At 67.9% G+C, this 55,838-nt stretch carries 51 protein-coding genes and 1 other RNA gene (1 of these 52 running past the window's edge); 34 read left to right on the top strand and 18 right to left on the bottom strand.

All coding sequences use genetic code 11. The features are described from left to right. Window positions 1-79 precede the first annotated feature (79 nt). From ACE3SG_RS13785 to ACE3SG_RS13760, 6 genes are all read left to right on the top strand, one after another. Window positions 80-1,276, top strand: a complete 1,197-nt coding sequence (locus ACE3SG_RS13785; RefSeq protein WP_374565775.1) for a CaiB/BaiF CoA transferase family protein — start codon at window positions 80-82, stop codon at window positions 1,274-1,276. A gap of 101 nt (window positions 1,277-1,377) precedes the next feature. Further along, on the top strand, window positions 1,378-2,871 hold the full coding sequence (locus ACE3SG_RS13780; RefSeq protein WP_374565773.1) for a sulfatase: 1,494 nt from the start codon (window positions 1,378-1,380) through the stop codon (window positions 2,869-2,871). Window positions 2,872-3,047: 176 nt separating this feature from the next. Continuing rightward, window positions 3,048-4,604: a sulfatase gene (locus ACE3SG_RS13775; RefSeq protein WP_374565771.1), complete on the top strand. Its 1,557-nt coding sequence runs from the start codon at window positions 3,048-3,050 to the stop codon at window positions 4,602-4,604. 139 nt (window positions 4,605-4,743) lie between these two features. Next, window positions 4,744-6,255 carry a sulfatase gene (locus ACE3SG_RS13770; RefSeq protein ID WP_374565770.1) on the top strand — a complete coding sequence of 504 codons (1,512 nt, stop codon included), beginning with the start codon at window positions 4,744-4,746 and terminating at the stop codon, window positions 6,253-6,255. A gap of 153 nt (window positions 6,256-6,408) precedes the next feature. Continuing rightward, complete coding sequence (locus ACE3SG_RS13765) at window positions 6,409-7,914, top strand: sulfatase (protein ID WP_374565768.1); 1,506 nt, start codon at window positions 6,409-6,411, stop codon at window positions 7,912-7,914. Window positions 7,915-8,097: 183 nt separating this feature from the next. Beyond that, complete coding sequence (locus tag ACE3SG_RS13760; RefSeq protein WP_374565766.1) at window positions 8,098-9,618, top strand: sulfatase; 1,521 nt, start codon at window positions 8,098-8,100, stop codon at window positions 9,616-9,618. 61 nt (window positions 9,619-9,679) lie between these two features. Here ACE3SG_RS13760 and ACE3SG_RS13755 read toward each other — a convergent pair whose 3' ends face one another. Then, window positions 9,680-10,939 carry a M20/M25/M40 family metallo-hydrolase gene (locus tag ACE3SG_RS13755; protein WP_374565763.1) on the bottom strand — a complete coding sequence of 420 codons (1,260 nt, stop codon included), beginning with the start codon at window positions 10,937-10,939 and terminating at the stop codon, window positions 9,680-9,682. A gap of 294 nt (window positions 10,940-11,233) precedes the next feature. Beyond that, window positions 11,234-12,490, bottom strand: coding sequence for a M20/M25/M40 family metallo-hydrolase (locus ACE3SG_RS13750; RefSeq protein WP_374565761.1), 1,257 nt, complete (start codon window positions 12,488-12,490; stop codon window positions 11,234-11,236). Between the two features lie 146 nt (window positions 12,491-12,636). Here ACE3SG_RS13750 and ACE3SG_RS13745 point away from each other — a divergent pair, with 146 nt between their 5' ends. The 9 genes from ACE3SG_RS13745 to ACE3SG_RS13705 all read left to right on the top strand — a co-directional run bounded on the left by ACE3SG_RS13745 (window position 12,637) and on the right by ACE3SG_RS13705 (window position 21,544). Next, window positions 12,637-13,410, top strand: coding sequence for a ferredoxin--NADP reductase (locus ACE3SG_RS13745; RefSeq protein ID WP_374565759.1), 774 nt, complete (start codon window positions 12,637-12,639; stop codon window positions 13,408-13,410). A 159-nt stretch (window positions 13,411-13,569) separates the two neighbouring features. Then, window positions 13,570-15,081, top strand: coding sequence for an efflux transporter outer membrane subunit (locus tag ACE3SG_RS13740; RefSeq protein ID WP_374565757.1), 1,512 nt, complete (start codon window positions 13,570-13,572; stop codon window positions 15,079-15,081). Window positions 15,082-15,098: 17 nt separating this feature from the next. After that, the gene (locus tag ACE3SG_RS13735) at window positions 15,099-16,412 is read left to right on the top strand and encodes an efflux RND transporter periplasmic adaptor subunit (RefSeq protein ID WP_374565755.1); all 1,314 of its coding nucleotides are present in this window, start codon (window positions 15,099-15,101) and stop codon (window positions 16,410-16,412) included. A gap of 47 nt (window positions 16,413-16,459) precedes the next feature. After that, complete coding sequence (locus ACE3SG_RS13730; protein WP_374565754.1) at window positions 16,460-17,179, top strand: ABC transporter ATP-binding protein; 720 nt, start codon at window positions 16,460-16,462, stop codon at window positions 17,177-17,179. Continuing rightward, entirely contained in the window at window positions 17,179-18,390 is a 1,212-nt protein-coding gene (locus tag ACE3SG_RS13725) for an ABC transporter permease (protein WP_374565752.1), read from the top strand. Before ACE3SG_RS13730 ends, ACE3SG_RS13725 begins: the two co-directional genes overlap by 1 nt. 290 nt (window positions 18,391-18,680) lie before the next feature. Then, on the top strand, window positions 18,681-19,547 hold the full coding sequence (locus tag ACE3SG_RS13720) for an alpha/beta hydrolase (RefSeq protein ID WP_374565750.1): 867 nt from the start codon (window positions 18,681-18,683) through the stop codon (window positions 19,545-19,547). 17 nt (window positions 19,548-19,564) lie between these two features. Beyond that, the gene (locus tag ACE3SG_RS13715; RefSeq protein WP_374565749.1) at window positions 19,565-20,182 is read left to right on the top strand and encodes a pseudouridine synthase; all 618 of its coding nucleotides are present in this window, start codon (window positions 19,565-19,567) and stop codon (window positions 20,180-20,182) included. A gap of 25 nt (window positions 20,183-20,207) precedes the next feature. Beyond that, complete coding sequence (locus tag ACE3SG_RS13710; protein WP_374565748.1) at window positions 20,208-20,768, top strand: flavin reductase family protein; 561 nt, start codon at window positions 20,208-20,210, stop codon at window positions 20,766-20,768. A 20-nt stretch (window positions 20,769-20,788) separates the two neighbouring features. Continuing rightward, the gene (locus ACE3SG_RS13705) at window positions 20,789-21,544 is read left to right on the top strand and encodes an SDR family NAD(P)-dependent oxidoreductase (RefSeq protein WP_374565746.1); all 756 of its coding nucleotides are present in this window, start codon (window positions 20,789-20,791) and stop codon (window positions 21,542-21,544) included. On the opposite strand, the gene ACE3SG_RS13700 is transcribed toward ACE3SG_RS13705, so the two are convergent. Continuing rightward, window positions 21,545-21,736, bottom strand: a complete 192-nt coding sequence (locus tag ACE3SG_RS13700) for a hypothetical protein (protein ID WP_374565744.1) — start codon at window positions 21,734-21,736, stop codon at window positions 21,545-21,547. Between the two features lie 11 nt (window positions 21,737-21,747). Further along, window positions 21,748-22,761 (bottom strand): NADP-dependent oxidoreductase, encoded by a 1,014-nt coding sequence (locus ACE3SG_RS13695; protein ID WP_374565742.1) that lies wholly within the window; start codon window positions 22,759-22,761, stop codon window positions 21,748-21,750. A gap of 102 nt (window positions 22,762-22,863) precedes the next feature. Between ACE3SG_RS13695 and ACE3SG_RS13690 the strand changes: the two genes are divergently transcribed. The 3 genes from ACE3SG_RS13690 (at window position 22,864) to ACE3SG_RS13680 (ending at window position 25,459) form a co-directional block, all read left to right on the top strand. Next, the gene (locus ACE3SG_RS13690) at window positions 22,864-23,781 is read left to right on the top strand and encodes a LysR family transcriptional regulator (protein WP_374565740.1); all 918 of its coding nucleotides are present in this window, start codon (window positions 22,864-22,866) and stop codon (window positions 23,779-23,781) included. A 62-nt stretch (window positions 23,782-23,843) separates the two neighbouring features. After that, window positions 23,844-24,413, top strand: a complete 570-nt coding sequence (gene pnuC, locus ACE3SG_RS13685; RefSeq protein ID WP_374565738.1) for a nicotinamide riboside transporter PnuC — start codon at window positions 23,844-23,846, stop codon at window positions 24,411-24,413. After that, window positions 24,410-25,459, top strand: coding sequence for an AAA family ATPase (locus tag ACE3SG_RS13680; protein WP_374565736.1), 1,050 nt, complete (start codon window positions 24,410-24,412; stop codon window positions 25,457-25,459). Before pnuC ends, ACE3SG_RS13680 begins: the two co-directional genes overlap by 4 nt. A gap of 2 nt (window positions 25,460-25,461) precedes the next feature. On the opposite strand, the gene ACE3SG_RS13675 is transcribed toward ACE3SG_RS13680, so the two are convergent. Together ACE3SG_RS13675 and ACE3SG_RS13670 are read right to left on the bottom strand one after the other, a co-directional pair. Continuing rightward, window positions 25,462-26,367 carry an ADP-ribosylglycohydrolase family protein gene (locus ACE3SG_RS13675; RefSeq protein WP_374565734.1) on the bottom strand — a complete coding sequence of 302 codons (906 nt, stop codon included), beginning with the start codon at window positions 26,365-26,367 and terminating at the stop codon, window positions 25,462-25,464. Beyond that, window positions 26,360-27,037 carry an NUDIX domain-containing protein gene (locus ACE3SG_RS13670; protein WP_374565732.1) on the bottom strand — a complete coding sequence of 226 codons (678 nt, stop codon included), beginning with the start codon at window positions 27,035-27,037 and terminating at the stop codon, window positions 26,360-26,362. Before ACE3SG_RS13670 ends, ACE3SG_RS13675 begins: the two co-directional genes overlap by 8 nt. A gap of 165 nt (window positions 27,038-27,202) precedes the next feature. Between ACE3SG_RS13670 and ACE3SG_RS13665 the strand changes: the two genes are divergently transcribed. The 4 genes from ACE3SG_RS13665 to ACE3SG_RS13650 are packed head-to-tail and all read left to right on the top strand — an operon-like array spanning window position 27,203 to window position 32,090. Further along, entirely contained in the window at window positions 27,203-28,072 is an 870-nt protein-coding gene (locus tag ACE3SG_RS13665) for a cysteine hydrolase (protein ID WP_374565730.1), read from the top strand. A gap of 28 nt (window positions 28,073-28,100) precedes the next feature. Beyond that, window positions 28,101-29,288 carry a nicotinate phosphoribosyltransferase gene (gene pncB / locus ACE3SG_RS13660; protein WP_374565728.1) on the top strand — a complete coding sequence of 396 codons (1,188 nt, stop codon included), beginning with the start codon at window positions 28,101-28,103 and terminating at the stop codon, window positions 29,286-29,288. Window positions 29,289-29,297: 9 nt separating this feature from the next. After that, window positions 29,298-30,995: an NAD+ synthase gene (locus tag ACE3SG_RS13655; RefSeq protein ID WP_374565727.1), complete on the top strand. Its 1,698-nt coding sequence runs from the start codon at window positions 29,298-29,300 to the stop codon at window positions 30,993-30,995. Between the two features lie 21 nt (window positions 30,996-31,016). Then, a complete protein-coding gene (locus tag ACE3SG_RS13650; RefSeq protein ID WP_374565725.1) occupies window positions 31,017-32,090 on the top strand; it encodes a bifunctional nicotinamide-nucleotide adenylyltransferase/Nudix hydroxylase in 1,074 nt (357 codons plus the stop codon). Window positions 32,091-32,153: 63 nt separating this feature from the next. On the opposite strand, the gene fusA is transcribed toward ACE3SG_RS13650, so the two are convergent. From fusA to ACE3SG_RS13630, 4 genes are all read right to left on the bottom strand, one after another. Continuing rightward, complete coding sequence (gene fusA / locus ACE3SG_RS13645; RefSeq protein ID WP_374565723.1) at window positions 32,154-34,181, bottom strand: elongation factor G; 2,028 nt, start codon at window positions 34,179-34,181, stop codon at window positions 32,154-32,156. Between the two features lie 401 nt (window positions 34,182-34,582). Continuing rightward, window positions 34,583-35,143, bottom strand: coding sequence for an NADAR family protein (locus ACE3SG_RS13640; protein WP_374565721.1), 561 nt, complete (start codon window positions 35,141-35,143; stop codon window positions 34,583-34,585). A 3-nt stretch (window positions 35,144-35,146) separates the two neighbouring features. Beyond that, the gene (locus ACE3SG_RS13635) at window positions 35,147-35,758 is read right to left on the bottom strand and encodes a DUF4291 domain-containing protein (protein ID WP_374565719.1); all 612 of its coding nucleotides are present in this window, start codon (window positions 35,756-35,758) and stop codon (window positions 35,147-35,149) included. Continuing rightward, the gene (locus tag ACE3SG_RS13630) at window positions 35,755-36,336 is read right to left on the bottom strand and encodes an RNA 2'-phosphotransferase (protein WP_374565717.1); all 582 of its coding nucleotides are present in this window, start codon (window positions 36,334-36,336) and stop codon (window positions 35,755-35,757) included. The genes ACE3SG_RS13635 and ACE3SG_RS13630 overlap by 4 nt, the downstream gene beginning before the upstream one ends. A 168-nt stretch (window positions 36,337-36,504) precedes the next feature. On the opposite strand from ACE3SG_RS13630, the gene ACE3SG_RS13625 reads away from it, so the two are divergent. Continuing rightward, entirely contained in the window at window positions 36,505-37,242 is a 738-nt protein-coding gene (locus ACE3SG_RS13625; RefSeq protein WP_374565716.1) for an NUDIX domain-containing protein, read from the top strand. A gap of 17 nt (window positions 37,243-37,259) precedes the next feature. Here the strand turns inward: ACE3SG_RS13625 and ACE3SG_RS13620 are convergent, their stop codons facing one another. After that, complete coding sequence (locus ACE3SG_RS13620) at window positions 37,260-38,807, bottom strand: DNA polymerase Y family protein (RefSeq protein WP_374565714.1); 1,548 nt, start codon at window positions 38,805-38,807, stop codon at window positions 37,260-37,262. 203 nt (window positions 38,808-39,010) lie between these two features. Continuing rightward, entirely contained in the window at window positions 39,011-39,988 is a 978-nt protein-coding gene (gene imuA / locus ACE3SG_RS13615) for a translesion DNA synthesis-associated protein ImuA (RefSeq protein ID WP_374565712.1), read from the bottom strand. A gap of 231 nt (window positions 39,989-40,219) precedes the next feature. Between imuA and ACE3SG_RS13610 the strand changes: the two genes are divergently transcribed. Continuing rightward, the gene (locus tag ACE3SG_RS13610) at window positions 40,220-40,489 is read left to right on the top strand and encodes a hypothetical protein (RefSeq protein WP_374565710.1); all 270 of its coding nucleotides are present in this window, start codon (window positions 40,220-40,222) and stop codon (window positions 40,487-40,489) included. Next, on the top strand, window positions 40,486-40,629 hold the full coding sequence (locus ACE3SG_RS13605; RefSeq protein WP_374565709.1) for a hypothetical protein: 144 nt from the start codon (window positions 40,486-40,488) through the stop codon (window positions 40,627-40,629). Before ACE3SG_RS13610 ends, ACE3SG_RS13605 begins: the two co-directional genes overlap by 4 nt. Before the next feature lie 350 nt (window positions 40,630-40,979). On the opposite strand, the gene ACE3SG_RS13600 is transcribed toward ACE3SG_RS13605, so the two are convergent. From ACE3SG_RS13600 to ompA, 6 genes are all read right to left on the bottom strand, one after another. Further along, window positions 40,980-41,330, bottom strand: a complete 351-nt coding sequence (locus ACE3SG_RS13600) for an RNA recognition motif domain-containing protein (protein WP_374565707.1) — start codon at window positions 41,328-41,330, stop codon at window positions 40,980-40,982. A gap of 102 nt (window positions 41,331-41,432) precedes the next feature. Then, window positions 41,433-41,642: a hypothetical protein gene (locus ACE3SG_RS13595; RefSeq protein ID WP_374565706.1), complete on the bottom strand. Its 210-nt coding sequence runs from the start codon at window positions 41,640-41,642 to the stop codon at window positions 41,433-41,435. A 466-nt stretch (window positions 41,643-42,108) separates the two neighbouring features. Beyond that, window positions 42,109-42,481, bottom strand: a transfer-messenger RNA (tmRNA) gene (ssrA, locus tag ACE3SG_RS13590). A gap of 15 nt (window positions 42,482-42,496) precedes the next feature. Further along, on the bottom strand, window positions 42,497-43,162 hold the full coding sequence (gene gph / locus ACE3SG_RS13585) for a phosphoglycolate phosphatase (RefSeq protein ID WP_374565704.1): 666 nt from the start codon (window positions 43,160-43,162) through the stop codon (window positions 42,497-42,499). Continuing rightward, window positions 43,159-43,872: a bifunctional 2-polyprenyl-6-hydroxyphenol methylase/3-demethylubiquinol 3-O-methyltransferase UbiG gene (gene ubiG / locus ACE3SG_RS13580; RefSeq protein WP_374565702.1), complete on the bottom strand. Its 714-nt coding sequence runs from the start codon at window positions 43,870-43,872 to the stop codon at window positions 43,159-43,161. The genes gph and ubiG overlap by 4 nt, the downstream gene beginning before the upstream one ends. A 107-nt stretch (window positions 43,873-43,979) precedes the next feature. Further along, window positions 43,980-44,639, bottom strand: a complete 660-nt coding sequence (gene ompA, locus ACE3SG_RS13575) for an outer membrane protein OmpA (protein WP_374565985.1) — start codon at window positions 44,637-44,639, stop codon at window positions 43,980-43,982. 282 nt (window positions 44,640-44,921) lie between these two features. Between ompA and gyrA the strand changes: the two genes are divergently transcribed. The 9 genes from gyrA to ACE3SG_RS13530 form a co-directional block, all read left to right on the top strand. Then, window positions 44,922-47,564: a DNA gyrase subunit A gene (gyrA, locus tag ACE3SG_RS13570; protein ID WP_374565700.1), complete on the top strand. Its 2,643-nt coding sequence runs from the start codon at window positions 44,922-44,924 to the stop codon at window positions 47,562-47,564. Beyond that, entirely contained in the window at window positions 47,561-48,172 is a 612-nt protein-coding gene (locus ACE3SG_RS13565; protein ID WP_374565698.1) for a DUF2059 domain-containing protein, read from the top strand. Before gyrA ends, ACE3SG_RS13565 begins: the two co-directional genes overlap by 4 nt. A 19-nt stretch (window positions 48,173-48,191) precedes the next feature. Continuing rightward, window positions 48,192-49,307 (top strand): 3-phosphoserine/phosphohydroxythreonine transaminase, encoded by a 1,116-nt coding sequence (gene serC / locus ACE3SG_RS13560; protein ID WP_374565696.1) that lies wholly within the window; start codon window positions 48,192-48,194, stop codon window positions 49,305-49,307. Then, complete coding sequence (gene pheA, locus ACE3SG_RS13555) at window positions 49,300-50,409, top strand: prephenate dehydratase (protein ID WP_374565694.1); 1,110 nt, start codon at window positions 49,300-49,302, stop codon at window positions 50,407-50,409. Before serC ends, pheA begins: the two co-directional genes overlap by 8 nt. A gap of 13 nt (window positions 50,410-50,422) precedes the next feature. Continuing rightward, window positions 50,423-51,304 (top strand): prephenate dehydrogenase, encoded by an 882-nt coding sequence (locus ACE3SG_RS13550; protein WP_374565693.1) that lies wholly within the window; start codon window positions 50,423-50,425, stop codon window positions 51,302-51,304. Window positions 51,305-51,347: 43 nt separating this feature from the next. After that, complete coding sequence (locus tag ACE3SG_RS13545) at window positions 51,348-53,357, top strand: bifunctional 3-phosphoshikimate 1-carboxyvinyltransferase/cytidylate kinase (RefSeq protein WP_374565691.1); 2,010 nt, start codon at window positions 51,348-51,350, stop codon at window positions 53,355-53,357. 152 nt (window positions 53,358-53,509) lie between these two features. Next, window positions 53,510-55,231, top strand: coding sequence for a 30S ribosomal protein S1 (gene rpsA, locus ACE3SG_RS13540; protein WP_374565689.1), 1,722 nt, complete (start codon window positions 53,510-53,512; stop codon window positions 55,229-55,231). A gap of 53 nt (window positions 55,232-55,284) precedes the next feature. Then, window positions 55,285-55,608: an integration host factor subunit beta gene (locus tag ACE3SG_RS13535; RefSeq protein WP_329717348.1), complete on the top strand. Its 324-nt coding sequence runs from the start codon at window positions 55,285-55,287 to the stop codon at window positions 55,606-55,608. A 97-nt stretch (window positions 55,609-55,705) separates the two neighbouring features. Then, window positions 55,706-55,838, top strand: partial view of a lipopolysaccharide assembly LapA domain-containing protein gene (locus ACE3SG_RS13530; protein ID WP_374565687.1) — the 5' portion only. 179 nt of this gene lie beyond the right edge of the window; 133 of the gene's 312 nt are visible here — the first part of the coding sequence; it begins with the start codon at window positions 55,706-55,708; the stop codon falls past the right edge of the window.

The following is a 55,838-nucleotide window of genomic DNA, read 5'->3' as shown; positions in this document are numbered from 1 at the left end:
GAGGCCGAAGGCCGGGGGACATGAACGGAGCAATGCACCGCGGCCCCAGATCCCCCGCCCACCTGGGCTGAAAGTACCCATGACCACCACCGCACTCCAAGGCCTCAAGGTCCTCGATCTCTCTCGCGTGCTCGCTGGCCCCTGGGCCGGCCAGCTGCTCGGTGACTTGGGGGCGGACGTGGTCAAAGTCGAGCGCCCCGGCGCTGGCGACGACACGCGCGTCTGGGGGCCGCCGTGGGTGCAAGCGAAAGAGTCCGACGAGCGCCAGGCCGCCTACTTCCAGTGCGCCAACCGCAACAAGCGCTCAGTGGCGATCGACCTCGCCACGCCCGAAGGCCAGGCCCAGGTGCGGGCACTCGCCGCACAGGCCGACGTGGTGCTCGAGAACTTCAAGGTCGGTGGCCTCAAGGGCTACGGGCTGGACTACGACAGCCTGAAGGCCGTCAACCCGAAGATCGTCTACTGCTCGATCACCGGCTTCGGCCAGACCGGGCCGTATGCGCCGCGCGCCGGCTACGACTTCCTGATCCAGGGCATGGGCGGCCTGATGAGCCTGACCGGCCGGCCCGAGGGTGAAGAAGGCGCCGGCCCACAGAAGGTGGGCGTTGCGCTGGTCGACATCATGACCGGCCTGTACGCCACCATCGCCGTGCTCGCCGCCTTGAGCCACCGCGACCGCACCGGTGAGGGCCAGCACATCGACCTCGCGCTGCTCGACGTGCAGGTCGCCACGCTGGCCAACCAGGCCGCGAACTACCTTTCCAGTGGGGTGGCACCCAAGCGCCTGGGCAACGCGCACCCCAACATCGTGCCGTACCAGGACTTTCCCACCGCCGATGGCGACATGATCCTGGCGATTGGCAACGACGGCCAGTTTGCGCGCTTCTGCGCCATCGCCGGCAAGCCCGAGTGGGCGACCGACGAGCGCTTCGCGACCAACCCCGCGCGCGTGGCGAACCGGGCGGTGCTGATCCCGCTGATGCGCCAGACCACGGTGATGAGGACCACCGCCGAGTGGATCGCCGCACTCGAAGCCGAGGCCGTGCCCTGCGGCCCGATCAACCGGCTCGACCAGGTCTTCGCCGACCCACAGGTGCAGGCGCGAGGCCTGAAGATCGACATGCAGCACCCGAGCTTCGGCGCCGTGCCGCTGGTGGCCAACCCGATCCGCTTGTCGACCACGCCGGTGCAATACCGCGTGGCGCCGCCCACCCTGGGCGAGCACACGGCCGAGGTGCTGGCCGACTGGCTCGGTCACCCCGTTACAAGCGCATAACCTTATGACTGGACGGCACCTTGCGGTGCCGATGCCAGTTGTTCAAAATCCCCCGAAACGGCGGCAAACGACCGCCCATGCATCAAGCATCAGGGGGTCATATGAATCACTCGTTGGGCCGAGGCTCATGCCTCGCGCTGGGCATTGCTTTGGCCTGGGTCGGTGCCGCGTTCGCCGCGCAACCGCCCAATATCGTCTTCATCCTGGCCGATGACCTGGACGCCGCCTCCGCGGCGACGATGGACCAGGTCCGCACTCTGGTCACCAACCAGGGCACGAGCTTCCGGCACCACTACGTCAACGTGTCGCTGTGCTGCCCGTCGCGCGTCTCGACGCTGCGCGGCCAGTTTGCGCACAACACCACCATCTTCGGCAACGACGCGCCTGACGGCGGCTTCGAAGGCACCTACGCCAAGGGGCTGGAGTCATCCACCATCGCCACCTGGCTGCAGGACGCCGGCTACCGCACGGTGTTGTTCGGCAAATACCTCAACGGCTACCCGAACACGGCGCCATCGATCACCTACATCCCGCCCGGCTGGACCGAGTGGTACAGCGCGAATGGCGGCAGCCCCTACAGCGCGTTCAACTACAAGCTCAACGAAAACGGCCAGACCGTCAGCTACGGCAACGCCGACAGCGACTACCTGACCGACGTGATTGCAGCCAAGGCGACCGACTTCATCCGCCGCTCGGCAGACCAGCACCCCGAGCAGCCCTTCTTCGCCTACATCTCGACCTACGCCCCCCACCTGCCCGCCACGCCCGCCCCGCGGTATGCGCAGGCGCTGCCCGGCATCACGGCACCTCGAACACTCTCATTCAACGAGCCCGACGTCAGCGACAAGCCCACCTGGCTGCGCGACGCCCCGTTGCTGACCGAGGCCGAGATCACCACCATCGACCAGCAGTACCGCAGCCGCAGGCAGTCGCTGCTGGCGGTGGACGATCTGGTCAAGAGTGTCATCGACACCCTGGAAGCCACCGGCCAGTTGGCCAACACCTACGTCTTCGTCACCTCCGACAACGGCTTTCACCATGGCGAGCACCGGCTCACGTCGGGCAAGCTGACGGCGTTCGAAGAAGACGTGCACATCCCGCTCAGCGTGCGCGGCCCGGGCGTGCCCGCAGGCGCCACGGTCGACGCGCTGACCGCCAACGTCGACTACGCCGCGACCTTCGCCGAGATCGCCGGCGCCACGGTGCCGAGCTGGGTCGACGGCCGGTCCGTCGTGCCGTTCCTGCGCGGCCAGAATCCGCAGCCGTGGCGACGGGCGATGCTGCTGGCTCGCGGCGAACATGGCGGCACAGCCCGTGCGCAAGACGGCCTGCTCGAACCGCCCGACCCTTTCGACACCTTGGCTGTCAGCATCCCGCCGTTTACCGGGCTGCGCACGGCCGACGACTACACCTACGTCGCCTACGCCAGTGGCGAATACGAGCTGTACCAGAACAGCCGGGACCCGAAGCAGCTGCGCAACCAATACGACGCGGCGAACGAGAACCAGAAGGCGCACCTGGCCGCCTGGCTGGACGCCCTGGTCAACGCCTCGGGCGAGGCGCTGCGCGAAGCCGAACTGCGGCCGCCCAAGTGATCGGCGCGCGCTAAAGACCCACTGCGGCCCTCCCAGCCCGCTGCGCCCGCGCATCGCGCGCGCGAGCCGCAGCCAAGCCACGCAGCGACCCTCGCGGTTCTGCGCGGCTGCCTGCCATGTCCGAACACACCCCCGCTGTTCCGGGTGTCACCGCTTTTCAACACCAGGGGAATGTCATGAACCCTCTCATTCGCCGCGTGCTCGCCGCCGCGGCCCTGGGCCTCGCCTTAGCGACGCCGGCCGGCGCCAAGGCGCCCAACATCGTCTTCATCCTGACCGACGACCTCGACGCCGCCGCGGCGGCGAAGATGGCGCAGGTCAAGGCGCTGATCACCGACCAGGGCACGAGCTTCCAGCGCCACTTCGTCAACGTATCGCTGTGCTGCCCGTCCCGCGTGTCGACACTGCGCGGCCAGTTCGCCCACAACAGCACGATCTACGGCAACAACGCCCCTAACGGCGGTTTTGAGGGCACTTATTCGAAGGGCCTGGAATCGTCCACCATCGCCACCTGGCTGCAGGACGCCGGCTACCGCACCGCGCTGTTCGGCAAGTACCTCAACGGCTACCCGCACACGGCGCCGTCGACCACCTACATCCCACCCGGCTGGACCGAGTGGTACAGCCCGAACGGCGGCAGTCCCTACAGCGAGTTCGACTACGACCTCAACGAGAACGGCACCACCGTCCGCTACGGCAGCGCCGACAGCGACTACCTGACCGACGTGATCTCGGATAAGGCGGTCGACTTCATTCGCCGCTCGGTCGAGCAGCACGCGGGCCAGCCCTTCTTCGCCTATGTGTCGACCTACGCGCCGCACCTGCCTGCAACCCCTGCCCCGCGCCATGCGGACATGTTCCCCGAGCTACAGGCCCCGCGGACGAATTCGTTCAACGAAGCTGACGTCAGCGACAAGCCCACCTGGGTGCGCGAAGCCCCCTTGCTCAGCGAGAGCGAAATAGCCACGCTCGACGAGCAATACCGCAGTCGCCGGCTGTCGCTGCTGGCCGTCGACGAGATGGTCAAGCGCATCGTCGACACCCTGCAGGCGCTCGGTCAGCTCGACAACACTTACGTCTTCTTCACCTCGGACAACGGCTTTCACCAGGGCGAGCACCGCCTTGCCTCCGGCAAGATGACCGCGTTCGAAGAGGACCTGCACATCCCCCTCAGCGTGCGGGGCCCCGGCGTGCCGGTCGGCGCCACGGTCGACGCACTGACCGCCAACGTCGACTACGCCTCGACCTTCGCCGAGCTCGGCGGTGCCAGCACGCCAGGCTGGGTCGACGGCCGCTCGCTCGTGCCGCTGCTGCAGGGCCAGACCCCCAAACCGTGGCGGCAGGCCCTGATGCTGTCCCACGGCGAAGTCGGCGGCGAGCCCCGCCCATCGGGCATGGCCGGGCTGCTCGAACCGCCGGACCCGTTCGACACGCTGGCGATCGACATCCCGATGTACACCGGGTTGCGCACCGCCGACGACTACACCTACGTCGCCTACCTCAACGGCGAGTTCGAGCTCTACGACAACAGCAAAGACCTGCGCCAGCTGCGCAACCGCTACGGCGATGCGAGCGAGAACCAGCGCGCGCGCCTGGCCGCCTGGCTGGCGGCGCTGGACGGCGCCTCGGGCGAGGCCTTGCGCCAGGCCGAGCTGCGGCCGCCGCCGGCTTGCCCGCTGGTGTCAACGCGCTGCCAGGCCCAGCTGCCGCGCCGTCGCACCGCGGCACCCTGACGAGACGGTTGTGCTGACAGTCGGTTACCTGTTGACCAGGCCCCCGTCTCTCGGCGCACACATTCATCGGGAAGAATTTGGGATGGACCGGCGGCGAGGAGCGGCCGGCCATCGTCAGTAGATTTCTGAGGGGAACCCCATGGGCAACATCATCGCCCGCAGCTTGCAGGCTGCGGTGCTGGGCTTCGCTTTGCTCGGCTCGGCCGGCGCCAAGGCACCGAACATCGTCTTCATCCTGGCCGACGACCTGGACGCCGCCGCCGCGGCCCAGATGGCCGGCGTCAAGAAGCTGATCACCGACGAGGGCACCAACTTCCGGCACCACTACGTCAGCCTGTCGCTGTGCTGCCCGTCGCGCACCACCACGCTGCGCGGCCAGTTCTCGCACAACACCGGCATCTTCAAGAACGAGCTGCCCGACGGCGGCTTCGGCACCTTCTACGCCAAGGGCGAAGAGAGCTCGACAGTGGCCACCTGGCTGAGCGATGCCGGCTACCGCACGGCACTGTTCGGCAAGTACCTCAACGGCTACCCCGAGGGAGGCCCCTCGAACAGCTACATCCCGCCCGGCTGGACCGAGTGGATGAGCCCGGTGGCCGGCACGCCGTACAAGGGCTTCAACTACACGATGAACCACAACGGTGCGATGGAGGCCCACGGCAAGGCCGACGCCGACTACCTGACCGACGTGATCTCCAACGCCGCGGCCGATTTCATCCGCCGCTCGGTCGACCAGCACCCCGACAAGCCGTTCTTCATCTACCTGGCGCCCTACGCACCCCATGCCCCCGCGATCCCGGCGCCGCGGCATGAAAACACGTTCAAGAACCTGAAGGTTCCGCGCGGCCCGTCGTTCAACGAGAGCGATGTCAGCGACAAGCCCAACTGGGTTCGCACGCTGCCGCTGCTGACCTCGGCCGAGATCGCCGACATGGACAAGCTCTACCGCAAGCGCCGCCAGTCGCTGCTGGCCATCGACGACATGGTCGAGAACGTCATCAAGACCCTGCAGGCCAAGGGTGAGCTCGACAACACCTTCGTCATCTTCACGTCGGACAACGGCTACCACCAAGGCCAGCACCGCCTCGACTCGGGCAAGATGACCGCGTTCGAAGAAGACCTGTTGATCCCGATGTCGGTGCGCGGCCCCGGCGTGCCGGTCAAGCAGACGGTCGACCACATCACCGCCAACGTCGACTACGCCAGCACCTTTGCCGAGATCGGCGGCGCCACGGTGCCCGCCTTCGTCGATGGCCGTTCGCTGGTGCCGTTCTTCAAGGGCCTGACGCCACCGAGCTGGCGCGCCGCGCTGCTGCTGGAGAACAAGGACGGCGCGTCGCCGACGCTGCGCAACGCCGACAGCCCGCTGGAGCCGTCGGACCCGTTCGAGATGCGTGTCAAACCCGCCGGCGACGGCCAGGGCATCGACGGCTTCATGGGCCTGCGTGTGAACGACGGCACCACCTACCTCGAATACACCACCGGCGAGTACGAGCTGTACGGCAACTCGTTTGACGCCGCCCAACTGCGAAACAGCTACACGGTCGCCTCGCCCCTCACCAAGCAGCGCCTGGCGGCCTGGCTGGCCGCCCTGAAGAACACCGCCGGGGCCGAGCTGCGCGCTGCCGAGCTGCACCCGCCCGAGCGGTGATTCACCAGCGGCGCATGACCACATGAGGGTTCCGAGTGTTACCAACGTAACGCCTTGAACCCTAGCTGCACCTGGTAACGCTGGAGAAGAATTTGTGACCGCCCCGCCCGCCGGGCGAGGTGGATTCCAACTCCAACGTTCCAGGGAGTCTCCATGGGCCATCTCGCTCGCCGCGCGCTCAGCGCTGCGCTTCTGGGTCTTGCCTTGTCTGCGCCGGCCGGCGCCAAGGCACCCAACATCGTCTTCATCCTCGCCGACGACCTGGACGCCGTCGCTGCGGCGCAGATGAGCCAGGTCAAGTCCCTGATCACCGACCAGGGCACGAGCTTCCGGCACCACTACGTCAGCCTGTCGCTGTGCTGCCCGTCGCGCGCCACCACGCTGCGCGGCCAGTTCTCGCACAACACCGGCATCTTCAAGAACGACCTGCCCGATGGTGGCTTCGGCGGCTTCTACCAGAAGGGCGAAGAGGCCTCCACCGTGGCCACCTGGCTGCGTGATGGCGGCTACCGCACCGCGCTGTTCGGCAAGTACCTGAACGGCTACCCCGAAGGCGGCCCGTCGAACCGCTATGTGCCCCCGGGCTGGACCGAATGGATGAGCCCCGCGGCAGGCACGCCCTACAAGGGCTTCAACTACACGATGAACCACAACGGCACGCTGGTCGACTACGGCAAGGCCGATGCCGACTACCTGACCGACGTGATCTCGCAGGCCGCGACCGATTTCATCCGCCACTCGGTCGATCAGTTTCCCGACAAGCCCTTCTTCGTCTACCTGGCCCCGTATGCGCCGCATGCGCCGGCCACCCCGGCGCCGCGGCACGAGAACGCCTTCAAGGACATCAAGGTGCCGCAGGGCCCGTCGTTCAACGAGGCCGATGTCAGCGACAAGCCGAACTGGGTCCGCTCGCTGCCCTTGCTGACCTCGGCCGAGATCAAGGACATGGACAAGCTCTACCGCAAGCGCCGCCAGTCGCTGCTGGCCGTCGACGAGATGGTGCAGAGCGTGGTCAACACGCTGCAGGCCAAGGGCGAGCTGAACAACACCTACATCTTCTTCGCCTCCGACAACGGCTACCACCAAGGCCAGCACCGGCTCGACTCCGGCAAGATGACTGCGTTCGAGGAAGACCTGCTGATCCCGCTGTCGGTGCGCGGCCCCGGCGTGCCGGCCCGCCGCACGGTCGACCACATCACCGCCAACGTCGACTACGCCAGCACCTTTGCCGAGATCGGCGGCGTGTCCACCCCCAGCTTCGTCGACGGGCGCTCGCTGGTGCCTTTCCTGAAGGGCCAGACCCCGCCCAGCTGGCGCGCCGCGCTGCTGCTGGAAAACAAGGACGGCGCCCTGCCCCCGCTGCGCAGCGCCGACGGCCCGCTGGAGCCGTCGGACCCGTTCGAGCTGAGCATCGGGCCTGCCGGCGGCGGCCAGGGCATCGACGGCTTCACCGGCCTGCGCATCAACGACGGCACGACCTACGTCGAGTACACGACCGGCGAGCACGAGTACTACAACAACGGCACCGACGCTGCCCAGCTGCGCAACAGCTACATCTTCACCTCACCGCAGACCAAGGCCCGGCTCGCCAACTGGGTGGCCGCGCTGAAGAACGCCAGCGGCGCGGCGCTGCGCCAGGCCGAGCTGGCGGCGCCCTGAGGCCGGCGCCCGCCGACGTTTCTCGAAGGTAAAGGCCGGCCGCCGGCGGTTGATGCGCGGCGGCCGCGCCGGCAGAATCGCCGAGCCCCCGGCGATCGCCCGGCCGGTGACCCGACACAGGGCCCGGCCAGGCCCGACAAGGTTCGACGCAAGGCCCGCCAGAGGCACCCTCCAGGAGACACCATGCGCAAGCTGCTGCGGCTCGGGGCCCTCATCGTGCTGGTGCTGCACGTGGCGTGCGGCGGCAGCAGCGGCAGCAGCACGCCGCCACCACCCGGGGGGCGCGCGCCGAACATCGTCTTCATCCTGACCGACGACCAGGACATGCCCTCGCTGGCGCAGATGCCGCGCGTGAAGGCCTTGCTGCGCGACCAGGGCACCACCTTCGCCAGCCACTACGTCAGCCTGTCGCTGTGCTGCCCGTCGCGCATCACCGGGCTGCGCGGCCAGTTCGCCCACAACACCACCATCTTCAAGAACGGCCCGCCCGACGGCGGCTTCGAAGGCGTCTACGCCAAGGGCCTGGAGCAGTCGACGATCGCCACCTGGCTGCAGGCCGCGGGCTACCGCACCGCCCTGTTCGGCAAGTACCTCAACGGCTACCCCAACACCGCCTCGGCCAGCTACATCCCGCCCGGCTGGACGGAGTGGGCGAGCCCGAACGCCGGCACGCCGTACAAGGAGTTCAACTACTCGCTCAACGAGAACGGCCAGACCGTCAGCTATGGCGAAGCCGATGCCGACTACCTGACCGACGTGCTGTCGGCCAAGGCGACCGACTTCATCCGCCGCTCGGTCGACCAGTTCCCCGACAAGCCGTTCTTCGTCTACATCCCCACCTATGCGCCGCACGGGCCAGCCGTCCCGGCACCGCGCCATGCCGACCTCTTCCCCGACGCACAGGCACCACGCACCGCGTCGTTCAACGAAGCCGACGTCAGCGACAAGCCGGCCTGGGTGCAGGCCTTGCCGCTGCTGACCGGCGACCAGATCGACCAGATCGACAAGCTGTACCGCCACCGCCTGCAATCGCTGCAGGCGGTCGACGAGCTGGTGCAGAGCGTCGTCGACACACTGCAGGCCAAGGGCCAGCTGGACAACACCTACATCGTCTTCGCGTCCGACAACGGCTACCACCAGGGCCAGCACCGGCTCGACTCCGGCAAGATGACCGCGTTCGAAGAAGACCTGCTGGTGCCGCTGGTCGTGCGCGGCCCGGGCGTGCGGCGCGGCGCCACGGTGAGCCAGATCACCGCCAACGTCGACTACGCGCCGACGATGGCCGCCATCGCCGGCATCGGCACGCCCGATTTCGTCGACGGGCGCTCGCTGCTGCAACTGCTGCGCGGCGAAGCCCCGGGCACCTGGCGCCAGGTGCTGCTGCTCGAGCACAAGCCCGACAACTCCGACGGCATCCTGCCCCAGGCCGACAGCACTCTCGAACCGGCAGACCCGTTCGAAACGCTCGGCGACGGCCCCGGCATCTCCACCTTCAGCGGCGTGCGCACCGCCAGCGGCCTGAGCTACCTCGAGTACGACACCGGCGAGTTCGAGCTCTACAACAACCTGACCGACCCGAACCAGCTGGCCAACGGCTACGCCGCCGCACCGGCCGACCTGAAGGCCCGGCTCGCCGCGTCGGTGGCCAGCCTGCGCACGGCGGCCGGCGCGGCCCTGCGGCGCGCCGAAGAGGTCGCGCCCTGAGGCGACGAGCGCCAAAAAGAAGGGCACCCGTGGGTGCCCTGTGATCTTCGACCCCTGACCCTTACTTGCCGTCGCTGCCGAGTTCCACCGCGAAGCTCAGTGCCAGCTTGGCGAACTTCAACGCGTGGTTGGCGTTGTTACCCGACTTGCTGAGCGTGTCGTTGCCGGTGTGGATGTACGGGTTCGAATCGTCGTACAGCGCCTCGGCCGGGATCGATGCGGCGTAGCCCTTGTTCGTCCACGAGGCGTGGTCCGAGCAAGCGTAGCCGCAGCGGTCTTCGGTCACCTTCAGCGTCGGCTGGTAGTGCGCCACCAGGTCCTTGATGAACTTGTTCTGGGCCGCGTTCGAATAGTCGGTCATCACCGTGATGTCGCTGTTCGACGTGCCCTTGTAGTTCGTCATGTCCAGCTGCATCACGCCGACCACCTTCTTGCCCTTGTTCTTGTAGTCGGTGGCGATCTCGGCCGAGCCCTTCAGGCCCACCTCTTCGGCGGCATAGGCCATGAACTGGATCGTGCGCTTGGGCTTGTAGCCGCTTTGCAGCAGCACGCGCATCGCCTCTTGCAGCGAGGCGATGCCCGATGCATCGTCGTCGGCCCCTGGCGCGATGCTGTTTTCGTTGGTCCAGCCGATGGTCGAGTCGAGGTGGCCGCCGACCACGACGATCTTGCCCGGGTTGGTGGTGCCCTTGATCTCCAGGATCACCGACTTCTGCGGCCAGCCCGGGTGCTTGAACTGCGACACGGTCACGTCGGTGCGGCTGCCGGCCAAGGCCTTCCATGACGCCATCAACTGGTCGCTCGCCGACACGCCCCCGGTGGTGTTGTAGTAGCGGTTCTTGTAGTCGGTCGACAGGTGCACGATGGTCGAGAGGATGTTGCTCTCCTGCACCTGCGGCAGCAGCGGGTTCACTTCGGCGTCGTCGTCGATCACGTAGTTGACCAGCGGCTTCGCGGCCCGCGTGGCTGCATCGTGAAAGCGCGCCACCGCCTCACGCCCTTCGGCGCGGCTGGCGTGCAGCATGAAGCCCCCGCAGCGGTTCAGCTTCTCGTGGATCTCGGTCGACAGGTGCGGCAGTGCTTCTTCGTCGACCTGCATCAGGTAGACCGACTCGTTGCGCACGCCGATGCGGCCGTCGGCCAACGGCGCACGGATGGCCACCGAGTACGGCTCCACCTGCTCCAACTCGGCGCCCGAGCGGCGCAACAGGCGGTAGGCGTCTTCGCCCATCGAGGCCCAGACCATCGGGCCGGCGTGGGCCGAGGCCACCAAACAAGTCGCCAGGGTGCTGGTCACCAAGGCTGCGCGGCGTAGTGTCATTCGTGTCTCCTTGTCACTGGTGATAGGTCAGTCAAAAGAGCCGGGTGCGCCTCGCGATCGGGTCCCGCAGAAGGCTGCGGCGACATTACTGGGTTTGCCGCTGACGGACACCCCCAACCCGCTCGATATTCATCGTTGTTGACGCTCTGTTGCACACCGCCGGGTACACCGTCGGCAGACCGCCACAAAAGAGCCCGCGCGGAAGGGCCAAGAAAAAGGCACCGGGGTCACCGGTGCCCAAGGTTCAGACCCTCGCGCCGCGCTGGCCGCCAGGGTCTGGGGCGTTAGCGCCCCTTACTTGCCGTCGCTGCCCAGCTCGACCGCGTAGGCCAGCGCCAGCTTGGCAAACTTCAGCGCGTGGTTGGCGTTGTCGCCCGACTTCGAGATCGTGTCGTTGCTGGTGTGGATGTTCTTGTTGTCGTTGGCCAGCGGCGCTTCGAACGGGAACGACGCGACATAGCCCTTGTTGGTCCACGAGGCGTGGTCCGAGCAGGCGTAGCCGCAGCGGTCTTCGTTGACCTTCAGCTCGGGCAGGTAGTGCGCCGCCAGGTTCTTGACGAAGGTGTTCTGGGCCGAGTTGGTGTAGTCGGTGATCATCGTGATGTCACTGGCCGCGCCCTGGTAGTTCGTCATGTCCAGCTGCAGCACGCCGACGACCTTCTTGGCGTTGTTCTTGTAGTCGGTGGCAATGGCCTGCGAGCCCTTCAGGCCGATCTCTTCGGCCGCATAGGCCATGAACTGGAGCGTGCGCTTGGGCTTGTAGCCGCTTTGCAGCAGAACACGCATCGCCTCTTGCAGCGAGGCGACGCCCGACGCGTCGTCGTCGGCGCCCGGGGCGATGCTGTTCTCGCTGGTGCCGCTCGAGAGGATCGAGTCGAGGTGGCCGCCGATCACGACGACCTTGCCCGGGTTGGTGGTGCCCTTGATCTCCAGGATCACCGACTTCTGCGCCCACGAGTGCGTGAACTGCTTGACCGTCACGTCGGTGCGGCTGCCGGCGAGCGCCTTCCAGGTGGTCACCAGGTCGTTGCTCGCGTTCACGCCGCCGGTGGTGGCGTAGTAGCGGTTCTTGTAGTTGGTCGACAGCTTGACGATGGTCGAGCGGATGTTGCTTTCCTGGACCTGCGAGATCAGCGGGTTCACCTCTGCCTCGTCGTCGATCTGGTAGTTCACCAGGGGCTTCACGCCACGCTGGGCCGCTTCACGGAAGCCGGCCACGGCCTGGCGCCCGTCGGCGCGGCTCGTGTGGACCATGAAGCCGGCGCAGGTCTTCAGGTTCTCATGGATGTCGCGCGACAGGCGCGGCAGCGCATCTTCGTCGACCCGCATCAGGTAGACGGTTTCCTCACGCGTGCCGATGCGGCCATCGGCCTGCGGCGCGCGGATCTCCACGGCATACGGTTCGACCCGCTCCAACTCGGCGCCCGAGCGGCGCAACAAGCGGTAGGCGTCTTCGCCCATCGAGGCCCAGACCATCGGGCCGGCCTGAGCGGATGCAACAAAACATGTCGCCAAGGTGCTGGACACCAGGGCTGCGCGGCGTAGTCTCATTCGTTGTCTCCTTGTCATTGGTCAAAGGGGCCTGTGCCTGCGCGGGCGGGGGCCTGCGACGGCTCGGCGACAATACTGGGTTTGTTGCCGGCGGGCACCCCCCAGTCTGCAGCCTTTATCTTTTTTGACTCTCTGAAGACCCGAACATGAGTGCCTTCAATGAAGAGCGCGTGTTGAGCGTGCACCACTGGACCGACAAGCTGTTCAGTTTCACCACCACCCGTGACAGCTCGTTGCGCTTTTCGAACGGCCACTTCACGATGATCGGCCTGCGGGTCGACGGCAAGCCGCTGCTGCGCGCCTACTCGATCGTCAGCGCGAACTACGAAGAGCACCTCGAATTCCTGAGCATCAAGGTGCAGGACGGCCCGCTGACCTCGCGCCTGCAGCACATCCAGCCCGGTGACTCGATCATCGTCGGCCGCAAGCCGACCGGCACGCTGCTGATCGACTACCTCACCCCCGGCAAGCGGCTGTACCTGCTGTCCACCGGCACCGGCATGGCGCCGTTCCTCAGCATCGTGCGCGACCCCGAGACCTACGAGAAGTTCGAGCAGGTCATCCTCGTGCACGGCGTGCGCGAGGTGAACGAGCTGGCCTACCACGACTACCTCACGCGCGACCTGCCGGCGCACGAGTTCCTCGGCGAGATGGTCACGCGCCAGCTGATGTACTACCCCACCGTCACCCGCGAGGCCTACAAGCACCAGGGCCGCGTGACCACCGTGATCGAGAACGGCCAGCTGGCCCACGACCTGCGCCTGCCGCCGCTGAACGCCGCCGAAGACCGCGTGATGATCTGCGGCAGCCCCGCGATGCTGCGCGACCTGAAGGTGATGATGGAAGAGCGCGGCCTGAAAGAAGGCAACACCAGCACGCCGGGCGACTACGTCATCGAGCGCGCGTTCGTCGACCAATAAGGCCGCGCCACAGGGCAAGCCATGTGCCTGCCTTGTTTAAATTTACAAAGCAGATGTGCTGGCCTTTCAGCCAGCGCGCAGCATGATGGCTTCGCGGCAGCAGAACCCGCGGCGGCGCACGGTGCGCCGTGACCCGCGGCCCCGCCGCCCAGAAGCCTCATGCCCCAGACACCCTTTTCACTGCCTGGCGCCGCGCTCTGCGCCGCCCTGAGCCTGCTCGGCGCCTGTGCCAGCGCGCCGCAAGCCCCCACCACCACCCCGGGCATCGCCCCCGCCGCGCTGGGCCAATGGGCGCGGGTCGACATCCCACCCGGCGCCGCCGCCCCCGACGCCCAGGCCCTGGCCACCTGGTGGCAGCAGTTCGGTGACGCCGGCCTCGACCGCCTGATGCAGCAAGCCCTGGCCGGCAACCTGGATTTGCGCTCGGCCCAGGCCAGCTTGCGCTCCGCCCAGGCCGCCCGCGCCGCCGCCCAGGCCGGCACCGGCCCGGTGATCGGCAGCTCGGCCGGTGCCAGCCGCAGCTTCACCCGCAGCAGTGCCAGCAACCTCTACAAGCTGGGCTTCAGCGCCAGCTGGGAGCCCGACCTGAGCGGCGCCCAGGCCAGCGGCCTTGCCGCGGCCGATGCCGACGCCCAGGCCGCCTGGGCCGACCTCGGCACCACCCGCATGACGCTCAGCGCCGAGCTGGGCCTGGCCTATGTGCAGTGGCGGGGCGCCCAGGCCCGCCTGCGCATCACGGCGGCCAGCCTGGCCAGCCTCGAGCAGACGCTCGAGCTCGCGCGCTGGAAGGCCCAGGCCGGCCTGGCCAGTGCGCTGGACGTGGAGCAGGCCCGCCTGTCGGTCGAGCAGACCCGCGCCAGCCTGCCCAACCTGGCGACCGAGATCGCGCAGGACGAGCACGTGATCGCGCTGCTGACCGGCCGCGCGCCCAGCGAGCTGGTGGCCGACCTGTCGGCCGAGCCCTTGTCCACCAGCGGTGTGCCGCAGGCCGGGCCGGCGCTGGAACGCCTGGCCCTGGGCCTGCCGGCCGACCTGCTGCGCCGCCGCCCCGACCTGCGCGCCGCCGAGGCCCGGGTGCGCGCCGCCTGGGCCCGCCAGGAGCAGACACGCCGCGCCGGCTGGCCCGGCCTGGGCCTGAGCGGCTCGGTCGGCCTGCAGGCGCTGACCCTCGGCGCGCTGGGCCAGGCCAGCGCCGGTGTGGCCGCGCTGGCCGCCAGCGTCGACTGGACGCTGTTCGACAACGGCCTGCGCCAGGCCCAGGTCGACCAGGCCGGCGCCGCGCTCGACGGCAGCCGCCTCGCCTACGACGCCGCCGTGCTCGCTGCGGTGAAAGACGTGGAGGACAGCCTGGTCGCCCTGCGCGGCAGCCGCGACCGCGCCGAATCGCTGCGCCTGGCCGCAGACGCCGCGGCCGCCACGCTGCACTGGACCCGCGTGCGCCACGACGCCGGCCTGACCGACTTCGCCACGCTGCTCGAAGCCCAGCGCAACGAGCTGGGCGCGCGGCTGGCGCTGCAGACCACGCAGACCGACCTGTCGCTGAACCTGATCCGCCTGTTCAAGGCGCTCGGCGGCGGCTGGGACACCGGCGCTGCCAACGCCGAGCCCGTGCCCACGCCCTCGCCCACCCCCAACGCGCCGCCAGCCCCTGTTGCCAGCCCCCGCGCCTGACACCGCTGCCCACCACCATGCCCGCAGAAAAAGAAACCTCCCCACGCGCCCTGCCCGACTGGCTGCAGGGCGACCAGCGCCCCTTCTTGAAACGCCGCTCGACCTGGGTCATCGCGGTGCTGGCGGTGGCGCTGGCCGCCGGCGGCGTTGCCTGGTGGCGCGCCCAGGCGCGCGCCGATGCGCCGCACTACGTGACCGAAGAGATCACCCGCGGCGACATCGCCCTCACCGTCACCGCCAACGGCACGCTGCAGCCCACGCGCTCGGTCAACATCGGCAGCGAGTTGTCGGGCACCGTCAGCGAGGTGCTGGTCGACGTGAACGACCGCGTCAAGAAGGGCCAGGTGCTGGTGCGGCTGGACACCGCCAAGCTGCAGGACCAGGTCGCCAAGTCCGAGGCGGCGCTGCAAAGCGCCCGCGCCGGCATCGCCCAGGCCACCGCCGCCACCCGCGAGGCGCAGCTGGCGCAAGCCCGACTCGAAGAGGTCAAGCGCCTCTCCGGCGGCAAGCTGCCCGCGGCCAGCGAGCTCGACACCGCCCACGCCACGCTGGCCAAGGCCCAGGCCGCCGAGGCCGGCGCGCGGGCCGACCTGGCGCAAGCCGAAGCCACGCTGCGCACCGACCGCACCAACCTGGGCAAGGCCTCGATCCGCGCGCCGATCGACGGCGTGATCCTGACCCGCTCGGTGGACCCCGGCAACGCGGTGGCCGCATCGCTGCAGGCCGTCACGCTGTTCACGATGGCCGAAGACCTGACGCAGATGAAGCTGTCGGTCAATGTCGACGAGGCCGATGTCGGCCAGGTCAAGGAGGGCCAGACCGCGCAGTTCAGCGTCAGCGCCTGGCCGGGCCGCAAGTACCCGGCCAAGATCACCCGCGTGGCCTTCGGCTCGACCACCACCGACAACGTGGTCACCTACACCACGCAGCTGCTGGTCGACAACCCCGACCTGACGCTGCGCCCGGGCATGACGGCCACCGCCATCATCGCCGCCACCGAGCGCCAGGGTGTGCTGCGCGTGCCCAACACCGCCTTCAGCTTCGACCCCCACGCCGCCACCGGCCGCGCCAGTGCCGCCAGCAGCGGCATCGTCTCAGCCCTGATGCCGCGCCCACCCGTCGGCCAGGGCACGAAGCGCGCCCGGCCTACGGATGGCGCCGGCGGCAAGTCGGCTGGCCAGCGGCGGCTGTGGGTGCTGCAGGGCGGCCAGCCGGTGGCCGTGACGGTCACCGCCGGGCTGTCCAACGGCCGGTTGACCGAGGTCAGTGCGCCGGAGCTGAAAGAGGGCATGGCGGTCATCGTCGACCAGCAAAGCGGGGCCAAGCCGTGAGCGACGCGACCAGCCCAGACGCGGGCCGAGGAGGAGAAGACTCGCCCTTGATCCGCCTGCGCGGTGTCACCAAGACCTACGGCCAGGGGGCCATCGCCTTCCAGGCGCTCAAGGGCGTGGACCTCGATGTGCGCGCCGGCGAGTTCGTCGCCATCATGGGCCCGAGCGGCTCGGGCAAGTCGACCGCGATGAACCTGCTGGGCTGCCTGGACACCCCCACCAGCGGCAGCTACCTGTTCGACGGCATCCCGGTCGAGCGGCTCGACCGCGACGCCCGCGCCCGCCTGCGCCGGCGCCACCTGGGCTTCGTGTTCCAGGGCTTCAACCTGCTGGCGCGCACCTCGGCGCTCGAAAACGTCGAGCTGCCGCTGCTGTACCGCGGCGAGCCCGCCGCCCAGCGCCACGCCGCGGCCCGCGCCGCACTGGCCCAGGTCGGCCTGGCCGGCTGGGAAACGCACACGCCGGCCGAGCTGTCCGGCGGCCAGCAGCAGCGCGTGGCGATCGCCCGCGCCATCGTCACCCAACCCACGGTGCTGCTGGCCGACGAGCCCACCGGCAACCTCGACACCGCGCGCAGCCAGGAGATCATGGCCCTGCTCGACGCCCTGAACCGCGACCACGGCATCACCGTGCTGATGGTCACCCACGAGGCCGAGATGGCGGCCCATGCGCGGCGCATCGTCCACTTTCGCGACGGCAAGATCGAGCGCGACGAGGTCACCACCACTGCGGCCGACCACCTCACCGCGATCGCAGGGGCCGCCTGATGTGGGCCAACACCTTCTTCCTCGCGATCCGGGCGATCCGGCGCAACCTGCTGCGCTCGTTCCTCACCGTGCTGGGCATCGTGATCGGCGTGGCCGCGGTGATCACGATGGTCACGCTCGGCAACGGCGCCACGCAGGCGGTGCGCGACCAGATCAGCAGCCTGGGCAGCAACCTGCTGATGGTGCGGCCCGGCCAGCGCCTGGGGCCTGGCATGGGTGGCGCCGGCGCGCCGGCCTTCAAAGAGGCCGATGTCGAGGCGATCACCGCGCAGATCGGCGGCCTCAAGGCCGTGGCGCCCGAGGTGCGCTCGGGTGTCACCGTGATCGCCAACGGCAAGAACTGGGCGACCACCGTCACCGGCAGCAGCGACGCCTACTTCACCACCAGCAACTGGACGATTGCCAGCGGCCGCATCTTCGACGATGAGGAGCAGGCCACCGGTGCCGCGGTCTGCCTGATCGGCGCGACCGTCAAGCGCGAACTCTTCGGCGCCAGCTCGGATCCGCTGGGCGAGCAGGTCCGCATCAAGTCGTTCTCGTGCGAGGTGATCGGCACACTCGCCCCCAAGGGCCAGGCCGCGATGGGCCAGGACCAGGACGACACCATCATCGTGCCGCTGCGCACCGCGCAGCGCCGCGTCACCGGCTCGACCCGCGTCAACACCTTGCTGGTGTCGATGCGCGACGGCGCCGACCCAGCCCGCATCACCGCTGCACTGACCAGCCTGCTGCGCGAGCGACGCAAGATCGCCGACGGCGCCGACGACAACTTCAGCGTGCTGGACACGGCCCAGATCGCGCAGACCTTGTCCGGCACCACGCAGCTGATGACCTCGCTGCTCGGCGCGGTGGCGGCCGTGAGCCTGCTGGTGGGCGGCATCGGCATCATGAACATCATGCTGGTCAGCGTGACCGAGCGCACCCGCGAGATCGGCGTGCGGCTGGCCATCGGCGCGTTGGAGCGCGAGGTGTTGATGCAGTTCCTGATCGAGGCCGTCGTGCTGTCGTCGCTGGGTGGCCTGGTCGGCATCGTGCTGGCCACGCTGGCCTCGGTGGGGCTGGCCGGGCTGATGCAGGTGCCCTACCTGTTCAACCCCAGCATCAACCTGCTGGCCTTCGCCTTCTCGGCGGCCATCGGCGTGGTGTTCGGCTACTTCCCGGCACGGCGTGCGGCGCAGCTGGATCCGATCGAGGCGTTGCGGCACGAGTAGGTCTTGGTCATGGAGGTGCGACGCTGGTTGGCGCGCGCCGCGGGAGCCGGGTGAGCGGCTCCGCTCATGTCCCCCGCCGCTGGCCTGCGGCCAACGGCTCCTCCTTTACTTCGCTGCGCCGCTCACCCGGCCCCCGCGGCCACCACCGTGATTTGACTTGCATCGTGAACCGGCCCGATCCCGCTCCACCTTGCACCAGGCGGATCAGACACCTCAGTACGGAAGTCGAGCAAACGCAAGTTCGCGTAGAGTGCCGCCGTCCCTGCCACTCGCTCTGCCGCGCCACCGCCATGACCCGCCAACGCCTGCCGTCGATCGCCCTGCTGCTGTGCGCCTTGCTGGCCGGCTGCGCGTCGAAACCCGAGCCGCGCCCGCACACCGCCAGCCGCGGTGTCACGGTGCTGGTCACGCCGTTCATGATGCCGGTGCTGAACCGGCAGCGCAACGTGCGGCTGTACCTGCCGCCCAGCTACGGCACGAGCGACAAGCGCTACCCGGTGATCTACATGCACGACGGGCAGAACCTGTTCGACGACGCCACCTCGTACGCCGGCGAGTGGGGTGTGGACGAGACGCTCAACGACATGGCCGCGCGCCAGGGCTTCGAAGCGATCGTGATCGGGCTCGACAACGGCGGCGAGAACCGTGTCCGCGAGCTGAACCCCTTCGATCACCCGAAGAACGGCGCCGGTGAAGGCGAGGCCTACCTGGCCTTCGTCGTCAACACGCTCAAGCCGGTGATCGACAAGCAGTACCGCACGCTGACCGGGCCCGAGAACACCGCGATCATCGGCAGCTCGATGGGTGGGCTGATCTCCGATTACGCGATCCACCGCTACCCGCAGGTCTTCGGCCGCGCCGGCGTGCTCTCGCCCGCGTACTGGACGGCCGACCCCGGCATCTACGACTACGCGGCGCAGCACCCGCTGCCGCTCGGCGCCCGGGTCTATTTCTCGATGGGTGGCAAAGAAGGCGACAGCGCATTGCCCGACGTGCAGCGCATGCACACCGTGATGACCGCCCAGCGCCCCGAGCCGGGCGCGGTGACCTTGAGCATCGTGCCCAAGGCCGAGCACAACGAGGCCGCCTGGCGCGCCGAGCTGCCCAAGGTGCTGAACTTCCTGTTCGCACCGCTACCCACACCCACCGCCCAGTGACACCCGAAGGTTTGACGTTGCTGCTCGCCGACGAGCAGCTGGTGGCGGTGGACAAGCCGGCCGGCCTGCTCTCGGTGCCCGGCCGCGGGCCGGAGCGCGCCGATTGCGCCGCCAGCCGCGTGCAGGCCGCCTATGCCGATGCGCTGATCGTGCACCGGCTCGACATGGGCACCTCGGGCGTGCTGGTGTTCGGCCGCGGCGCAGCGGCGCAGCGCGCGCTCAGCGTCGCGTTCGCCGAGCGGCGGGTCGACAAGCGCTACATCGCCGTCGTCGCCGGGTCCCCGTCCGCCGACGAAGGCGGGGTCAGCCTGCCGCTGATCTGCGACTGGCCTAACCGGCCGCGCCAGATGGTCGACCATGAGCGCGGTAAACCGTCCGCAACGTTGTGGCGCGTTCTGCAACGGTCAGCCGACGGCGCCACCACCCGCGTCGAGCTGTTCCCGCTGACCGGGCGCTCGCACCAGTTGCGCGTCCACATGCAGCAGATCGGCCACCCGATCGTCGGTGACGAGCTGTATGCCCCGCCCGATGTCCAGGCGATGGCGCCACGCTTGCTGCTGCATGCCGAGTGCCTGAAACTGTTCCATCCGGCCGACAACCGGCTGGTCACGATCCACAGCCCCTGCCCCTTCTGAGCACCGCCCTTCACCTTCTCGAGCCATGCGCCTACCTGTCGAACTGCCCAAGGCCTATCGCCTGCTGAACCACGGCCCCACGGTGCTGGTCAGCGCCCAGCATGACGGGCGCCGCAACGTGATGGCCGCCGCCTGGGCGATGCCGCTGGACTACGACCCGCCCAAGGTGGCCGTGGTGCTGGACAAGAGCACCTACACCCGCGAGCTGGTCGAACAGTCGAACCACTTCGCGCTCAGCGTGCCCTGCCAGGCCCAGGCCCGCATGGTGCACGGCGTGGGCAGCCACAGCGGGCGCGAGCAAGACAAGTTCGTGGGCTACGGCCTGAACGCCCTCGAAGAGCCGGCAGCGCACTCGCCGCTGATCAACGGCTGCGTCGCCTGGCTCGACTGCGAGCGCCTGCCGCAGCCCGAGCAAGAGGCGCGCTTCGACCTGTTCCTCGGCCAGGTGACCGGCGCCTGGGCGCTGAGCCAGGTGTTCAACGCCGGCCGCTGGCATTTCGAGGGCCACGACGAGATGCGCACCCTGCACCACATTGCCGGCGGCCAGTTCTTCACGATCGGCAAGCCGATCGACGGCAGCAAGTAACGCCCTACTGGAGGCCACCCATGCTCCACCTGACCCTGATCACCGGCGCCTCGCGCGGCCTGGGGGCCGCGATGGCCGCGCAACGCCTGCGCCAAGGCCACCAGGTCATCGGCATCTCGCGCCAGTCGTCGGCCGAGCTGGCGGCGCTGGCCGCCACCAGCGGCGCCAAGCTGACGCAATGGAAGCTCGACCTGGCCGAGCCCGAGGCCGCCGCCAACCACCTGGCGGCGTGGCTGGCGGCGCAAGACGGCAAGGCCTTTGCCAGCGCCAGCCTGATCAACAACGCCGGCGTCGTGACCCAGCCGGGGCCACTGGAGGCCACGCCACCGGCCGAGATCGCGCGCGGCCTGCGCGTGGGCCTCGAGGCGGCGATGCTGCTCAGCGCGGCCTTCCTCAAGGGCACCGCCGCCTGGCCCGGCACGCGCAAGCTGCTGAACATCTCGTCCGGCCTGGGCCGGCGGGCGATGGCCGGCAGCGCCGTCTACTGCGCGGCCAAGGCGGGCATGGACCACTTTGCCCGCGCGGTGGCGCTGGAGCAGGCCGCCTTGCCCCACGGCGCCCACATCGTCTCGCTCGCGCCCGGCATCATCGACACCGACATGCAAGTGCAGCTGCGCAGCGCCGACGCAGCCGCCTTCCCTGAGCGCGAGCGCTTCGCGCAGTTCAAGAGCCAGGGCCAGCTCGACGTGCCCGAGGTGGCCGCGGCCAAGGTGCTGGCTTACCTGGACCGCGCCGACTTCGGCGCCAACCCGGTGGGCGACGTGCGCGACGCCTGATCAGGCTGGCTGCGCCAGCGTCATCACCACCGCGTCGCAGTCCGCCGCAAAGCGGTGCGCCAGGCCGGGCGGCACGTGGATCAGCAGCAACGCCCCGCCCGAGGTGCGCGCGAGCAGGTGGTCGGCATCGGCCGCGAGGCCGCGGCCGGTGTGGGGCAAGGGGTGGTGCTTGAACATCGTCGATTCACTCATGGCAGACGCGCTCAGGCCTTCACCAGCAGCTTGCCGCGGTGCTCGCCGGTGAACAGGCTTTGCAGCGCCATCGGCAGCTGCTCGAAGCCTTCGACCACCGTCTCTTCGAACACGATCTCGCCGGCCTTCACCCACGGGCCGACGATGCGCAGCATCTCGTCCATGCGGTGCAGGTAGTCGCGTGCCAGCATGCCCTGCACGGTGGCGCGCTGGTACAGCATGTGGTGCAGCCAGCGCGGGCCCAGCTCGGGCTCGTCCAACCCGCCGGAATACTGGCTGATCGCACCGCAGATGACGATGCGTGCGCGGCGATTGACCAGCGGGATCACCGCATCGCTGATCCAGCCGCCGACGTTGTCGAAGTAGACGTCGACACCGCCGACCAGGCGTTTGATCTCTGCGACCAGCGCCCCGGCATCGGCATGCGCCTTGTAGTCGACCGCATGGTCCAGCTTCAGCGTCTGTCTCAGCCACGCGCACTTGGCCGCACCGCCAGCAATGCCCAGCACCGTGCAGCCATGGCGCTTGGCGAACTGCGCCACCAGCGAACCCACCGCGCCGCCCGCACCTGACACGATCACCACGTCACCCGCCTTGGGCCGGCCCGATTCGGTGAGGCCGAACCAGGCCGTGCGGCCCGGCATGCCCAGCACGCCCAATGCGGTCGAAGGCGGCGCCAATTGGGTGTCGAGCTTGCGCAGCTGGCTGTGGTGCGCCAGTGCATGGGTCTGCCAACCCAGCATGCCCTCGACCCAGTCGCCCGGCTGCAGCGTCGGCGCGTTCGAGCGCAGCACCTGGCCCACCACGCCGGCGGTCTGCACCACGCCCAGCGCATGCGGCAGCTCGTTGTAGGTCGGCTTCTTCGACTGGTTGATGCGCATGTAGGGGTCGACGCTCCAGTAGCGCGCCTCGACCAGCACCTCGCCCCCGGCCAGACCTTCGGGCAGCGGGCTCTCGCGCAGCTCGTAGTGCTCGGGCCCGACCAGCCCGTCGGGGTGGCGCAGGTAGATCCATTGGCGGTTCATCGGCTCTCCAGCAAAGCGTGCAAGGCCGCGATGGTGCGCCGGTTGTCGTTTCTATGAAAGCAATAGAATTTCAACAATCGTTGCGCCTGAGGAATCATCGACATGGACCTGCCCGACCTGCGCCTGTTCCTCAGCGCCACCCGGCACCACAACCTGAATGCCGCGGCGAACGAGCTGAACCTCACCGCGTCGGCCGTCTCGCGCGGCATCCGCCGGCTCGAAGATTCGCTGCGCACGCCCTTGTTCGACCGCGTCGGCAAATCGCTCGTGCTCAACGCCGCCGGCCAACGCCTGCAGCAGCGGGCGATCAGCCTGCTCGACATGGCCGAGGCCACCCGCGCCGAGTTCGAGGGCTCGGCCTTCAAGGTGCATTGCCGTATCGCCGCCCCCGCCGTGCTGCAGTGGCGCTGGGGCGGCGCGCTGGCGCAGGCGCTGGAGGCCGCACAGGGCGGCAGCAGCATGGTGTTTCGCCTGGCGTTCGAAGACGAGGCTGTCGCCGCCGTGGCGCGCGGCGAGGCCGACCTGGCGCTGGTCACACAAGAGGCGCTGGTCAACGGCCCGCAGCGCCACCTGGCCGAGGGGCTGGTGGCCGAGCCGCTGGGCACGATGGCCATGCAGCTGGCCGCCGGCCCGACCCACCCGCTGGTGGCCGGCGCGTCGGGCAAGACCGGCCCGCGCACCGTGTCGACCCAGCAGGTGCTGCAGCACGAGTTCGCGGCGCCGTCGCGCTCGATGTTCTGCGGCGTCGGCCGCGGCCCACGGTCAGACGGCTGGCGCGACGACCAGCTGCCGCGCCGCATCCGCTACTGGATCGACGACCTGCAGTTGCTGGTGCAGTTCGTCGCCGAGGGCCGCGCACTGGCCTACCTCCCCGACTTCGCGATCGAGGCTGCCGGCCTGCGCCGGCTGCGTGTGCGCGACTGCCAGTACACCTGCGAAGAATCGGCCTCGCTGCTGTGGCGCCCGACCGAAGCCGCCGGCTGGCAGCTGCGCATGGTGGACCAGCTGCGCAAGCGCTGACCCAGCGGCCGCCCCCCTCTTACACTGGCCCCACCAAGCTGACGGAACACGAGAACAAACGGATGACGCCGCTGGAAGTGCTGGCCAACGTGATGGTCACCCTGTCGATCGTGCTGGCCGGCCGCAACAGCATCCACACCTGGTGGACGGGCATCGTCGGCTGCGGGTTGTTCGTGCTGGTGTTCGGCCAGGCCAAGCTGTATGCCGACGTGACGCTGCAGGGCTTCTTCATCGCCAGCAGCATCGTCGGCTGGTGGCGCTGGCGCGGTAGCCGCCATGTCGCCCCGGCCGCGGTGACCCGCGCAACACCGGGCGGCGTGGCGCTGGCGGCCGCCATCGGCGGTGGCGCGGCGCTGGCCTACGGCGCGTTGCTGCACCACTTCACCGACGCCTACGCGCCCTACGTCGATTCGGCGGTGCTGAGCTTCAGCGTCGTCGGCCAATGGCTGATGATGCAGCGGCGTGTCGAATCGTGGCCGTTCTGGGTGCTGGTCAACATCGTCGCGGTGCCGCTGTACGCCAGCCGCGAGCTGTACGTCACATCCGTGCTGTACGCGGTCTACCTGGTCAACGCGCTGGTGTCGTGGCGCCATTGGTGGCGCCTGTCGCAGGCCACGCCCACCACAGCGTGAGCACGCGCTTTCGCCGCGGCCTGGTGGTCGGCAAGTTCTCGCCGCTGCACCGGGGCCATGAGTGGCTGATCGAGACCGCGCGCGCCGCCTGCGGCGAGCTGTTGGTGCTGAGCTACAGCCAGCCCGAGTTCGACCGCTGCGACGCCGCCGCCCGCGAACGATGGCTGCAGGCGCGCTGCCCCGGCGTGAAGCGGTGGGTGCTCGACGATGCACGTCTCGCGCGGCTGTGCGCGCAGCGCAGCGTCGAGCCGCGCCACCTGCCGCCGAACGACGCGCCCGATGAGGTGCAGCGCCGTTTCGTCGGCAGCCTGCTGCTCGACCTGCTGGGCACCACCGTCGACGCGGTGTTCACCAGCGAGTCCTACGGCGACGGCTTCGCCGCATCGCTGACCGCACAGTTCCGCGCCATCAACCCCGGCCACGCGCCGGTCGTTCACGTCTGCGTCGACGCGGCGCGCACGACCCGCCCTGTCAGCGGCTCGGCCGTGCGCGCAGCCCCCGCCGCCTGGCGCGCGATGGTCGCGCCCGAGGTCTACGCCGACCTGGTGCCGCGCCTGTGCCTGCTTGGCGGCGAATCGTCCGGCAAGACAACGCTCGCGCAGGCGCTGGCCGAGCGGCTCGGCACCACCTGGGTGCCCGAGTACGGCCGCGAGCGCTGGGAACAAGTCGGCGGTGTGCTGTCGGTCGACGAGCTGGTGCACGTGGCCCAGGTCCAGGTGCAGCGCGAAATCGACGCCGCGCCAACCGCCCACGGCTGGCTGGTCTGCGACACCTCGCCGCTGACGACGCTGCAATACTGCCTGCTCGACCACGGCGCGGCCCCTGCCGAACTGCAGCAACTGGCCCGGCGCCCCTACGACCTGGCCGTGCTGTGCGATGGCGACTTCGGCTTCGTGCAGGACGGCACACGGCGCGACGACGCGTTTCGTGCGGAGCAACAGGCCCGCACTGCCGAGGCGCTGCAAAAGCTACGTGCCAACTACGTCACCGTTCGCGGCGGTGTCGAAGAACGCATCGAGCAGGTGCTGGCCGCTCTGCACGCTTGAGGTCAGCTGCGCCGCAGCGCCAACGCCATCTGCTCGATCTCGTCGCCACGGTGCAGCGTCATGCGCCACGCGGGCGGAATGCCGCCACGCCCGTAGAACGCGCCGGCCAGCTGGCCAACGATCGCCCCCGTGGTGTCTGCATCGTCACCCAGGTTGACCGCGGCCAATACGGCAGCGTCGAACGACGTCGTCTGGTTGAAACACCAAGCAGCGGCCTCCAGCGACTCGACCGCGTAGCCCGATCCACGAATCTGATCGACATGCTTGGTCTTCCACTCGCCCGCGGCCTGCGCTGACACCGCAGCAGTCGGCCAGGGCCCTTCGACAGCCGTCAACACCTCATGCTTCGGCAAACCATTCAAAGCACGGGACAACCACGTCGCCAACAGGCGACAGCAAGCGACCGCTTCGGGCGCCGCATGCGTCGTGCGCGAGCTGTCTTCGGCATACCGCAATTGGTCTGCCTCATTCGGATGAAAGAACAGCACCACAGGAGCCAAACGCATCAGCGAGCCGTTGCCCGCCGACTCAGGGTGCGTCGAGCCAGCGAACGGATTCCCGTCAGTCAAATAGCTGGCCAGCGCCGCCCGCACCGTCATGCCGATGTCGAAGCAATGTCCCGTAGAACTGAGATAGCCCCATTCCCACCAGTTGGCATAGCGAGTCATCTGGTCGACGGCATTGAAGCCACCCTTGGAGCACAAGCTCTCAGCCAAGCACAGCGCCATCGACGTGTCGTCCGTCCAATAGCCCGGCCGTAGGCCGAACGGCCCGCCGCCCACCATGCCAGAGACTGGCGCAAACGAGCCACGCGGGCTGAACTCGACCGTCGTGCCCACGGCATCGCCGCAGGCCAGCCCCAGCAGGCAACCGGCAAAGCGGTCTTCGAGCGTCACGGTGTCAGACATTGAACCCCCGATCCAGCAGCGACAAGGCGTGGCGGAATTCGCGGCGCAGGCGGTAGAGCTGGGCCGGGCGGTGCGCGCCGCCGCTGGTCTGCGCGCCGGGGATGGCTTCGAGCATGCCCAGCGCGTCCATCTTGCGGCGAAAGCTGACCTTGTTGACCGGCTCGCCGAGCACGGCCTCGTAGACAGCCTGCAGTTGCGGCAACGTGAAGGCCTCGCCGCACAGGTAGACCGGCAGCGACGAGTACTGGCTCTTGCTGCGCACGCGCTGCACCGCCGCGTCGACGATGCGGCCGTGGTCGAACGGCAAGGCCGGCAGCTTGGCAACCGGGCGCAGTTGGCGCTCGACCCCGTCGACCACCAGCACATCGGCCGGCAGCAGCGCGTAGTACGCGATCGAGATGCTCCAGCCGCGCGGGTCGCGGCCGGGGCCCGAGAAGGTGGCCAGCTGTTCCAGATAGGGGCTGACAATGCCCGCCTTGTCGTGCAACACGCGCGCAGCGGCGTCTTCGGCGCTCTGGTCTTCCTGCGCATGCAGGTAGCCGCCGGGCAGGGCCAGCGAGCCATCGAAAGGCTCGCGGTCGCGCTTGAGCAGCAGCACGTGCAGCGCGTCGTCCAGCAGCGTCAGCAAGGCGATGTCGACGGTGCAGATGATGGCGGGAAACTCGGCCATGGTGAACAGCGAGTGTTTGGATACTCCGGCGACAAACAGGCACCGAATCTGGAATCAGCAGGCGCTCATGCTAATGGAAACTTCTTCACAACACCCACTCCCTTGTTAGTTGCATAGATGTACTAACAGAACTACACTGGCCCCACTGCGAACCCAGGAGCCTTCATGAGCACCCGCACCCAGCTGTTGATCATCGACCCGCAAAACGATTTCTGCGACCTGCCCGAGGCCTATCGCCCGATCGGCCCGCTGACCCATGCGCGCCAAGCCCCGGCCCTGCCCGTGGCCGGCGCCCATGCCGACATGCAGCGCCTGGCCAGCTTCGTCGACCGCGCCCGCAGCGCGCTCGACCAGATCTGCATCACCCTCGATTCGCACCACCGCATCGACATCGCCCACCCCGGCTTCTGGCGCACCGGCGACGGCCAGCCGGTCAACCCGTTCACCAGCATCACCGCAGCGCAGGTGCGCGCCGGCGCCTTCAGCCCGCGCGACCCCGCCGCCCTGCCCCGCACGCTGGCCTACCTGGACGAGCTGGACGCCCGCGGCCGCTACACGCTGATGGTGTGGCCCGTGCACTGCGAGATCGGCACCTGGGGCCACAACGTGCACGCCGACCTGAAGGCGGCCCTGTCGACCTGGGAAGACGACAACCTCACCATCGTGCAAACGGTGAACAAGGGCGAGAACCCATGGACCGAGCACTACAGCGCGATGCAGGCCGAGGTGCCAGACGCCGACGACCCGCACACTCAGCTGAACGAAACGCTGATCCGCCAGCTGGACCAGGCCGAGCTGCTGTTGATCGGCGGTGAAGCCAGCAGCCACTGCGTGAGGGCCACCACCGAGCACATCGTGGCCCACCTGCCCAGCGGCAACACACACAAGGTGGTTTTGCTCACCGATGCGATGAGCCCGGTGGGCGGTTTCGAGGCGCAGCACGCGGCGTTTCTGGCCGACATGCAGGCGCGCGGAGTTCGGCTGATGCGCTGCGAAGAAGCGCTGGCCCTGCTCGGCCAAACGAGCGACGCCTGACCCCGAGAACAACGACCGGACCCTCACCATGGCCCCCGTGATCACAAGCCTGCTCGACACCGACCTCTACAAGTTCACGATGTGGCAGACGATGCTGCATCGGCACCCGCAGACGCAAGCCGAATACACCTTCGTCTGTCGCAACACCCCGGCCTACCCGCTGGCCGAGTTGCTGGCCGACGTGGAGCGCGAACTCGACCACCTGTGCGGCCTGAGCTTCGCGCCGGCAGAGCTGGCCTACATCGGCAGCCTGCGCTTCATCAAGCCCGATTTCGTCGACTTCCTGCGCATCTTTCGCTTCCAGCGCAGCTTCATCGAGGCCAAGGCCGACGGTGAGCGCCTGAGCATCATCGCCAGCGGCCCGCAGGTCCACGTGATGGGCTTCGAGATCTATGTGCTGGCGATCGTCAACGAGCTGTACTTCCGCCGCCTGGCCCAGCCCGGCACGCTGGCCGAAGGCCGCCGCCGGTTGGCCGAGAAGATCGATCTGCTGCGTGCCTTCGGCAGCGAGCCGCCACGCCGCCACCCGTTCGAGTTCTTCGACTTCGGCCTGCGCCGGCGCTTTTCGGGCGACTGGCAGCGCGAGGTGGTGGCCACCTTCAAGCGCGACCTGCCCCAGTACTTCAAAGGCACGTCGAACGTGCTGCTGGCGCGCGACCTCGGCCTGGTGCCGATCGGCACGATGGCACACGAGTACCTGCAGACCTACCAGGCGCTGGGCGTGCGGCTGCGTGACCACCAGAAGGCCGCGCTGGAGGACTGGGTGCAAGAGTACCGCGGCGACCTCGGCGTGGCGCTGACCGACGTGGTCGGCATGGATGCCTTTCTCGCCGATTTCGACCTCTACTTCGCCAAGCTGTTCGACGGCCTGCGCCACGACTCGGGCGACCCGTTCGTCTGGGGCGAAAAAGCGCTGGCCCACTACGCCAAGCTGCGCATCGACGCGAACACCAAGCGGCTGGTGTTCTCCGACGGGCTCGACGTGCCGCGTGCGCTGGCGCTGCACCGCCACTTCGCCGACCGCACCCAACTCGGCTTCGGAATCGGCACCAATCTCAGCAACGATGTCGGCCTGACGCCGCTGAACATCGTGATGAAGCTGACGCACTGCAACGGCCAGCCGGTGGCCAAGTTGTCGGACAGCCCCGGCAAGACGCTGTGCGACGACCAGACCTTCCTCGCCTACCTGCGCCAGGTGTTCAACGTTCCTGCTTGAAAGACCGCCATGCTCACCCTGACCCTGGCCCAGCTCAACTTCACCGTCGGCGACGTGGCCGGCAACGTGCAGAAGATGATCGCGGCCGCCCACCGCGCACGCGACGATGGCTCGTCGCTGGTCGTCTTTCCCGAACTGTCGCTGACCGGCTACTACCCCGGCGACCTTCTCGAAGAACCCACCTTTCTCGACCGCATCGACGCCGGCCTGGCCGAGCTGCGCAGTGCGTCGCGCCAGCTGCCGCAACTGCACTGGGTGGTGGGCGCGCCGTTGCGCCGCGAAGGCCCGGGCAAGCGGCTGGAGAATTCGCTGATCGTGCTGCACGCCGGCGAGGTGGTGCTGCGTTATGCAAAGCAACTGCTGCCCACCTACAACATCTTCGACGAGCGCCGCCACTTCGAGCCGGGGCCGGACGTGGCCAAGGTGCTGCGCGTCGGCCATGCGCAGGTCGGCCTGCTGATCTGCGAAGACGGCTGGAACGACGAAGGCGCCGACTACCGCGTGAACCCGTTCGAGCGCATGCGCGACGCGGCGCCCGACCTGGTGATCTCGATCAATGCCAGCCCGTCGAACATCGGCAAACGCGAGCAGCGGCACCAGGTGTTCGGCGACGCCAGCAAGCGCCACGGCTTGCCCATCCTCTACGTCAACCAGATCGGCGGCCACGACCAGCTGGTCTACGACGGCGCATCGTTCGCGGTCGAGCCCGATGCCGGCGTGGTGTTCGAAGCCGAGCGTTTTGTTGAAGACCTGCGCACGCTGCGCTTCGACAACGGCCGCTTCCTGACACTCAATGGCGACGCCCCGCCGCCGGTGTCGCGCGACGGGCTGCCGATGATGGCGTTCTACCAGGCGCAGATCGTGTTGGGCTTGAAGGACTATGCACGGCGCTGCGGCTTCCACCAGGCGGTCGTCGGCTCGTCGGGCGGCATCGACAGCGCGCTGACGCTGGCGCTCGCCGTGCAGGCGCTCGGGCCGCAGAACGTGATGGCGGTGACGATGCCGTCGCGCTTTTCTTCCGCCGGCTCGGTGGACGACTCGGTCACGCTGTGCCGCAACCTCGGCATCGAGCTCGCCACGCACCCGATCGCCGACCTGGTGGCCGGCTACGGCGCGCAGTTTGCGCAAAGCTTCGGCCGGCCGCTCGAAGGCCTGCCGCTCGAGAACCTGCAGGCCCGCGTGCGCGGCACGATCCTGATGGAGTACTCGAACAGCTTTGGCCACCTGCTGCTGACCACGGGCAACAAGTCGGAGATCTCGGTCGGCTACTGCACCCTCTACGGCGACACCAACGGCGGCCTCGGCCTGCTCGGCGACCTGTACAAGACCGAGGTCTTCGCGCTGTCTCGCCACATCAACGAAGCCGCCGGCCGCGAGCTGATCCCCAGCGCCATCATCGACAAGGAGCCTTCCGCCGAGCTGGCGCCTGGGCAACGCGATGTCGACAGCCTGCCGCCCTACCCGGTGCTCGACGAGATCCTGAAGCTGCTGATCGAAGGCAATCGCCTGGCCGCATGGGAATATGCCGAGGCCACCGCATTCGTCGATGGCTTGCAGGCGGCCGACGAAGGCCGCGCGCTGGTCGAGCGGATCCGCCAGATGATTGCCCGCAACGAGTACAAACGCCGCCAGGCACCGCCGATCATCCGCGTTCGGGCCCGTGCCTTTGGCACCGGCCGGCAGATGCCGATCGCGGCCAAGTACTGACACGCAAACACGAACAACACCATGCGCACGCCACCACCCGCCGTTGCCCCCACCCTGCGCGCCGCCGTCTGCATCGGCCGCTTCCAGCCCTTTCATGCCGGCCACCTGGCGCTGCTGAGGCACGCGCTGGAAAAAGCGCCGCGCTGCGTCGTCGTGCTGGGCTCGTCGTTCCAGGCGCGCACGCCGAAAAACCCGTTCAGCTGGCAAGAGCGCGCTGAGATGATCCGCCTCAGCCTGCCAGAGCAAGACCAGGAGCGCGTCCAGTTCCTGCCGTTGCGCGACTGGTACGACGAGGCGCGCTGGACGGTGGCGGTGCGCGAGGGTGTCGAGGCGCTGTGCCCACCGGCCTCCGGCACCGGAGACATCGCGCTGGTCGGCCACTTCAAGGACGCAACGAGTAACTACCTGCGCAACTTCCCGGGCTGGCGCATGTTCAGCGTGGAGCGACTGCACCCTGCCGATGCCACGTCACTGCGCGATGCGTTCTTCGCGTCGACCCGCGAAGACATGCCGGGCACACTGGCCGCGCTGGTCGACCAGGTGTCGCCGGCGGTGCGCGCCTTCTTGCAAGGTTGGAGCGCCCTGCCGGCCTTCAGCGCACTGTGCGAAGAATGGCAGATGCTGCGCGACTACCGCGCTGCTTGGTCCACTGCGCCCTACCCGCCGGTGTTCGTCACTGTCGACGCCGTGCTGCACTGTTCCGGTCACGTGTTGCTGATCCGCCGCGGCCAGGCGCCCGGCAAGGGCTTGTTCGCGATGCCCGGCGGCTTCATCGAGCAGCGCGAAACAGCCTACCAATCCGCGTTGCGCGAATTGCACGAGGAAACCGCGCTGAACCTGCTGCCCGAGTCGATGCGCCAATCGCTGCGCGCGACACAAGCCTTCGATCACCCGGATCGCAGCCAACGCGGCCGCACGATCACCCACGCGCACTACTTCGACTTCGGCGACCGCGAACTGCCCGAGGTGCGCGCCGGCGACGACGCCGCCAGCGTGCAATGGGTGCCGATCGACCAGCTGCTGAGCCTCGAAGACCAGTTCATGGACGACCACTTCCACATCCTGGACCACTTCCTGGGGCTGACGAACGCCTGAAGCCGCGCGTGAAGTAAAAAGGGGCGCAGCCCTTTCGGACTGCGCCCCTGCGTGGCCTGGTGGTCAGGCCAGTTGTGCCACGGCACCGGCCGGCGCCGTGGCATGGTGATGCAGCTGCATCGAGAACTGCGCCCGGCCCGATGACAGTGCGCGCAGGCTGCCGATGTAGCCGAACATCTCTCTCAGCGGCACATGGGCCTCGACCACCGCGGCGTTGCCGCGTTGGCCTTGGCCACGCACATGGCCGCGGCGTCGGTTCAGGTCGCCGATCACGTCGCCCAGATAGTCCTGCGGCGTGATCACCTCGACGGCCATCACCGGCTCCAACACCTCGGGCGACGCCAGCGCCGCCGCCTCGCGGAAGGCCGCCGCCGCCGCCAGCTCGAAAGCCAGCGTCGACGAGTCGCGCTCGTGGTGGCTGCCATCCAGCAAGGTCGCGACGAAGTCGACGACCGGATAGCCGGCCACCACGCCCACCTGCGCTGCGCGGCGAACACCCGCCTCGACCGCCGGGATGAACTCGCGCGGGATCGCGCCGCCCACCACCTGGTTCTCGAAGCGGATGCCTTCGCCGCGCGGCAACGGCGCCACGCGCAAGTGCACGTCGGCAAACTGCCCCGGCCCGCCCGACTGCTTCTTGTGCACGTGGCGAACCTCGGTCGTAGCCGTGATCGTCTCCCGGTAGGCGACCTGCGGGCGGCCGACCACCACGTCCACGTGGTGACGCGAACGCAGGTTCTCAACCGCCACCTCGAGCTGCAACTCGCCCATGCCCGAAAGAATCGTCTGCCCTGATTCAGCGTCATGCCGAATGTGCAGGCTCGGATCCTCGCGCAGCATGGACTGCAGCGCCTTCGAAAGGCCCTGGCTGTCCACCTGGTGGCGCGGCTCGATCGACACGTCGATCACCGGCTCGGGCACTTTGATCTCTTCCAGATGAACCGGATGAGCACGGTCGCACAGGGTGTGACCGGTCAAGGTGTCCTTCAGCCCGACGATCGCGGCGATGTCGCCCGCCATCAGCTCGTCTCGCTCGATGTGGTCGCCTGCATGCACCTCGTACAGCCGCGTCGCCCGTTCGCTGCGACCGGTGTTCGCGTTGAACACAATGTCGCCGCGCTTCAGGCGTCCGCGGTAGACCCGCACGAAGGTCTTCGCACCATGATCGTCGCTGACCAGCTTGAACGCCAGCGCCGCGAACGGGCCCGTCGGGTCCGACTCGGGTTGGCCTTCGAAACCGGCCGCTTCGCCGGGGCGCGGCAGATAGTCCACGACCGCATCCAGCAAGGGCTCGACACCGCGGTTGCGGAAAGCCGAGCCCGCCAGCACCGGCACGAGCGCACTCTTCAGCGCACCCGCACGGATGCAGCGCCGCAAGGTCGCCACGTCGATCGCTTCGCCGTTCAGGTAGGCTGCCAGCGCCGCGTCGTCGTGCTCGACGGCCTCCTCGACCAACCGGGCCCGGTGTGCCGCCGCCAGCGCCGCCATCTCTGGCGGCACGTCGTCTTCACGATAGGGCTCGGTCGCATCGTCGCGGTCCCACCGCAGCGCGCGCATCGTCAGCAAATCCACCACGCCGCGAAAGCCCGCTTCTTCGCCGATCGGCAATTGCAGCGGCAGCGCGCGCACGCCCAGGCGCTCTTCCATCATCGCGACAACGCGAAGGAAGTCGGCCCCGACACGGTCGAGCTTGTTGACGAACGCGATGCGCGGCACACGGTAGTTGTCAGCCAGGCGCCAGTTCGTTTCGGTCTGCGGCTCCACGCCGGCAACGCCGTCGAACACGACGACCGCACCGTCGAGCACGCGCAACGAGCGGTTGACCTCGATGTTGAAGTCGATGTGCCCGGGCGTGTCGATCAGGTTGATCTGCGTGCCCTTCCAGTGCACGGTGATCGCCGCGCTGTTGATCGTGATGCCGCGCTTACGCTCCTGTGGATCGAAGTCCGTCACGGTGTTGCCGCTGTCGACATTGCCGATGCGGTGGCTCTCGCCCGTGTAGAACAGGATGCGTTCGGTGGTCGTGGTCTTGCCTGCGTCCACGTGGGCAATGACGCCGATGTTGCGCAGGTTTCTGAATGTCGAGTTCATAGCGATTCTTTTCTCGTCGGCGGCACGGTTCATGGTGTGCGCACCGCCGCCAGGTTGGCAAGGCCAGCCCTGGCAAGAATCGCCGGGGCTAGCGCAAAAGTTGTTGGTTGCGGCCGAAGCACGGGCGCAGCAAGAGGCTCACGCTTCGGCGAGTGCGAATCGTGGCAATCAGCTTGTCGTAGGTGCGCATGGTTGAACTCTGAGAAAAACAAAACCCCGGGAGGCGATGGCCTGGCCGGGGTTGTTTGTCCCGGAAGGCACACAGCCTTCCGAACGCGAGCGAAAGGCGTGTCAGGTGGCGAAAGTCGCCTTGATCGCTGCGGTGTTCTTCATGATGTCGACATTGTCCTCGCGCATGAAAGCGCCGACAAGCGGTGGGGTCATCGGCTGTGGGGTCGATGTCACGCCGCGAGGAGTTCGGCGCGCACCTGCATCAGCGCAAACCCAAGCAGATTCAACCCTCGCCATTGCGAGGGGTTGTTGGCACGCTCGTCATCGGCTGCCAGGCCAATGCCCCAGATTGCGTCGACCGGACTCGCCTCGACCAGCACCTTGTCGCCAGTCTGGCAGAGATAGCTCGCCATGGCCTCGTTCTGCTGAAACTTGGCGCGGTTGGCTCGCACGACGATGTCAAAGCGGTGCCGCAACCACACGGCTTCTTCGAAGCCTTTGACCTTTCGCCCCGCCGCCTTCGCGGCGCCGGGATTCGGCGCCGACAGCACTTTCGCCAGCGCCGCCTCGTCGCCGAACAGCCGCGCCTTCTCCGCCATCATGAAGTGCTCGGCCGTGGCATAGCGGTAGCCTTCAAGATCGAACGGCGCCTCGAACCATTGGCTGAAGCAACTGGCGGAAACCTGACCATTCTTTTGTGGCCGATGTCCCCAGAAGTGCAGATAGCGGAACGCTTCGCCAGCCTCGCGACGCAAGCGCAGTTCGTCCAGATTTTTCGGAAGTGTCTTCATTCGTCAGCCCCTTCGTTCCGGGACATAGATGGATTCGAGTGGTGTCATCAGCGCCGCGGGATCGCTCTGGGGATTCGGCCGTTGTGCGTCAACGAAGGACGACATGTCGATGACCTCCAGCAACTCTTCGTGGGCGAATCGGGCCAAGGTATCGCCTCGCAGGCCCAACTGCACTGCCCGGCGTGGCAGAGGGGCGCCGTCCGGCGCGTGGTCAGGGTCCCATTGCAGGCGAACGTCGGACTCGGCGACCGCTTGCTGCCAGGTGGTGCGATCGGCGTATCGCTGCGTGTCGTGACTGGACGGAACGGCCTTCGCCAGAATCTCGTCGAAGAACGCACGGCGCAACCGCAACCCCAGCGTGACCTCCTGGCCCGGCTTGGTGCCCCATCCGGACCGGTACATCATCCAGAGGAAGTTGGGCTTGATCCAACTCATCCGGTTCAGGCTGAAGTCCGGGCCGTCGAGCCGACCATGTCGGATCGCATAGTGCCCGATGGCCGGACGGTAGGCCTGGTAGACGACGATCGTGTCGCCATCGTGGTGCGCAAGGATGTGTTCGCCTTCGGTCGGCCAGATGGCTGCCTGCGCCAGATAGCTCGCTGTGGGCAGATTCATTGCAGAGCCTCCGCCAGGCTGAGGTACTGCGCCGGCACTGCATCCGTCAGCCACACCCCATTGGCCGATCGATGGAAGACATGCCCGTCTGCATGCATTCGCGCGGCATCGACCTTCAGCAACACGGCGTCGCCGCGGCGGGCACCAACCGCCGTGGCGGTCGAGGCGCTTTCGCTCAGGTGGACATGGTGACGGGCACGCCTGGCCAGCCCTTGCGCCAGGATCGATGGCAGGAAGCGCTTTGTCGTGCCGTGCAGCAGCACCGCGGGTGGCGCCAGTGGAGGCAGACCTAGGTCGACCGGCACTGAATGGCCCTGGTTGGCACGGATGCGGGTGCCGTCTTCGCTGAGCGCAAAGCGCTGCTTGTCGCTGCTGCGCACGATCTCTTCGAGCGCTTCGCGCGACAGCACATGGCCCGCCGCAGCGCACTTCGACAGCAGCTCGTTCACGGGCGTCCACCCCGCTTCGTCCAGCACCAGACCGATCAGGCCGGGCTGATGGCGCAGCACGAGGCTGAGGAACTTGCTGGTCGACGCCAGCCGGTTCTGGGCCGCGCTGTTCTTCTTGTTGGTATTCATCTTGTTGTTCTCCCTCTCGGAAAAGTCGTTCTTGTGTGGCAACAAGTTGCCCTGAGCAACTTATAACAAGTTGGACAATACAACTTACACTGCAAGCCGTCAAGCGACGGGGTCTCGCCCATGCCGTCTCGAGATCGCCCCAGCCACGTTCCGACTGACCTGCAAGACATGACCAGCAGACCCACGACACAGGCTAAGTCACCTGCCTCGCCCAAGTTTCCGCTGCCCTACACCACGGTCGACATCGTGATCTTCACGGTGCGCGGCGGCGTGCTCGAAGTGCTGCTGGTCAAGCGGCCAGGCGGCAGCGGCGAGCCGTTTCCCGGCCGCTGGGCGCTGCCGGGCGGCTTCGTCGACATCGATGTCGATGCGGACCTGCTCGCCTGCGCGCGACGCAAGTTGTTGGACAAGACCGGCGTGGTCAGCCCGTACCTCGAGCAGTTGGGCAGTTGGGGCGGGCGTGCGCGCGACCCGCGGGGCTGGTCGGCAACACACGTCTACTTCGCGCTCATCCCGGGGGCCGAGCTGACGCTGCGCCAAGGCGCCAACGCAGCGGACGTGGCCTGGTGGCCGGTGGAACGCGCACTGAAGACCAGGCTGGCCTTCGACCACAGCGAGATCTTTGCCGCCGCCGTGGAGCGCCTGCGCGCGAAGGTGGAATACACCTCGCTGCCGGCTTTTCTGCTGAACGAGCCATTCACGCTGCCGCAGTTGCAGCAGGTCTACGAGGTGGTGTTGGGGCGGCCGGTGGACAAGAGTGGCTTTCGCACGCGCATGCTCGCCGCCGGGTTTCTGGCCGAGGCGGGCCATGTCGAGGGCTCGTCGAACCGGCCGGCCATGGGTTACCGGCTGCTGGATCGGGCGGCCGCCGTGGTCTTCCCGCGCACCTTCAGCCCGCGCGGCTGACCGCGGGGTGGTTCGCCTTACGCGAACCGCCCATGCAGAAACCACCCCGGCTCGCCTTCGGGCGGCGCCGGGCGGACACGGTAGATCCACAGCAGCGGGCCTTCGGCCTGCTGGGCGATGAAGTAGTCGCGGCAGACGAGGTCGCCGTCCCACCAGCCGGTCTCGATGCGCTCGGGGCCGGCCAGCAGGTGCAGCGGCTGGCCCGCCAGCCAAGGGCGTGCCTGGCACTCGGGCAGCGCCTGGGGCTGGGGCAGCAGCCAGGCGGGGCGGGTCAAGCGTTGCGACGCTGTGGGGGGCGGCAGGCTCGATGCCTTGTCGCCAGCCGCCGTGAAGCTTTGGCAGGCCGTGGTGCGCTCGGGGCGGTGGTCGGCGCGCACCGCCAGGCGCTGCACCGCCTCAGCGCCAAGCCGAGCCTGCAGACGCTCGACCAGCCGCAGCAGGCCTTCGCGCTGGCCGGCCTGGCTGGGAAAGAGTTCTCCGTTGGGCGGTGGGCCGAGCACCGGCGCATCACACACCAGGCTCAGCGACAACACCGGCGCGGCGAGCGGCTCACGCGCCAAGCGCTCACGCAGCACGGCCTGCAGATGGCGTGCATCGCCGGTCGGCTCGGCGAGCGTGATGTCCAGGCGGCTGACGTGAACACCTGCCTCGCCGTGCGAGTTCGCCCGCAGCCGGCTTTCGTGGTGCAGCCACAGCTGCAGGCTTTGCACCCGCGCATGGCGCGCCTGCGCCCATGCCAGCAGGCGGGCCAGCAGCACCTGGGCACCGGCCAGCAAGGCGTCGGTGTTGTCGGCGCGAGCCCACAGCTCGGCGTGGCTGTGAAAGCACAGCGGCGGCTCGATCGGCTCCAGCGGGTCGGGCACAGTGCCCCACGCACGGTCGAGCAGCAACAGCAAGTCCGGCCCGAAACGCCGCGCCAGGCCGGCACGCGGCTGGCGGCGCAGATCACCCAGTGTGCGCAAGCCCATGGCTTCGAATTGGGCGCGGGCCGCTTCATCCGGCGCCAGCCAGGCGGCGGGCAAGGTCAACAAGCGCTGGTGCAGCGTGGCCCAGGCCGAGTCGGTAGAAGACAAAGTCGATCGGGTCAGCTGGCTTGGCGGGTTAGGCTCGTCGCCCGCGCGCGCCAGCAGCAACGCCCCCAGCGCCGTGGGCGCCTGGGCCCGCTGCAGGCGATGACCCAGCGGCGACAGCGCCTCGCTCATGCGCTGCCACAAGCGCGCCGCACCGCCAAAGCAACGCAGGCTGGCCTGCACTTCGGCCAACAAGCCGTCGGGCGGCGCCGGCACCACGGTGGGCGTAAAGGCCAACAAGGCGTGTGCCACGGCTTGCAAGGCCTGTGCGTCGCGCAACGGGTCGGCCATGCCCAGCACCAGCTCAGGCGCCAGGGCCAGCGCCGTGGCGCGCTTCATGCCCGGCGCAACGCCCCGCTCGGCCGCCGCCGCATTGACCGCCGTGATGCGGTGCTGCGCCTGCAGCGCCACGGGGTGCGCGGCCTTCTCAGGCCCCATCAAGGCGCTGAACGCTTCGAGCGACAGCGCCGGCAAATGAAACCCCACCCAAAGCATGGCGACCACCTGTGGCGCAACAACCGCACGTGCCGCGGGCTCAGCGCCTGGGGGCTTCTCGGGCGTGCCCGAGAAGCTCGTCAAATGGTGCCCGATCGAGGCGCGAAGCACCGCCACGGCTCGGGCGATGGCGAGCATTGGCAACGACGAGCGGGTGACTTTGGGCGTGATGGGTGGGCATGCGCGACGGCCTCTCAGGCTCTTCAGACCACCGGCGCGCTGGCCGGTGGGCGTGGCGGGCGAAAGCCGGGCGGCTGGACCATGGCCATGCCGGTTGCCGGGTCGTGGGGGTCTGCGCCAGGGCGCCGCGCCGGGGCCATCGGCAGGCCCGCACGGCCTGGCTGGGCCGCCATCGCCGTCTCTCCCGTCGCCACCAGCGCAGCGGCCTCGCGCTGCGGCAGCACCCGCGACCGAGCCAAGGCCCGCTGGGACAGCACCGGCGCCAACGTCAACCGCAACGACTGCGCCATCGCCGGGCCCTTGCGCTTGACGATCTGCAGTTGCAGATCGTCGGCCCCGGCGGGCTGCAGCACCAGGCGCAGCGGCGCCGGGCTGGGCTGGGCATGCGCTGCCAGCTCACGCAACAAGAACGCCGGGCCTTCATGCGACTGCGCGGCCAGTTGCATCCGGCGCAAGGCTTCGGGCCGGGCCGCGGCGCCGGGCCAGGCCAGCACGGCCCCCACCTGCCCGCTGCGCAAAGCCTGCTCGACGGCCCAACACAACTCGGCCCCCGGCACGGCGCGACGCGCCTTGCGCCCGCCGGCACCCGCGGGCTTTTGCTGCGGCGCTGGGCGCAACCGCACGATCACGCACTGCCCAGGCGGCCAACCCAGCTCGGCCAGCGCGACCGCATTCACCTCGGCCGGCGGATCGAACAGCATCACCGCGCGGCCTGAGCGGGCCAGCGGCGCCAGCATGGGCGCCAGCAACCGGATCTCGCCGACCCCCGGCTCGGGCAACAGCAACTCGGTCAGCACCCGCACCGGCCAGCCACCGCCCGGCAGCTCGACATCCAGAGCGGCAAAACCGCTCGGCAAGGCCCCCGCGTGCACCCCGCTCGCCCCCCCACCCTGCGCCCGCCACAGTCCCGGGTGCAGCCGGGTGGGCTGGGCCAGCAGCTCTGCCCGACCAGGGGCGCCCACCCCGCAAGCAGCCGCAGGCACGCCCTTTGCCGGGCCCATGGCCGGCTCGCTGCGTACGGGCCTGGAGGGAGAAAAAGTCAGCGTCATGATACTGTTTATTTGTACAGCATCTTACGCCCACCGATCGCCGATGTGAAAGAGCCCGCCCAGCGCCACGGCGCCGATGAGTTGCCGAAATACTGTATTTGTGTACAGTACCACCATCCATCGACGCAACACTGGCCACGCTGCCAGGCCACGCCGCTGCATGGCCGCAGCAGGAGAACACAGATGACCACTGACACCCACGCCGAAACGCCACCCCGCACGACCGAACAACAAGACCACGAGACATGGATCCAACTCTTCGCCAGCCGCCTGACCGCCTGCTGGCCCCGGCTGGAAGCGGCCGATGCCGAACACGTGGGCGACGGCCTTTCGCGCGAGGCCCGCTGGCGCAACATCGATCCCTCGCTGGCGGCGGAGCGCTGGATGGCGCTGGTGATGAGCACCACCCCGACGACGAAGACCTCACAGCGGCCACACGAGGTCGCCTCATGAGCCCCAGCACCCTGCATTGGCCGGCACGCAGGCACCTGTTCCGCCACACCAGCCACTCGCAACGCACGTCGCTGTGGTGGACATCGGCGGTGCTGCTCATCGCCCTGGCGGGCGCCGGCATCACCGTGGCGTTCGGATGACACCGCAACCGGGACACGCCCAGGAAAAAGGCGCTGAGAGATGAACTCGCTCAGCGCCTTGTCGTTTCGGCTGATTCAGCCGGGCATACGGGGGGAGCCGGGGTGGAAGCACCCCCAGGAATCCAACATCCATGCGGGCTGGCGAGGTGCGGTGCGAATGACGTGCGGCGGTCTGGGGCGACTACCGCGAGAGCTTGAACCGGCATCGGGGACGGCCAGTCGCCATGGTGGGCGCTCAAGGGTAGTCACTTGTGCGTTATGTTGGCCATGGAGCGCTCGCAACGGACTGAGCAGTGGGCGAAAAAAAACCGGCTCAGGAAGAGCCGGTTTTCAGAGGATGTGCGGCAAGCTCAGTAGCGACCGCCGCCGAAGCCACCCGTACCATAACCAACGTCCAAACGATTGGACGCGCGGTAGCCGGTTGGGCTGTGGGCACCTGAGGCGGTGCGATCTTCGCGGGGCCGTGCCAGGCTCACGACGATGGCACGGCCATCGACGGACATGCCATTCAAGCCATTGATCGCAGCTTGGGCAAGCTCGGCGGACGCCATCTCCACAAAGCCGAAGCCCTTGGACTTGCCGGTGTCGCGGTCCATCATGACCTTGGCGGAGGTAACGCTGCCGAACTCGCCAAAGTTGCTCTTGAGGCTGACATCGGTGACGGAATAGGGCAAGTTGCCCACGTAGATTTTGCTGCTCATGATGAGCCTTTCAGTGTCGGGGTGCATCGTCGCGATGCGTGCATGCGAACAGGACGTCCGCTGAAGAGGGAAAGCTGTTTGGGTACTGCAGCGGGCAGATCGTCAGCCCGAGGGGGGATTCGGCATGCAGGTCTGCAGCCAGCCCTGGGTGACGGCAAACAGTCGGGCGGCATCACGCGAGGCAAACGTGGTGTCCGACCTGAACACCCGGCAGTAGCTGCCTTCGCCCTCGGAGCGCTGGACCGAAAACGAGGCGCGGAAGCGGCCACCGTCGGTCGGGTGTGTCGCGGGCGAAACGACGTACTTGCCCATGGGAATAGCTTTAGTTGGAATCGGGATCAATCAGGATCGCGGGCGGCGGACCACCAGCATGAGCGTAGGGGCTCGGTTGGCTGCCGCTCAGCAGGCCAAAAGGGCGATGAGATCGCGAGGGACTCGGACAGCTGACAAAGCTTGCCACTTGGGCTTGGGCGCGGGGGAGCACCTGCTGTCGGATCTGACATTGTACCCGCGCAGGTCTTCTAGACCTGAGTCCATCAGTTCGCACGACCAGCGCCCGAGGCTGCAGCTTGCTTCCGGCAAGTAGCGGTCGCCTGCGCCGGGAGGCGCGGCGGCGACCGAAAAGACGAACGCACATGCAGCAGTGCCCCCGAAAAAAGGGGCGCTGGATGCACTCTCACGTGCGAATTACGTGCGAATCGGAGGCCAGAAGGGCCGCTTTGATCCGTTTCACACTGCCTCCCACCCATCGTTCTTCATAGGTGGAAGGCTTCTTGAATGGTGGAGCCGGGGGGAATTGAACCCCCGTCCGCAAGCCATCGCCAGGTAGATCTACATGCTTAGCTGACTGATTTGGATCTCACGTCTCCGGTCGCGCAGCAGCACGCTACCGGACACGCCAGCCACTTAGTCTCGTTCCCCAGCCCGTGGCCAACCGGGGAACCAGCCAATGTGAATGACCTCTCAGCTTCAGACCTTGCGGTCTTCAACCCGGCCCATTGGCCAACCGTTGAGAGGCTCACCGGTGTTAAGCGGCGAGAGCGTACGAAGTATCGTTCGCAGTTACTTTGTTTCCAGTGGTTTAACGAGCGAACTGGTGCTCGGCATGCCCTATCCCAACTCCGCACCCACGTCGAAACCAGGTCGGCCCCAGGATGACTCGTAGTTTAGGCCAGTTTGAGCCAATTCAAGAGGGCCTCGGGCCGATTGATGATCGCATCGGCACCCCAGGTGTCGATGCTGTCGCCCGCGCCCAGGTAGCCCCAGGCTGCCACCAGCGTGGCCATGCCGGCAGCGCGGCCGGCCTGCACGTCGCGCAGATCGTCGCCCACGTAGACACAATCGGCCGGCGCGTGGCCCAGCCGGCGGGCGGCCTCCCACAGTGGCTCGGGGTGCGGCTTGGCGTGGGGCGTCGTGTCGCCACAGATCAGCGCACCGGCGCGTGGCGACAGCCCCAGGCCTTCGGCCACCGGCACCGCAAAGCGGGTGGCCTTGTTGGTCACGATGCCCCACCCCAAGCCGGCAGACTCCAGCGCGCCCAACAAGCCGTGCATGCCATCGAAGAGGCAGGTGCGATCCAGCATGCCCTGCTCGTAGCGTGCCAGAAAGGCGTCGCGCAGGCCTTCGAAACGCGGCTCGCCTGGCGCAACGCCAAAGGCCACGCCCACCATGCCCCGCGCACCGGCGCCGACCATCGGCCGCAGTTGTTCGTACGGCATCGCCGCCAGGCCATGCTCGGCGCGCAATGCGTTGGCTGCGCCAGCCAGGTCGGGGGCACTGTCGATCAAGGTGCCGTCCAGATCGAACAGCACCGCGCGCACTTTGCGGCTCATGCGGGTCGACGGCAGGCGACGAGGTAGTTCACATCGGTGTTGGCCGACAACCAGTAGCGCTTGGTGAGCGGGTTGTATTCCATGCCCTTGAACTGGTCGACCTCGAGACCCGCGTCGCGCGCGAAGCGCGCCAGCTCGCTGGGGCGAATGAAGCGCGCGTATTCGTGCGTGCCCTTGGGCAGCAGGCCCAGCACATGCTCGGCCCCAACGATGGCAAACAGGAACGACTTCGGGTTGCGGTTCAAGGTGGAGAAGAAGACCCGGCCACCGGGCTTGACCAATTGCGCGCAGGCTCGCACCACAGACGCAGGCTCCGGCACGTGCTCGAGCATCTCCATGCAGGTGACCACGTCAAAGCTCGCGGGCTGCTCGGCTGCCAGTTGCTCGACCGCAATCTCGCGGTACTCGAGCTGCTCGGTGCCGGTCTCCAGCGCGTGCAACTGCGCCACCTTCAGCGGCTTGGTCGACAGGTCGATGCCCAGCACCTTGGCGCCGCGCCGCGCCATCGACTCGGCCAGGATGCCACCACCGCAGCCCACGTCGACCACGTCGCGGCCGGGCAGCGACGCCAGGCCGGCGATCCAATCGAGACGCAAGGGGTTGATTTGATGCAGGGGGCGGAATTCGCCGTCCGGGTCCCACCAGCGGTGCGCGAGGTCACCGAATTTGGCAAGTTCCTGCGGGTCGGCATTGACGGTCGTTTCGCTCATGGCGACATGGTAATGAACATGAGGCCGCGATCAAATGCGCAGCGCTCGTAGCCAGAAAAACAAAAACCCCGCCGAGGCGGGGTTTTGGGGCAAAACCAGCGAGCTGGTTATTGCTTGGCGCGGGTACCGACGACCTCGATTTCGACGCGGCGGTTCTTCGCCTTGCCTTCCTTGGTCTTGTTGTCGGCCACGGGCTGCTTCTCGCCCTTGCCTTCGGTGTAGACGCGGTTCTTTTCGATGCCCTTCTCGACCAGGTAGGCCTTGACGGACTCGGAGCGCTTGACCGACAGCTTCTGGTTGTAGGCGTCGGAGCCGTCGCTGTCGGTGTGGCCGACGGCGATGATGACTTCCAGGTTCACGCCCTTGGTCTTGCTGACCAGGTCATCCAGCTTGGCCTTGGCTTCGGGCTTCAGAACAGCCTTGTCGACGTCGAAGAAGGCGTCGGCAGCGTACGTAACCTTTTCGCTCACCGGAGCGGGCGGCGGCGGTGCCGGCGGCGGCGGTGCGACCGGAGCAGGCGCGGCGGCCGGCGGCGGAGCGGGCGGGGGCGGCGGGGGCGGCGGCTTCACGGCGCCATCGCAGTTTTCCGCGGCGGTGGCAGGCGTCCAGTTGGCATCGCGCCAGCACAGTTCGTTCGTGCCGTTCTTCCACACCGTGCCGTCAGCAGCGCGCCAGTTGTCGACAGACTTCTGGGCAAACGCGCTCGACATCGGAGCAGCAAGCGCGGCCGACGCGAAGAGCATCGCCACCTTGTTCAGTTTCTTCATTGATTCTCCTCTCAAGGAAAGCCGCAGTTGCCTGCGATACGTCCGAATAGGAAGCGGAAATTTCAGGGCAAACACCTGCTGAATGCGAGTGCTTGCCACCGACAACTCATTGTGCCATAGGGTGTCGGACGGGCCGTATTTTGGGCCGGTGCGCGCAGGAGAGCGCCCGCCATGTTGCGGCGCCACCACAAGACGCCGCCCGTAGAATCGTCGTTTTCGCGGCTCCCGCTGCGCACGCCCTGTGCGACGGCCCGCCAAACAGGCCCTGCCCGCCCCGCCTCGATGACTTCATTCGCCAAGGAAACCCTGCCCATCAGCCTCGAAGAGGAGATGCGGCGCTCGTACCTCGACTACGCGATGAGCGTGATCGTCGGGCGCGCCCTGCCCGATGCGCGCGACGGCCTGAAACCCGTCCACCGGCGCGTGCTGTTCGCGATGCACGAGCTGAACAACGACTGGAACCGGCCGTACAAGAAGTCGGCCCGTATCGTCGGCGACGTGATCGGTAAATACCACCCGCACGGCGACACCGCGGTCTACGACACCATCGTGCGGATGGCGCAGGACTTCTCTCTGCGCCACATGCTGGTCGATGGCCAGGGCAACTTCGGCTCGGTCGACGGCGACAACGCCGCGGCGATGCGGTACACCGAAATCCGCCTGTCGAAGATCGCCCACGAGATGCTGGCAGACATCGACAAGGAGACGGTCGACTTCGGCCCGAACTACGACGGCTCGGAGAAAGAGCCGCTGGTGCTGCCAGCGCGCTTGCCCAATCTGCTGATCAACGGCTCGGCCGGCATCGCGGTGGGCATGGCAACGAACATCCCACCGCACAACTTGAACGAAGTTGTCGATGCGTGTTTGCACCTGCTGAAGGCGCCCGAAGCGACCATCGATGAGTTGATGGAGATCATCCCGGCACCGGATTTCCCGACCGCCGGCATCATCTACGGCCTCAATGGCGTGCGCGAGGGCTACCGCACCGGCCGCGGCAAGGTGGTGATGCGCGCCAAGGTGCACTTCGAAGACATCGATCGCGGCGCGCGCCAGTCGATCATCGTTGACGAGATCCCGTACCAGGTCAACAAGAAGACGCTGCTCGAGCGCATTGCCGAGCTGGTGCACGAGAAGAAGATCGAAGGCATCAGCCACATCCAGGACGAGTCGGACAAGTCCGGCATGCGGGTGGTGATCGAGCTCAAGCGCGGCGAAGTGCCCGAGGTGGTGCTGAACAACCTGTACAAGCAGACGCAGCTGCAGGACACCTTCGGCATCAACATGGTCGCGCTGATCGACGGCCAGCCCAAGCTGTGCAACATCAAGCAGTTGCTCGAGATCTTCCTCGAGCACCGGCGCGAGGTGGTCACCCGCCGCACGGTGTTCGAGCTGCGCAAGGCGCGCGAGCGCGGCCATGTGCTCGAGGGCCTGGCCGTGGCGCTGGCCAACATCGACGAGTTCATCGAGCTGATCAAGAACTCGCCGACGCCGCCGGTGGCCAAGACGGCGCTGATGTCCAAGAGCTGGGACTCGTCGCTGGTGCGCGAGATGCTCGCGCGCGCCGAGGGCGACACCCCGGGTGGCCGCGAGGCCTATCGCCCCGAAGGCCTGCCGGCCCACTACGGCATGCAGCCCGATGGCCTGTACCGCCTGTCCGACGACCAGGCCGGCGAGATTCTGCAGATGCGCCTGCAACGCCTGACCGGGCTGGAGCAGGACAAGATCATCGGCGAGTACAAAGAGGTGATGGCGGTCATCGCCGACCTGCTGGACATCCTCTCCAAGCCCGCCCGGGTCACGACGATCATCAGCGAAGAGCTGGCCGCGCTGCGCCAGGAGTTCGGCCAGACCAAGGTCGGCGCACGCCGCTCGGTGGTCGAACACAACGTGCAAGAGCTGGGCACCGAAGACCTGATCACGCCCACCGACATGGTGGTGACGCTCAGCCACACCGGCTACATCAAGAGCCAGCCGCTGGCCGAGTACCGTTCGCAGCGTCGCGGCGGCCGCGGCAAGCAGGCCGCGCAGACGAAGGAAGACGACTGGATCGACCAGCTCTTCATCGCCAACACGCACGACTGGATCCTGTGCTTCAGCAACCGCGGTCGCGTGTACTGGCTGAAGGTGTGGGAAGTGCCGCAAGGCGGCCGTGCCTCGCGCGGCAAGCCGATCGTCAACATGTTCCCGCTGCAGGCGGAAGAAAAGATCACCGTCGTGCTGCCGCTGACCGGCGAGTTCCGCAGCTTCCCGGCCGACCACTACATCTTCATGTGCACGGCGCTGGGCACCGTCAAGAAGACGGCGCTCGACGAGTTCAGCAACCCGCGCAAGGCCGGCATCATCGCCGTCGACCTGGACCAGGGTGACCACCTGATCGGCGCCGCGCTGACCGACGGCAAGCACGACGTGATGCTGTTCTCCGACGGTGGCAAGGCCGTGCGCTTCGACGAAGACGACGTGCGCTCGATGGGCCGCAACGCCCGCGGCGTGCGCGGCATGATGCTGGACGACGGCCAATCGGTGATCGCGATGCTGGTCGCCGAAGACGAAACGCAGAGCGTGCTGACGGCCACCGAAAACGGCTTCGGCAAGCGCACCTCGATCGTCGAATACACCCGCCACGGCCGTGGCACCAAGGGCATGATCGCGATCCAGCAAAGCGAGCGCAACGGCAAGGTCGTGGCCGCCACGCTGGTGCGGCCTAACGATGAGATCATGCTGATCACCGACAAGGGCGTGCTGGTGCGCACCCGCGTCAGCGAGATCCGCGAGCTGGGCCGCGCCACGCAGGGCGTGACGCTGATCGCGCTCGACGATGGCTCCAAACTCTCCGGCCTGCAGCGCATCGTCGAGAACGATGCCCAGACCGATACCGACAACGAAGCTGAAGGCGGTTCGCCGTCCAACGAGGAAGGTGACGCATGATGCCCCGCACGATGATCAAGCCGGCGCTGCTGGCACTGGCGCTTGCCGCCGCCGCCCTGCCCGCGGCCCACGCCCAGTCGAAGAAAGAGCTGGCTGCCAAGGTGGTGGCGCTGCAGATGCCCGCCGTTGATGCCATGGCCGCCGGCATTGCGCGCGACACCGCCGGGCGCCTGATGGACGCCGCCGGCCAAGCCCTGGGCGGCGTGCCCGAAGACAAGCGCGAAGCGCTGGGCAAGCAGGTGCAGGCCGACGTGAAGGCGTTCTACGACGACATCGTGGTCCGCCTGCACGACAGCGGCGTCAAGAATGCGCCGCTGGTGCTGGGCCCCATGCTCGAAGAGAAGTTCACCGAAGACGAGCTGAAGCAGATCGCCGTCTGGCTCGAATCGCCGGCCGCGAAGAAATTTCAGCAGATGGGCGGCGAGATGCAGTCGCAGCTGTCGCGCAAGCTGGTCGAAGACACCAAGCCCGCTGTCGAGCCCAAGTTGAAGACGCTGGAGCAGACGCTGCAGAAGCGCTTCGCTCAATTCGCACCGGCCGGTGCCGCCAGCGCCCCGGGCACCGCGGCGTCTGCCGCCAAGCCCGCCGCCCCCGCCAAGAAGAAGTAAGCCCAACCAGCACGCCCGCATGCCCACAGCGCCACAACGCCCGTTCAATTTCTCCGCCGGCCCGGCCACGCTGCCTGAGCCGGTGCTGCGCCAGGCGGCGCAAGAGATGCTGGACTGGCATGGGTCCGGCATGGGCGTGATGGAGATGAGCCACCGCGGCAAGGAGTTCATCAGCATCCACGAAGAGGCGGTGAGCACCTTGCGCGAGTTGCTCGCGGTGCCTCCGAATTTCCACATCCTGTTCATGCAGGGGGGTGGGCTGGGCGAGAACGCGATCGTGCCGATGAACCTGGCCGGCCCCGCGCCGGGCGGCCTGGTCGACGTGGTGGTCACCGGCTCGTGGAGCCAGAAGTCGCTGAAGGAAGCGCAGCGCTATGCCGATGCGCGCGCCGCGGCGAGCAACGAGGCCGATGGCCGCACGGCCCTGCCGCCGCCCGCCTCGTGGGCCCTGCGCGACGGCGCGGCCTATGTGCACGTGTGCTCGAACGAGACCATCGACGGGCTCGAGATGGCCACGCTGCCGGACCTGGCCGCGCTCGGCTGCAAGGCGCCGCTGGTGGCCGACTGCTCGTCGCACATCCTGTCACGCCCGATCGACTGGTCGCGCGTCGGCGTGGCCTTTGCCGGCGCGCAAAAGAACATCGGCCCCGCCGGCCTGACGCTGGTCTTCGTGCGCGACGACCTGCTCGGCCGCGCGCTGCCGATCTGCCCGTCCGCGTTCGACTATTCGGTCGTGGCGGCCCACGGCTCGATGTACAACACCCCGCCGACCTACGCGATCTACATCGCCGGGCTGGTCTTCCAGTGGGTCAAGGCCCAGGGCGGCGTGGCCGAGATGGACCGGCGCGCGGCAGAGAAGTCCGCGCTGCTGTACAACTACCTCGACGATTGCGGTGGGTTCTACCGCAACCGCGTCGCGAAGGACGCCCGTTCACGCATGAACGTGCCCTTCTTCCTCACCAACGAAACCCTCAACGACGCCTTCCTGGCCGGTGCACGCGAAGCCGGTTTGTTGCAGCTCAAGGGCCACAAGTCCGTGGGCGGCATGCGGGCCTCCCTCTACAACGCCATGCCGCTGGCCGGGGTGCAAACCCTGGTCGGCTTCATGAAGGACTTTGCCCGCCGCCATGGCTGACGCCGCATCCCCCAACATCCAGCCCAATTTGCTGGCCTTGCGCGAGCAGATCGACGCGCTCGACCGCGAACTGCTCGAGTTGCTGAACCGCCGCGCCGGCCTGGCGCTGGCGGTCGGCGACCTGAAGAAGAAAGAAGGCTCGGTCGTCTTCCGCCCCGAACGCGAAGCGCAGGTGATCGACGGGTTGAAGTCGGCCAACCCCGGCCCGCTGGGCACCGACAGCGTCGCGCCGATCTGGCGCGAGATCATGTCGGCCTGCCGCGCGCTCGAAACGCCCACCCGCGTGGCCTACCTGGGCCCGGCCGGCACCTTCAGTGAAGAGGCGGCACTCGGGTTCTTCGGCTCGTCGATCGTGCGGGTGCTGTGCGCCAGCATCGACGAGGTCTTCGCGATGACCTCGGCCGGCGCCGCCGACTTCGGCGTGGTGCCGGTCGAGAACTCGAACGAAGGCGTCGTTGCGCGCTCGCTCGACATCCTGCTGACGACGCCGCTGTTCATCATCGGCGAGACGAGCCTGTTCGTGCGGCAGAACCTGCTGCGCAAGGAAAACACGCTCGACGGCATCGAGGTCGTCTGCGCGCACCCGCAGGCACTGGCGCAATGCCACGGCTGGCTGTCGAACCACCTGCCGCATGCCGAGCGCCGCCCGGCGTCCAGCAACGCCGAAGGCGCGCGCCAGGCCGCCCTGAACCCGAAGATGGCCGCCATCGCCAGCGTGCGCGCCGGCAGCGAATACGGCCTGCATGTGGTGGCCCCGGCAATCCAGGACGACCCGCACAACCGCACCCGGTTTGCGATCGTCACCGACCCGCACCGCCACCCGGCGCCCAAGGCCTCGGGCCATGACTGCACCAGCCTGATCGTGTCGGTGACCAACCGGCCCGGCGCGGTGCACGACATGCTGGTGCCGCTGAAAAAACACGGCGTGTCGATGACACGCTTCGAATCACGCCCTGCCCGCTCAGGCCAGTGGGAGTACTACTTCTACATCGACCTGCAAGGCCACCCCGACGAACCGCAAGTGAGCACCGCGCTGAAAGAGCTGCGCGACGCCTGCGCCTTCTTCAAGGTACTGGGCACCTACCCGCTGGACGTTCACTGACCGAATGCCGACGATGTTCAAGCAGCTGGGGCTGATTGGTTGTGGCTTGATGGGCGGCTCGTTCGCGCTCGCGATGAAGCAGGCCGGCCTGGTCGAGCGCATCATCGGCTACAGCAAGTCGCCGTCGACCACCGAGCGCGCGCGCCAGATGGGTGTGATCGACCAGGCCGCCGAATCGGCGCTGCTGGCCGTGTCGGGCTCCGACATCGTGCTGCTGGCCGTGCCGGTGGCCGCCACCGACATCACCTTTCGCGCGATCCGCCACCTGGTCAACCCCGACGTGCTGTTCATGGACGTGGGTAGCACCAAGCGCGACGTGGTCGACGCCGCGCGCCGCGTGCTGAAAGAGCGCGTCGGTGCCTTCGTGCCGGCCCACCCGATCACCGGCAAAGAGCTGGCCGGCGTGCAATACGCCGATGTCGACCTGTACAAGGACCGCCAGGTCATCCTCACGCCGATGACGCAGACGTCGCCGGTGCTGCTGGACAAGGCGCGCGCCGTGTGGACCGCCCTGGGCGCCCACGTGCAGGAGATGACGCCCGAGGCCCACGACGCCGCGTTCGCTGCGGTAAGCCACCTGCCGCACCTGCTGGCCTTCGCCTATTTCACCGGCATCCTGCAGCAGAAGGAAAGCGAGCAGTTCCTGGCGCTGGCCGGCCCCGGTTTTCGCGATTTCACGCGCATTGCCGCGAGCGACCCCGCGATCTGGCGCGACATCCTGATCGCCAACCGCGAAGAGATCCTGAAGCAGAGCGAGCGCTTCCGCGGCGCGCTGGGCGTGCTGGAGCAGGTCCTGCGCGATTGCCAGGGCGAGGCGCTGGAAGCGCTGGTGACCGGCGTCTCGCACACACGCAGCCACTGGCGCATGGGTGCCGGCAAGAGCCTGAAGAAATAGCTGTCGATCCGCCACCCGTGTTTCCCGGCCGGCCGGGCCTGTCATGTATTCAACCGCCTTCCTCGATCTCCCTCCCCTGGTTCGCGCCGGCGGCACGGTTCGCCTGCCCGGCTCCAAGAGCATTTCGAACCGGGTGCTGCTGCTGGCCGGCCTGGCCGAAGGCACGACGGCCGTGCACGACCTGCTCGATTCCGACGACACCCGCGTGATGCTCGATGCGCTCGCCGCGCTCGGCTGCCAGCTGGTGCGCCAGGGCGAGGTGCTGCAGGTCACGGGCATCGGCGGTCGGCTGCGTACGCGCGAGGCCGCGCTGTTCCTTGGCAATGCCGGCACGGCGATGCGGCCGTTGACCGCCGCGCTGGCCGTGCTGGCCGCCACGCAAGGCGGCGCGTTCGAGCTGAGCGGCGTGCCACGCATGCACGAGCGGCCAATCGGTGACCTGGTGGATGCCCTGCGCCAGCTGGGTTGCCCTGTGGCCGACCTGGGCCGCGCCGGCTACCCGCCGCTGCGCGTGGGGGATGGCGCCTCGCATGCGCTGAACACCGACGCACCGATCCGCGTGCGCGGCGATGTGTCCAGCCAGTTCCTGACCGCCTTGCTGCTGGCGCTGCCGCTGGTGACACAGGAGCGGGCGGTCACGATCGAGGTCGACGGCGAACTGATCTCCAAGCCTTACATCGACATCACGCTGCGATTGCTCGAACGCTTCGGCATCGCTGTGCAGCGTGAGCAGTACGCGCGGTTCGTCATCCCGCAAGGCTCGCGCTACCAGTCGCCCGGCAGCATCCATGTCGAGGGCGACGCGTCTTCGGCCTCGTACTTCGTCGCGATGGGCGCGATCGCCGGCACCGACGCACCGGTGCGCATCGAGGGCGTCGGGCTGGATTCGATCCAGGGCGACATCCGCTTCGTCGACGCCGCCCGCGCGATGGGTGCGCAGGTCGATGGTGGCCCGGGTTGGCTCGAAGTGCGCCGTGGCGCCTGGCCGCTGAAGGCCCTGACGCTGGACTGCAACCACATCCCCGACGCGGCAATGACGCTGGCGATGATGGCGCTGTATGCCGATGGCCCGACGCGGCTGAGCGGCATTGCCAGCTGGCGCGTGAAAGAGACCGACCGCATCGCCGCGATGGCCGCCGAGCTGCGCAAGCTGGGCGCCACGGTCGTCGACGGCGCCGACTTCATCGAGGTCTCGCCGCCCCGGCGCTGGCAGGCCGCCGCCTTGCACACCTACGACGACCACCGCATGGCAATGTGCGGTTCGCTGGCGGCCTTCCATCCGCTCGCCGGGGGCGCCGCGTTGCCGGTGCGCATCGTCGACCCGCGCTGCGTCGGCAAGACCTTCCCCGACTACTTCGAAGCCCTGTTCGACCTCGTCACCCCCGCCCCCGGTGGCGTGCCGGTGCTGACGGTCGACGGCCCCACGGCGTCCGGCAAGGGCACGCTGGCGGCTGAGCTGGCCCACAAGCTCGGCTACCACCTGCTCGATTCCGGCGCGCTGTACCGCGCCACCGCCCTGGCCGCGCAGGACGCCGGCATCTCGCTCGAAGACGAGCCCGCGCTGGCCGCGCTGGCCGCCCGGCTGGAAGTGCATTTCACCGGCCACCAGGTGTTCCTGGCCGGGCGCGACATCACCGACCCGCTGCGGCTCGAATCCACCGGCGGCATGGCGTCGCGCGTGTCCGTGCACCCGGCGGTGCGCAAGGCCCTGCACGGCCTGCAGCTGAGCTTCCGCCGCGCCCCGGGCCTGGTGGCCGACGGGCGCGACATGGGCACCGTCGTCTTCCCCGAGGCCGACCTCAAGGTCTTCCTCACCGCAAGTGCCGATGCACGTGCCGAGCGGCGCTATAAGCAATTGATTTCCAAGGGAAATTCCGCTAATATCGACAGTCTTCGCGCTGATTTGCAGATGCGTGACGAGCGGGACAAGAACCGCGCCGTCGCCCCGCTGAAGCCGGCCGAAGACGCGATGCTGCTGGACAACTCCAGCCTCTCGGTTGAATCTTCAGTCGAGCAGGTGATGGGTTGGTGGCAACAGCGCCGACCTTTCTGAGCGCAAGTCAGACGGGTCGTTAACCGGGCCCACCGCCCTTCCCTCCCGGCCTGCACGGCCAATCGAGGGCGGTGAACTCATCAACCTAACCCCTGCGGTGTCACGCACCGCAAGCCGCCGGTTCATTGCAAACCGGCCCCAAGGAAATCCACATGTCCCAGACTCAAGTCGCCGCCAGCACCGGTGGTGAATCGTTCGCCGCCATGTTCGAGGAAAGCCTGCAGCGCTCTGAAATGCGCTCGGGCGAGGTCATCACCGCCGAGGTGGTGCGCATCGAGCACAGCTTCGTGGTCGTCAATGCCGGCCTGAAGAGCGAAGCTTATGTGCCGATCGACGAATTCAAGAACGACACGGGCGAGATCGAAGTCCAGGTCGGCGACTTCGTGTCGGTGGCCATCGACGCGGTCGAGAACGGCTACGGCGACACCATCCTGTCGCGCGACAAGGCCAAGCGCCTGGCCTCGTGGCTCTCGCTGGAAACCGCGCTGGAATCCGGCGACTTCGTCACCGGCACCGTGTCCGGCAAGGTCAAGGGCGGCCTGACCGTCCTGGTCAACGGCATCCGCGCCTTCCTGCCCGGCTCGCTGCTCGACACGCGCCCGGTCAAGGACATGAGCCCGTTCGAGGGCAAGACCATGGAGTTCAAGGTCATCAAGCTCGACCGCAAGCGCAACAACGTGGTGCTGTCGCGCCGCGCTGTCGTCGAAGCCTCGATGGGTGAAGAGCGCGCCAAGCTGCTCGAGACCCTGCAGGAAGGCGCCATCGTGAACGGCGTGGTCAAGAACATCACCGAATACGGTGCGTTCGTCGACCTGGGCGGCATCGACGGCCTGCTGCACATCACCGACATGGCCTGGCGCCGTGTCCGTCACCCGAGCGAAGTGGTCACCGTCGGCCAGGAACTGCAGGCCAAGGTCCTGAAGTTCGACGCCGAGAAGAACCGCGTCTCGCTGGGCATCAAGCAGCTGGGCGACGATCCGTGGCACGGCGTCTCGCGCCGCTACCCGCAGGGCACGCGCCTGTTCGGCAAGGTCACGAACATCGCCGACTACGGCGCCTTCGTCGAGATCGAGCCGGGCATCGAAGGCCTGGTGCACGTCTCCGAAATGGACTGGACCAACAAGAACGTCGCTCCGTCCAAGGTCGTGACCCTGGGCGAAGAAGTCGAAGTCATGGTCCTCGAGATCGACGAAGACAAGCGCCGCATTTCGCTGGGCATGAAGCAGTGCAAGGCGAACCCGTGGGAAGAGTTCAGCGCCACCGTCAAGCGCGGCGACAAGGTCAAGGGCCCGATCAAGTCGATCACCGACTTCGGCGTCTTCGTGGGCCTGGCCGCCGGCATCGACGGCCTGGTGCACCTGTCCGACCTGTCGTGGCACGAAGCCGGCGAAACCGCCGTGCGCAACTACAAGAAGGGCCAGGAAGTCGAGGCCGTGGTGCTGGGCATCGATGTCGAGCGCGAGCGCATTTCGCTGGGCATCAAGCAGCTCGATGGCGACCCGTTTGCCACCTTCACCTCGGTCAATGACCGCGGCATGATCGTCAACGGCGTGGTCAAGACCGTCGACCCGCGTGGCGCCGAAGTGCAACTGGCCGACGACGTGCTGGGCTACCTGCGCGCCTCCGAAATCAGCCGCGACCGCGTCGAAGACGCCCGCAACGTGCTGAAGGAAGGCGACGAAGTCTCGGTGATGATCGTCAACGTCGACCGCAAGACGCGCAACATCCAGCTGTCGATCAAGGCCAAGGACCAAGCCGACCAGCAAGAAGCGATGCAGCGCCTGTCGCAATCGAACGAGCGCGAAACCGCCGGCACCACCAGCCTGGGCGCCCTGCTGCGCGCCAAGCTGGACAACCAAGGCAACAACGGCTGATCTACAGCCGACCTTCGTTTGCTGTCATAACCCGCTGACCAAGACGACGCCCCATGACCCGTTCCGATCTCGTTGCCAAGCTCGCGGATCGTTTCGCGCAACTGACGCAACGCGACACCGAGTTCGCGGTCAAGACGATCCTCGACGCGATGTCCGACGCGCTGGCGCGCGGGCACCGCATCGAGATCCGGGGCTTCGGCAGCTTCTCGATCAACCGTCGCCCGCCGCGCGTGGGCCGCAACCCGCGCAGCGGCGAGCAGGTGACGATCCCCGAGAAGCTGGTGCCGCACTTCAAGCCGGGCAAAGCCTTGCGCGAAGGCGTGGACGCCAGCCTGCCGGCCGAAACGCCGGTGGCGGAAGAAGCCCCGAGCGTTTGATCCAGCGTTGCTGCAGCAACAACCAGGGCCCCGCAAGGGGCCCTTTTCATTTCCGCACGCCGATCGCACCGCGAGCCTGTTCGTAGAATCGGCGGCAATGCGCATCCTCACCTGGCTCGCCCGCGCCTTCATCTTCTTTTCGCTGTTCGCCTTCTCGCTGCACAACCAGCAGCCGGCATCGGTGAACTGGGCGTTCGGCTACGCGTGGAACGCACCGATGGTCATCATCG

This window comes from Ideonella sp. (assembly GCF_041914305.1).
GTDB lineage: Bacteria > Pseudomonadota > Gammaproteobacteria > Burkholderiales > Burkholderiaceae_C > Ideonella.
The sequence above is the reverse complement of the archived record's forward strand: the minus strand, read 5'-3'. Positions and strand labels throughout refer to the sequence as shown.

Excerpts from the sequence above, each read along its gene's own strand:
- ACE3SG_RS13785 (WP_374565775.1), top strand. The coding sequence starts at position 80 with ATGACCACCACCGCACTCCAAGGCCTCAAGGTCCTCGATCTCTCTCGC.
- ACE3SG_RS13780 (WP_374565773.1), top strand. The coding sequence starts at position 1,378 with ATGAATCACTCGTTGGGCCGAGGCTCATGCCTCGCGCTGGGCATTGCT.
- ACE3SG_RS13775 (WP_374565771.1), top strand. The coding sequence starts at position 3,048 with ATGAACCCTCTCATTCGCCGCGTGCTCGCCGCCGCGGCCCTGGGCCTC.
- ACE3SG_RS13770 (WP_374565770.1), top strand. The coding sequence starts at position 4,744 with ATGGGCAACATCATCGCCCGCAGCTTGCAGGCTGCGGTGCTGGGCTTC.
- ACE3SG_RS13765 (WP_374565768.1), top strand. The coding sequence starts at position 6,409 with ATGGGCCATCTCGCTCGCCGCGCGCTCAGCGCTGCGCTTCTGGGTCTT.
- ACE3SG_RS13760 (WP_374565766.1), top strand. The coding sequence starts at position 8,098 with ATGCGCAAGCTGCTGCGGCTCGGGGCCCTCATCGTGCTGGTGCTGCAC.
- ACE3SG_RS13755 (WP_374565763.1), bottom strand. The coding sequence starts at position 10,939 with ATGACACTACGCCGCGCAGCCTTGGTGACCAGCACCCTGGCGACTTGT.
- ACE3SG_RS13750 (WP_374565761.1), bottom strand. The coding sequence starts at position 12,490 with ATGAGACTACGCCGCGCAGCCCTGGTGTCCAGCACCTTGGCGACATGT.
- ACE3SG_RS13745 (WP_374565759.1), top strand. The coding sequence starts at position 12,637 with ATGAGTGCCTTCAATGAAGAGCGCGTGTTGAGCGTGCACCACTGGACC.
- ACE3SG_RS13740 (WP_374565757.1), top strand. The coding sequence starts at position 13,570 with ATGCCCCAGACACCCTTTTCACTGCCTGGCGCCGCGCTCTGCGCCGCC.
- ACE3SG_RS13735 (WP_374565755.1), top strand. The coding sequence starts at position 15,099 with ATGCCCGCAGAAAAAGAAACCTCCCCACGCGCCCTGCCCGACTGGCTG.
- ACE3SG_RS13725 (WP_374565752.1), top strand. The coding sequence starts at position 17,179 with ATGTGGGCCAACACCTTCTTCCTCGCGATCCGGGCGATCCGGCGCAAC.
- ACE3SG_RS13720 (WP_374565750.1), top strand. The coding sequence starts at position 18,681 with ATGACCCGCCAACGCCTGCCGTCGATCGCCCTGCTGCTGTGCGCCTTG.
- ACE3SG_RS13710 (WP_374565748.1), top strand. The coding sequence starts at position 20,208 with ATGCGCCTACCTGTCGAACTGCCCAAGGCCTATCGCCTGCTGAACCAC.
- ACE3SG_RS13705 (WP_374565746.1), top strand. The coding sequence starts at position 20,789 with ATGCTCCACCTGACCCTGATCACCGGCGCCTCGCGCGGCCTGGGGGCC.
- ACE3SG_RS13700 (WP_374565744.1), bottom strand. The coding sequence starts at position 21,736 with ATGAGTGAATCGACGATGTTCAAGCACCACCCCTTGCCCCACACCGGC.
- ACE3SG_RS13695 (WP_374565742.1), bottom strand. The coding sequence starts at position 22,761 with ATGAACCGCCAATGGATCTACCTGCGCCACCCCGACGGGCTGGTCGGG.
- ACE3SG_RS13690 (WP_374565740.1), top strand. The coding sequence starts at position 22,864 with ATGGACCTGCCCGACCTGCGCCTGTTCCTCAGCGCCACCCGGCACCAC.
- pnuC (WP_374565738.1), top strand. The coding sequence starts at position 23,844 with ATGACGCCGCTGGAAGTGCTGGCCAACGTGATGGTCACCCTGTCGATC.
- ACE3SG_RS13675 (WP_374565734.1), bottom strand. The coding sequence starts at position 26,367 with ATGTCTGACACCGTGACGCTCGAAGACCGCTTTGCCGGTTGCCTGCTG.
- ACE3SG_RS13670 (WP_374565732.1), bottom strand. The coding sequence starts at position 27,037 with ATGGCCGAGTTTCCCGCCATCATCTGCACCGTCGACATCGCCTTGCTG.
- ACE3SG_RS13665 (WP_374565730.1), top strand. The coding sequence starts at position 27,203 with ATGAGCACCCGCACCCAGCTGTTGATCATCGACCCGCAAAACGATTTC.
- pncB (WP_374565728.1), top strand. The coding sequence starts at position 28,101 with ATGGCCCCCGTGATCACAAGCCTGCTCGACACCGACCTCTACAAGTTC.
- ACE3SG_RS13655 (WP_374565727.1), top strand. The coding sequence starts at position 29,298 with ATGCTCACCCTGACCCTGGCCCAGCTCAACTTCACCGTCGGCGACGTG.
- ACE3SG_RS13650 (WP_374565725.1), top strand. The coding sequence starts at position 31,017 with ATGCGCACGCCACCACCCGCCGTTGCCCCCACCCTGCGCGCCGCCGTC.
- fusA (WP_374565723.1), bottom strand. The coding sequence starts at position 34,181 with ATGAACTCGACATTCAGAAACCTGCGCAACATCGGCGTCATTGCCCAC.
- ACE3SG_RS13640 (WP_374565721.1), bottom strand. The coding sequence starts at position 35,143 with ATGAAGACACTTCCGAAAAATCTGGACGAACTGCGCTTGCGTCGCGAG.
- ACE3SG_RS13635 (WP_374565719.1), bottom strand. The coding sequence starts at position 35,758 with ATGAATCTGCCCACAGCGAGCTATCTGGCGCAGGCAGCCATCTGGCCG.
- ACE3SG_RS13630 (WP_374565717.1), bottom strand. The coding sequence starts at position 36,336 with ATGAATACCAACAAGAAGAACAGCGCGGCCCAGAACCGGCTGGCGTCG.
- ACE3SG_RS13625 (WP_374565716.1), top strand. The coding sequence starts at position 36,505 with ATGACCAGCAGACCCACGACACAGGCTAAGTCACCTGCCTCGCCCAAG.
- ACE3SG_RS13620 (WP_374565714.1), bottom strand. The coding sequence starts at position 38,807 with ATGCTTTGGGTGGGGTTTCATTTGCCGGCGCTGTCGCTCGAAGCGTTC.
- imuA (WP_374565712.1), bottom strand. The coding sequence starts at position 39,988 with ATGGGCCCGGCAAAGGGCGTGCCTGCGGCTGCTTGCGGGGTGGGCGCC.
- ACE3SG_RS13610 (WP_374565710.1), top strand. The coding sequence starts at position 40,220 with ATGACCACTGACACCCACGCCGAAACGCCACCCCGCACGACCGAACAA.
- ACE3SG_RS13605 (WP_374565709.1), top strand. The coding sequence starts at position 40,486 with ATGAGCCCCAGCACCCTGCATTGGCCGGCACGCAGGCACCTGTTCCGC.
- ACE3SG_RS13600 (WP_374565707.1), bottom strand. The coding sequence starts at position 41,330 with ATGAGCAGCAAAATCTACGTGGGCAACTTGCCCTATTCCGTCACCGAT.
- ACE3SG_RS13595 (WP_374565706.1), bottom strand. The coding sequence starts at position 41,642 with ATGGGCAAGTACGTCGTTTCGCCCGCGACACACCCGACCGACGGTGGC.
- gph (WP_374565704.1), bottom strand. The coding sequence starts at position 43,162 with ATGAGCCGCAAAGTGCGCGCGGTGCTGTTCGATCTGGACGGCACCTTG.
- ubiG (WP_374565702.1), bottom strand. The coding sequence starts at position 43,872 with ATGAGCGAAACGACCGTCAATGCCGACCCGCAGGAACTTGCCAAATTC.
- ompA (WP_374565985.1), bottom strand. The coding sequence starts at position 44,639 with ATGAAGAAACTGAACAAGGTGGCGATGCTCTTCGCGTCGGCCGCGCTT.
- gyrA (WP_374565700.1), top strand. The coding sequence starts at position 44,922 with ATGACTTCATTCGCCAAGGAAACCCTGCCCATCAGCCTCGAAGAGGAG.
- ACE3SG_RS13565 (WP_374565698.1), top strand. The coding sequence starts at position 47,561 with ATGATGCCCCGCACGATGATCAAGCCGGCGCTGCTGGCACTGGCGCTT.
- serC (WP_374565696.1), top strand. The coding sequence starts at position 48,192 with ATGCCCACAGCGCCACAACGCCCGTTCAATTTCTCCGCCGGCCCGGCC.
- pheA (WP_374565694.1), top strand. The coding sequence starts at position 49,300 with ATGGCTGACGCCGCATCCCCCAACATCCAGCCCAATTTGCTGGCCTTG.
- ACE3SG_RS13550 (WP_374565693.1), top strand. The coding sequence starts at position 50,423 with ATGTTCAAGCAGCTGGGGCTGATTGGTTGTGGCTTGATGGGCGGCTCG.
- ACE3SG_RS13545 (WP_374565691.1), top strand. The coding sequence starts at position 51,348 with ATGTATTCAACCGCCTTCCTCGATCTCCCTCCCCTGGTTCGCGCCGGC.
- rpsA (WP_374565689.1), top strand. The coding sequence starts at position 53,510 with ATGTCCCAGACTCAAGTCGCCGCCAGCACCGGTGGTGAATCGTTCGCC.
- ACE3SG_RS13535 (WP_329717348.1), top strand. The coding sequence starts at position 55,285 with ATGACCCGTTCCGATCTCGTTGCCAAGCTCGCGGATCGTTTCGCGCAA.